Annotated in this window: 58 protein-coding genes and 1 pseudogene (1 of these 59 running past the window's edge); 43 read left to right on the top strand and 16 right to left on the bottom strand. The window is 49.9% G+C overall.

What is annotated here, in order from left to right; translation table 11 throughout:
• From JZI27_RS16910 to JZI27_RS16875, 8 genes are all read left to right on the top strand, one after another.
• Positions 1-1,013, top strand: the 3' portion of a protein-coding gene (locus tag JZI27_RS16910; RefSeq protein WP_280208381.1) for a molybdopterin molybdotransferase MoeA. The gene continues 247 nt to the left of window position 1, outside the view; 1,013 of the gene's 1,260 nt are visible here — the last part of the coding sequence; its start codon lies beyond the left edge, outside the window; its stop codon occupies positions 1,011-1,013.
• A gap of 30 nt (positions 1,014-1,043) precedes the next feature.
• On the top strand, positions 1,044-1,523 hold the full coding sequence (gene mobB, locus JZI27_RS16905; protein ID WP_481752822.1) for a molybdopterin-guanine dinucleotide biosynthesis protein B: 480 nt from the start codon (positions 1,044-1,046) through the stop codon (positions 1,521-1,523).
• A 458-nt stretch (positions 1,524-1,981) separates the two neighbouring features.
• Positions 1,982-2,140, top strand: coding sequence for a cadherin-like beta sandwich domain-containing protein (locus JZI27_RS16900; RefSeq protein ID WP_122910578.1), 159 nt, complete (start codon positions 1,982-1,984; stop codon positions 2,138-2,140).
• Between the two features lie 52 nt (positions 2,141-2,192).
• Positions 2,193-2,444 (top strand): hypothetical protein, encoded by a 252-nt coding sequence (locus JZI27_RS16895; RefSeq protein ID WP_122910579.1) that lies wholly within the window; start codon positions 2,193-2,195, stop codon positions 2,442-2,444.
• Positions 2,445-2,479: 35 nt separating this feature from the next.
• Entirely contained in the window at positions 2,480-3,427 is a 948-nt protein-coding gene (locus tag JZI27_RS16890; protein WP_280208379.1) for an MBL fold metallo-hydrolase, read from the top strand.
• Between the two features lie 206 nt (positions 3,428-3,633).
• On the top strand, positions 3,634-5,424 hold the full coding sequence (locus JZI27_RS16885; RefSeq protein WP_122910581.1) for a M3 family oligoendopeptidase: 1,791 nt from the start codon (positions 3,634-3,636) through the stop codon (positions 5,422-5,424).
• 122 nt (positions 5,425-5,546) lie between these two features.
• Entirely contained in the window at positions 5,547-6,476 is a 930-nt protein-coding gene (locus tag JZI27_RS16880) for an ArsR/SmtB family transcription factor (protein WP_280208378.1), read from the top strand.
• Positions 6,473-7,720 (top strand): MDR family MFS transporter, encoded by a 1,248-nt coding sequence (locus JZI27_RS16875; protein WP_280208376.1) that lies wholly within the window; start codon positions 6,473-6,475, stop codon positions 7,718-7,720. The genes JZI27_RS16880 and JZI27_RS16875 overlap by 4 nt, the downstream gene beginning before the upstream one ends.
• Before the next feature lie 68 nt (positions 7,721-7,788).
• Here JZI27_RS16875 and helD read toward each other — a convergent pair whose 3' ends face one another.
• The 4 genes from helD to JZI27_RS16855 all read right to left on the bottom strand — a co-directional run bounded on the left by helD (position 7,789) and on the right by JZI27_RS16855 (position 12,391).
• Positions 7,789-10,140 (bottom strand): RNA polymerase recycling motor HelD, encoded by a 2,352-nt coding sequence (helD, locus tag JZI27_RS16870; protein WP_280208375.1) that lies wholly within the window; start codon positions 10,138-10,140, stop codon positions 7,789-7,791.
• Between the two features lie 237 nt (positions 10,141-10,377).
• On the bottom strand, positions 10,378-11,004 hold the full coding sequence (locus tag JZI27_RS16865) for a DUF6143 family protein (protein WP_280208374.1): 627 nt from the start codon (positions 11,002-11,004) through the stop codon (positions 10,378-10,380).
• An 80-nt stretch (positions 11,005-11,084) separates the two neighbouring features.
• Complete coding sequence (locus tag JZI27_RS16860) at positions 11,085-11,933, bottom strand: arylamine N-acetyltransferase (protein ID WP_280208373.1); 849 nt, start codon at positions 11,931-11,933, stop codon at positions 11,085-11,087.
• A gap of 83 nt (positions 11,934-12,016) precedes the next feature.
• Positions 12,017-12,391 (bottom strand): DUF423 domain-containing protein, encoded by a 375-nt coding sequence (locus JZI27_RS16855; protein ID WP_122910586.1) that lies wholly within the window; start codon positions 12,389-12,391, stop codon positions 12,017-12,019.
• A gap of 221 nt (positions 12,392-12,612) precedes the next feature.
• On the opposite strand from JZI27_RS16855, the gene JZI27_RS16850 reads away from it, so the two are divergent.
• Entirely contained in the window at positions 12,613-12,795 is a 183-nt protein-coding gene (locus JZI27_RS16850; protein ID WP_251244766.1) for a hypothetical protein, read from the top strand.
• A 608-nt stretch (positions 12,796-13,403) separates the two neighbouring features.
• A complete protein-coding gene (locus JZI27_RS16845; RefSeq protein ID WP_251244994.1) occupies positions 13,404-14,828 on the top strand; it encodes a SpoVR family protein in 1,425 nt (474 codons plus the stop codon).
• Here the strand turns inward: JZI27_RS16845 and JZI27_RS16840 are convergent.
• The gene (locus JZI27_RS16840; RefSeq protein ID WP_280208392.1) at positions 14,788-15,708 is read right to left on the bottom strand and encodes a type 1 glutamine amidotransferase family protein; all 921 of its coding nucleotides are present in this window, start codon (positions 15,706-15,708) and stop codon (positions 14,788-14,790) included. The genes JZI27_RS16845 and JZI27_RS16840 overlap by 41 nt on opposite strands.
• On the opposite strand from JZI27_RS16840, the gene JZI27_RS16835 reads away from it, so the two are divergent.
• From JZI27_RS16835 to JZI27_RS16805, 7 genes are all read left to right on the top strand, one after another.
• Positions 15,648-16,013, top strand: a complete 366-nt coding sequence (locus JZI27_RS16835; RefSeq protein WP_348521369.1) for a GNAT family N-acetyltransferase — start codon at positions 15,648-15,650, stop codon at positions 16,011-16,013. The two genes, JZI27_RS16840 and JZI27_RS16835, sit on opposite strands and share 61 nt — an antisense overlap.
• A gap of 351 nt (positions 16,014-16,364) precedes the next feature.
• Complete coding sequence (locus JZI27_RS16830; protein ID WP_122911343.1) at positions 16,365-16,577, top strand: hypothetical protein; 213 nt, start codon at positions 16,365-16,367, stop codon at positions 16,575-16,577.
• A 100-nt stretch (positions 16,578-16,677) separates the two neighbouring features.
• Positions 16,678-17,379, top strand: a complete 702-nt coding sequence (locus JZI27_RS16825) for a TerC family protein (RefSeq protein ID WP_280208369.1) — start codon at positions 16,678-16,680, stop codon at positions 17,377-17,379.
• Between the two features lie 3 nt (positions 17,380-17,382).
• Complete coding sequence (locus tag JZI27_RS16820) at positions 17,383-18,300, top strand: LysR family transcriptional regulator (RefSeq protein WP_280208367.1); 918 nt, start codon at positions 17,383-17,385, stop codon at positions 18,298-18,300.
• Positions 18,194-18,646, top strand: a complete 453-nt coding sequence (locus JZI27_RS16815; RefSeq protein ID WP_280208364.1) for an AbrB family transcriptional regulator — start codon at positions 18,194-18,196, stop codon at positions 18,644-18,646. Before JZI27_RS16820 ends, JZI27_RS16815 begins: the two co-directional genes overlap by 107 nt.
• Positions 18,633-19,058 (top strand): AbrB family transcriptional regulator, encoded by a 426-nt coding sequence (locus tag JZI27_RS16810; protein WP_280208362.1) that lies wholly within the window; start codon positions 18,633-18,635, stop codon positions 19,056-19,058. Before JZI27_RS16815 ends, JZI27_RS16810 begins: the two co-directional genes overlap by 14 nt.
• A gap of 171 nt (positions 19,059-19,229) precedes the next feature.
• The gene (locus JZI27_RS16805; protein WP_122911345.1) at positions 19,230-19,439 is read left to right on the top strand and encodes a hypothetical protein; all 210 of its coding nucleotides are present in this window, start codon (positions 19,230-19,232) and stop codon (positions 19,437-19,439) included.
• Positions 19,440-19,471: 32 nt separating this feature from the next.
• On the opposite strand, the gene JZI27_RS16800 is transcribed toward JZI27_RS16805, so the two are convergent.
• A complete protein-coding gene (locus tag JZI27_RS16800; RefSeq protein ID WP_280208360.1) occupies positions 19,472-21,517 on the bottom strand; it encodes a sigma 54-interacting transcriptional regulator in 2,046 nt (681 codons plus the stop codon).
• 219 nt (positions 21,518-21,736) lie between these two features.
• Between JZI27_RS16800 and JZI27_RS16795 the strand changes: the two genes are divergently transcribed.
• From JZI27_RS16795 to JZI27_RS16725, 15 genes are all read left to right on the top strand, one after another.
• Positions 21,737-23,371: a glutathione ABC transporter substrate-binding protein gene (locus JZI27_RS16795; RefSeq protein WP_280208359.1), complete on the top strand. Its 1,635-nt coding sequence runs from the start codon at positions 21,737-21,739 to the stop codon at positions 23,369-23,371.
• 79 nt (positions 23,372-23,450) lie between these two features.
• Positions 23,451-24,374, top strand: coding sequence for a nickel ABC transporter permease (gene nikB / locus JZI27_RS16790; RefSeq protein ID WP_280208358.1), 924 nt, complete (start codon positions 23,451-23,453; stop codon positions 24,372-24,374).
• Between the two features lie 14 nt (positions 24,375-24,388).
• The gene (locus JZI27_RS16785; RefSeq protein ID WP_280208357.1) at positions 24,389-25,960 is read left to right on the top strand and encodes an ABC transporter permease; all 1,572 of its coding nucleotides are present in this window, start codon (positions 24,389-24,391) and stop codon (positions 25,958-25,960) included.
• A gap of 15 nt (positions 25,961-25,975) precedes the next feature.
• On the top strand, positions 25,976-26,938 hold the full coding sequence (locus tag JZI27_RS16780) for an ABC transporter ATP-binding protein (RefSeq protein ID WP_481752821.1): 963 nt from the start codon (positions 25,976-25,978) through the stop codon (positions 26,936-26,938).
• Between the two features lie 12 nt (positions 26,939-26,950).
• Positions 26,951-27,919: an ABC transporter ATP-binding protein gene (locus JZI27_RS16775; protein WP_122910828.1), complete on the top strand. Its 969-nt coding sequence runs from the start codon at positions 26,951-26,953 to the stop codon at positions 27,917-27,919.
• A gap of 15 nt (positions 27,920-27,934) precedes the next feature.
• The gene (locus JZI27_RS16770) at positions 27,935-28,960 is read left to right on the top strand and encodes an asparaginase (RefSeq protein ID WP_280208355.1); all 1,026 of its coding nucleotides are present in this window, start codon (positions 27,935-27,937) and stop codon (positions 28,958-28,960) included.
• Between the two features lie 2 nt (positions 28,961-28,962).
• Positions 28,963-30,198, top strand: a complete 1,236-nt coding sequence (locus JZI27_RS16765; protein ID WP_280208353.1) for a cyanophycinase — start codon at positions 28,963-28,965, stop codon at positions 30,196-30,198.
• A 343-nt stretch (positions 30,199-30,541) separates the two neighbouring features.
• Entirely contained in the window at positions 30,542-31,495 is a 954-nt protein-coding gene (gene cyoA / locus JZI27_RS16760; protein WP_122910825.1) for a ubiquinol oxidase subunit II, read from the top strand.
• Positions 31,496-31,518: 23 nt separating this feature from the next.
• Positions 31,519-33,489, top strand: coding sequence for a cbb3-type cytochrome c oxidase subunit I (locus tag JZI27_RS16755; RefSeq protein ID WP_122910824.1), 1,971 nt, complete (start codon positions 31,519-31,521; stop codon positions 33,487-33,489).
• On the top strand, positions 33,489-34,109 hold the full coding sequence (gene cyoC, locus JZI27_RS16750) for a cytochrome o ubiquinol oxidase subunit III (RefSeq protein ID WP_122910823.1): 621 nt from the start codon (positions 33,489-33,491) through the stop codon (positions 34,107-34,109). Before JZI27_RS16755 ends, cyoC begins: the two co-directional genes overlap by 1 nt.
• A 1-nt stretch (position 34,110) precedes the next feature.
• Positions 34,111-34,428, top strand: a complete 318-nt coding sequence (cyoD, locus tag JZI27_RS16745; protein WP_122910822.1) for a cytochrome o ubiquinol oxidase subunit IV — start codon at positions 34,111-34,113, stop codon at positions 34,426-34,428.
• 246 nt (positions 34,429-34,674) lie between these two features.
• Positions 34,675-35,244, top strand: coding sequence for an FAD-dependent oxidoreductase (locus JZI27_RS16740; protein WP_122910846.1), 570 nt, complete (start codon positions 34,675-34,677; stop codon positions 35,242-35,244).
• Positions 35,245-35,373: 129 nt separating this feature from the next.
• On the top strand, positions 35,374-36,903 hold the full coding sequence (locus JZI27_RS16735) for an MDR family MFS transporter (protein ID WP_280208349.1): 1,530 nt from the start codon (positions 35,374-35,376) through the stop codon (positions 36,901-36,903).
• 97 nt (positions 36,904-37,000) lie between these two features.
• Positions 37,001-37,291: a DUF3817 domain-containing protein gene (locus tag JZI27_RS16730; RefSeq protein WP_122910820.1), complete on the top strand. Its 291-nt coding sequence runs from the start codon at positions 37,001-37,003 to the stop codon at positions 37,289-37,291.
• Between the two features lie 121 nt (positions 37,292-37,412).
• Positions 37,413-37,925, top strand: a complete 513-nt coding sequence (locus JZI27_RS16725) for a DUF2179 domain-containing protein (RefSeq protein WP_122910819.1) — start codon at positions 37,413-37,415, stop codon at positions 37,923-37,925.
• A gap of 74 nt (positions 37,926-37,999) precedes the next feature.
• On the opposite strand, the gene JZI27_RS16720 is transcribed toward JZI27_RS16725, so the two are convergent.
• Genes JZI27_RS16720 through JZI27_RS16705 form a run of 4 tightly spaced genes read right to left on the bottom strand, consistent with a single transcriptional unit; the run spans position 38,000 to position 41,571 of the window.
• Positions 38,000-38,797, bottom strand: a complete 798-nt coding sequence (locus JZI27_RS16720; RefSeq protein WP_280208346.1) for an ABC transporter ATP-binding protein — start codon at positions 38,795-38,797, stop codon at positions 38,000-38,002.
• Positions 38,790-39,608: an ABC transporter permease gene (locus tag JZI27_RS16715; RefSeq protein WP_251245006.1), complete on the bottom strand. Its 819-nt coding sequence runs from the start codon at positions 39,606-39,608 to the stop codon at positions 38,790-38,792. Before JZI27_RS16715 ends, JZI27_RS16720 begins: the two co-directional genes overlap by 8 nt.
• Positions 39,609-39,625: 17 nt before the next feature.
• A complete protein-coding gene (locus JZI27_RS16710; RefSeq protein ID WP_122910816.1) occupies positions 39,626-40,198 on the bottom strand; it encodes a nitrous oxide reductase accessory protein NosL in 573 nt (190 codons plus the stop codon).
• Positions 40,195-41,571 (bottom strand): right-handed parallel beta-helix repeat-containing protein, encoded by a 1,377-nt coding sequence (locus JZI27_RS16705; protein ID WP_122910815.1) that lies wholly within the window; start codon positions 41,569-41,571, stop codon positions 40,195-40,197. Before JZI27_RS16705 ends, JZI27_RS16710 begins: the two co-directional genes overlap by 4 nt.
• 247 nt (positions 41,572-41,818) lie before the next feature.
• Here JZI27_RS16705 and JZI27_RS16700 point away from each other — a divergent pair, with 247 nt between their 5' ends.
• Positions 41,819-42,118: a hypothetical protein gene (locus JZI27_RS16700; protein WP_280208341.1), complete on the top strand. Its 300-nt coding sequence runs from the start codon at positions 41,819-41,821 to the stop codon at positions 42,116-42,118.
• Positions 42,119-42,288: 170 nt separating this feature from the next.
• Here JZI27_RS16700 and JZI27_RS16695 read toward each other — a convergent pair.
• From JZI27_RS16695 to JZI27_RS16675, 5 genes and pseudogenes are all read right to left on the bottom strand, one after another.
• Positions 42,289-42,498, bottom strand: a pseudogene (locus JZI27_RS16695) (redoxin domain-containing protein); the annotation flags it as partial.
• A 94-nt stretch (positions 42,499-42,592) separates the two neighbouring features.
• Complete coding sequence (locus JZI27_RS16690; protein WP_122910814.1) at positions 42,593-42,919, bottom strand: type II toxin-antitoxin system RelE/ParE family toxin; 327 nt, start codon at positions 42,917-42,919, stop codon at positions 42,593-42,595.
• Positions 42,903-43,181: a type II toxin-antitoxin system Phd/YefM family antitoxin gene (locus tag JZI27_RS16685; protein WP_245997193.1), complete on the bottom strand. Its 279-nt coding sequence runs from the start codon at positions 43,179-43,181 to the stop codon at positions 42,903-42,905. The genes JZI27_RS16690 and JZI27_RS16685 overlap by 17 nt, the downstream gene beginning before the upstream one ends.
• Positions 43,182-43,266: 85 nt before the next feature.
• Positions 43,267-45,039 (bottom strand): cache domain-containing sensor histidine kinase, encoded by a 1,773-nt coding sequence (locus JZI27_RS16680; protein ID WP_251245008.1) that lies wholly within the window; start codon positions 45,037-45,039, stop codon positions 43,267-43,269.
• Between the two features lie 11 nt (positions 45,040-45,050).
• Entirely contained in the window at positions 45,051-45,797 is a 747-nt protein-coding gene (locus JZI27_RS16675) for a response regulator transcription factor (RefSeq protein WP_280208338.1), read from the bottom strand.
• A gap of 219 nt (positions 45,798-46,016) precedes the next feature.
• On the opposite strand from JZI27_RS16675, the gene JZI27_RS16670 reads away from it, so the two are divergent.
• The 7 genes from JZI27_RS16670 (at position 46,017) to JZI27_RS16640 (ending at position 53,192) form a co-directional block, all read left to right on the top strand.
• Positions 46,017-47,612: an ABC transporter substrate-binding protein gene (locus tag JZI27_RS16670; RefSeq protein WP_122910810.1), complete on the top strand. Its 1,596-nt coding sequence runs from the start codon at positions 46,017-46,019 to the stop codon at positions 47,610-47,612.
• 20 nt (positions 47,613-47,632) lie between these two features.
• The gene (locus JZI27_RS16665; protein ID WP_122910809.1) at positions 47,633-48,637 is read left to right on the top strand and encodes an ABC transporter permease; all 1,005 of its coding nucleotides are present in this window, start codon (positions 47,633-47,635) and stop codon (positions 48,635-48,637) included.
• A gap of 11 nt (positions 48,638-48,648) precedes the next feature.
• A complete protein-coding gene (locus tag JZI27_RS16660) occupies positions 48,649-49,545 on the top strand; it encodes an ABC transporter permease (RefSeq protein WP_280208335.1) in 897 nt (298 codons plus the stop codon).
• Positions 49,546-49,555: 10 nt separating this feature from the next.
• Positions 49,556-50,512: an ABC transporter ATP-binding protein gene (locus tag JZI27_RS16655; RefSeq protein ID WP_183185237.1), complete on the top strand. Its 957-nt coding sequence runs from the start codon at positions 49,556-49,558 to the stop codon at positions 50,510-50,512.
• 1 nt (position 50,513) lies between these two features.
• Positions 50,514-51,272, top strand: a complete 759-nt coding sequence (locus JZI27_RS16650) for an ABC transporter ATP-binding protein (protein ID WP_122910807.1) — start codon at positions 50,514-50,516, stop codon at positions 51,270-51,272.
• Between the two features lie 64 nt (positions 51,273-51,336).
• Entirely contained in the window at positions 51,337-52,824 is a 1,488-nt protein-coding gene (locus tag JZI27_RS16645; RefSeq protein WP_280208334.1) for a M81 family metallopeptidase, read from the top strand.
• A gap of 200 nt (positions 52,825-53,024) precedes the next feature.
• Entirely contained in the window at positions 53,025-53,192 is a 168-nt protein-coding gene (locus tag JZI27_RS16640) for a hypothetical protein (RefSeq protein ID WP_280208333.1), read from the top strand.
• Positions 53,193-53,257: 65 nt separating this feature from the next.
• On the opposite strand, the gene JZI27_RS16635 is transcribed toward JZI27_RS16640, so the two are convergent.
• On the bottom strand, positions 53,258-53,965 hold the full coding sequence (locus JZI27_RS16635; RefSeq protein WP_280208390.1) for a M15 family metallopeptidase: 708 nt from the start codon (positions 53,963-53,965) through the stop codon (positions 53,258-53,260).
• Positions 53,966-54,164: 199 nt separating this feature from the next.
• On the opposite strand from JZI27_RS16635, the gene JZI27_RS16630 reads away from it, so the two are divergent.
• The 3 genes from JZI27_RS16630 to JZI27_RS16620 all read left to right on the top strand — a co-directional run bounded on the left by JZI27_RS16630 (position 54,165) and on the right by JZI27_RS16620 (position 56,014).
• Positions 54,165-54,692 carry a GNAT family N-acetyltransferase gene (locus tag JZI27_RS16630; protein WP_122910803.1) on the top strand — a complete coding sequence of 176 codons (528 nt, stop codon included), beginning with the start codon at positions 54,165-54,167 and terminating at the stop codon, positions 54,690-54,692.
• Positions 54,693-54,837: 145 nt separating this feature from the next.
• Positions 54,838-55,638 (top strand): HAD family hydrolase, encoded by an 801-nt coding sequence (locus JZI27_RS16625; protein WP_122910802.1) that lies wholly within the window; start codon positions 54,838-54,840, stop codon positions 55,636-55,638.
• Between the two features lie 130 nt (positions 55,639-55,768).
• The gene (locus tag JZI27_RS16620) at positions 55,769-56,014 is read left to right on the top strand and encodes a hypothetical protein (protein ID WP_280208332.1); all 246 of its coding nucleotides are present in this window, start codon (positions 55,769-55,771) and stop codon (positions 56,012-56,014) included.
• The last annotated feature ends 364 nt before the right edge of the window (positions 56,015-56,378 follow it).

Raw genomic sequence — 56,378 nt, 5'->3', positions numbered from 1 at the left:
CAGTCGCTGCGGGAAAGGTACCGATAATCCCTCTAGAAGCGGGATGTGCCACACGAATTATGACAGGAGCGATGATGCCTGCTGGCGCTGACGCGGTCATTATGTTTGAGCAAACCGAAAATCCGGGTGAGATCTCGGAGGTCGTAGGCGTCAAACGTGGAATGCGAGTCGGTGAAAATATTTCCCGGCGCGGAGAAGAAATCGCGATGGGATCGGTGGTGGCCAAAGCAGGGGAGCGGATCAATGCGGGAACATTGGCGATTTTGGCGACGTTTGGCTATACGCAGGTCAGTGTCATCCGCAAGCCTCGTGTGGGACTACTTTCTACAGGAATCGAGCTGGTCGGAATCGAGGAACCACTCACACCGGGTAAAATCCGCAACAGCAATACGACCATGCTGTCTGCGCTGATCGCGGAGGCGGGGGGAATCCCCGTACAATATCCGGTACTGCCGGACGATTTGGCAGGGGCAAAAGAAAAGCTGACAGCTTATATCCAAGAGGTCGATATGCTGGTGAGCAGCGGCGGTGTATCGGTAGGCGATTATGACGTTATCGCTTCCCTGGTCGATGACCCTGACGTAGAGCTTTTGTTCAACCGAATCGCCATGCGCCCGGGAAGCCCGACGACGAGCCTCTTGTTATCAGGCAAACCCGTACTTGCCTTATCGGGAAATCCGGGAGCTTGCTTCGTCGGCTTTGAGCTGTTTGCCCGTCCTGCTTTGCAGCGTCAAGGTGGCCAACCGATTGTATCACATCGCTCGATCAAGGCTAAGCTGGGGATTTCCTATGAAAAACCTTGTCCTTATCCGCGTTACCTGAGAGGCAGATTAGCCACAAAAGACGGACTTTTACTGGCTCAGCCTGATTTCAATGACAAGGCAGGGAATTTGGGGACGCTCAAAAACAGCGAGTGTCTGATCGTCATACCCGCTGGCGGCAAAGGCAAGCAGGCCGGAGAGCTGGTGGAAGTGATCGTCCACGCTGCACCGAGCTGGCGAGAAGAGGTGTAGGCGGTGTCAAATTACAACCAACCTATAGTCATGCAGCTGGTAGGGTACTCCAACAGCGGAAAGACGACCCTTTTAACCAAGCTCATTCCGCTGTTGGAACAAAAGGGATTGCGTGTTGGGGTCATCAAGCATGACGGAGGACACGATTTTGAGATCGACCAGCCTGGCAAGGATACCTGGCGCTATCGGGAGGCAGGTGCATCCCTGGTCGCGATCACCTCGCAGACCAAGACAGCCATGATCGAGCAACGTCCTCTTCCGCTGGCTGTTTTGATCGAACGGATGGGGCAGGCGGGAGCCGATTTGGTTCTGGTGGAAGGCTTCAAGCAAGAAGCATATCCCAAGCTGGTTCTTATACGGAAGAACGAGGATCAAGAGCTTGTGAGAAGGCTAACCCATGTGGAGGGAATTGTCTGTTGGCAGGATGGGCGGTACGGGGATTTCCCGCATTATTCGATCGATGATGCAAGCGAGATTGCGAGCTTTCTATTTAATAAAAGAAACAAGTAACGAAAAAGCAGTTCCGACTAGGGAGATATTCCTTATCGAACTGTTTTTTTGTTTGCAGGAAGCTTGCAAGCAGCAGATTAACCTTTGAAAATAATCGGTTAACTTTCGGTAGTTTCGGATATTCCTTCGATTCCTTATACTCATTCAGATAGTGACTTTTTAGGGTGAGGATGTGGAAGAATTGAAACAGTTCGAAACTGGAGCCCCATGCCCCTGCCTTTTCAACCAAATGCCGTCTATTCTTTTAAGCTCGAGAATGGGGCGATTGCAGGAGAAGTTTCATGCTATCACGTACAATCCAGACCTAGACAAGATCGTTGCTGTTGGAGAAAAAGGCTGGCGTGCGTACGGCAGTAATCCAGAAGATATGTCTGGCGTTAGCTGGTATTTGGATCAGAGTGTTCGTTACATGGGTATTACCTATGGGAAGAATTCCTTCATCACAGTAGGGGAAAGGGGTGCCCTGTACACTTCTCCAGACGGCTGTAGTGAACGGTGCTGCTGCGACGAGCGGCACAGCCCGAGAAGTACAGCTGAACGTAGGGGCGAATTCGATCCCGGTCATCGTCACAGCGCAAGACGGTACGACCAAAACGTATACCATTACGATTACGTGAGGTAACCGCACAGGATGGGACGGTACAAACCTATACGATTAAAGTCCAAGGATTGCTGGAGCAAACAGCTGTCTTTGAAATCGAACGTGGCCGTACCATCGACAAGCTGGATCAAAAGCAACTTGACCAGTTTTTGGCCCTGGTCCAAAACATGCAGCAAAAGCTGGGGGATTCTGCAGAACTGATCCAGCTTCAAAAACGAATTGTATTCACCATTACGGAAAAATCAAATATGCCCTTTTCTTTTGAAAGTGCAAGTTTCCACCGTATGCTCTTGTGCTTTACACAAGGTCGTTTGTTATAATGAAGAAACTTCGGTACTGGTAAAGGAGCTGCTGCATGCTATTTACTTTATTTGCCTGGATTGGTGCCATTGTTGCAGTCCTTTTTCTTGGACTGATCGGATTTTTGCTATATGGCTACTGGTTTCACATGTCGCAATTGCCTAAAGCGACTTTCCGAGAGCTGGATCACAAGCCTAGACCGTCTGAATGGCGAGAGGATGAAGTGACATTTACCTGGATCGGCCATTCGACGATTCTTCTTCATCTGTATGGTGTGAAAATCATAACGGATCCCGTATTGAGTGAGGGATTGGGAGTACGCGTACCGGGCCTTGGACGCATTGGGCCAAAAAGGTTTACACCTCCTGCATTAACGCGTGAGGAGATAGGCAACATTGACCTGATCTTGCTTTCGCATGCACATATGGACCACATCGATTTGCCGACTCTGAGGCAGCTGGCTGATCCGAAGACGTATGTCATTACAGCGAAGAACACCAGCAGGCTGATCAAACGAATGAAATTTGGCAATATAGAGGAAATGGAGCCTGGTCACCGCGTACAAACCTCACAAGGTCTAACGATTACGGCGATTCCGGTCCGACATTGGGGCAATCGCTACCCTTGGAATACAAATTACGGCTATCAAGGCTATTTGATTGAAAAGAACGGGGTAAGCATTCTATACCCAGGAGATACAGCCTATCTCTCCATGAGAGATCTCCCTCAAAAGCATGGCAGTATTGATCTCGTCTTTATGCCGATCGGCGCTTACAAGCCTGATTCCTATCAGCAGGCACATTGTACACCGGAGCAGGCATGGCAGATGTTTTTGGAGAGTGGCGGACGGTGGATGGTGCCGATTCACTGGGATACGTTTGTGTTGTCCAGAGAACCGGTGGAAGAGCCGATTCAACGGCTGCTGGCTGCTGCAGATACACAACAAGGCAGAATTCTGACGAAAGAAATAGGGGACACTGTGATCCTGCCCTTAGTTGAATAGGCGAATGAAAGGACTCCTGAATGCCATGCATCGGGGGTCATTTTTTCAGTACCCAAAAAAACCACCATTAACAACGCTTCTCGATGCAGGTTCATCTGCACAAACATTTCGCATACTAGACAGGCAGGATTACGTAGATTTGTAAAGAAATTATTTTATCGTGTAGGAAAGTTTAAAGGAAAGAATGTGGATCTGAGGTGAAGGAAATGGAAAATCAATTGCCGCAACGATGGGATTTGGATGTGATCTTTCCAGGAGGAAGTGAATCAGAGGAGTTTGCCTCCTTTCTTCGTTTGCTGGAAACAGATATCGCTGCTCTACAGGCACAGGTAGCACAAGCAGATCTCCATTTGGAGAACAAAGAGACATTCCTGCATGTCGTTTCGCTGGTGCAGAGTTTGGCTGTTCGGATTAAGCAGGCTGGTGCATTCATCTCTTGCCTGACCGCGCAAAATGTGAAAGACGAATCAGCCAAACAATTGAATGGTCGAGTGAAAACCATTTCGGCCTCGTATTCTGCAGCTCTTAGCAGTTGGGAGCTGCATTTGCTTGCCATAGACGAAGAGAACTGGAGTGCATTGCTGACTGAAGAAGAACTCCAGCCAATCGCTTTTTCTCTCCAGGAACGGCGCCGCAGAGCAAAGGAAAAACTGCCCGCAGAGCAGGAGGTACTCGCCAGTGACCTAGCTGTTGACGGCTATCACGCTTGGGGAGATCTGTACAACACGATCGTTGGACGTATCAGCATCGAAGTAGAGCTGGATGGCGAGACGAAGCACTTGTCAGTCGGCCAAGCGGCCAATCTGATGTCGCATCCGGATCGCAAAGTACGCGAGCATGTATTTGCCAAATGGCAGGAAGCCTGGGGCAAGGAAACAGAGCTGTGTGCAATGGCGCTCAACCACCTCGGCGGTTTTCGTCTGGCGCTCTATCGCCATCGTGGCTGGGATTCCATCCTGCGCGAGCCGCTGGAGATTGGCCGCATGCAGGAGAAGACCTTGGATGCGATGTGGCAGGCGATCAACAATCGCAAAGATAAGCTAGTCGCTTATCTGAATCGTAAAGCAAAGCTGCTTGGAGTAGAAAAGCTGGGCTGGGCGGATGTAGGCGCTCCGGTAGGTTCTCAAACCAAAAAGGTTTCGTATGACGAAGCGGCAGCCATGATCGTGGAGCACTTCGGGCGCTTTAATCCGAATATGGCCCAATTCGCCCAAAGAGCTTTTGATGAGGCGTGGATTGAGGCAGAGGATCGCCCTGGGAAAAGACCGGGCGGATTTTGCACCAGTTTTCCGGTCAGCCAGCAATCCCGCATTTTCATGACGTATGCAGGGAATGCCAGCAATGTATCGACGCTTGCTCATGAGCTGGGACATGCTTACCACCAGCAGGTAATGTGGCATCTGCCAGCGCTCACGCAAAACTACGCAATGAATGTGGCTGAGACGGCATCGACGTTTGCTGAGATGATTCTGGCCGATGCAGCGGTAAAAAATGCAGCCAGTGACGAAGAAAGACTGGTGCTTTTGGAAGATAAGCTGCAATCCGTGATCGCCTTCTTCATGAACATTCAAGCGCGTTTCCTGTTCGAGAAAAACTTCTATGAGAAGCGAAAACAGGGCCTGGTGCGTGCAGCCGAACTGGATCAGCTGATGCTGGATGCGCAAAAGGAAGCATACGACGATGCACTGGCTGATTACGAGCCGCATTTCTGGGCTTCCAAGCTGCATTTCTACATTACCGGGTATCCGTTCTACAACTTCCCGTACACGTTTGGCTATCTGTTCAGCATGAGTGTCTATGCGCGTGCATTGCAGGAAGGTGAGAGCTTCGCGGCCAAGTACGACGCTCTGCTGCAGGATACAGGACGGATGCGGGTTGAGGACTTGGCACAGAAGCATATGGGCGAAGACATGACGACTGTGGAATTCTGGCAGTCAGCGGTGGACCTGGCGGTAGCCGATATCGATGAATTCTTGAGCCTGACTGAAGAAAAATAACGAATGAGGATAGATTTTCTGGAGCCTGCGGCATGTGCTGTCAGGCTCTTTTTCTTTTTTTCTATACAGAATGAGATGAGATGTGATAAACTGGAAAAAAATAAGTGTTCGATGGTGATCGAATGAATAAAATGTATTCTATAAAAATCGAATGGTCTGCCGCGTATGAATGTGTGATCAGTCTGTATGCTTTCATTTATGAAAAGGAGCGTAAGAATCTGCCGATGGGGCTGGGCTGGAAGGAAGAAACTGCACGAATGCTGCCCCCGGATTTTGCCCAAGAACTGGCGGACGAACGCTGGGAGGTGCTCCATCGGATCGTTCTGTTAGTCGCTCAGTCGCCAGCCAAAGCGGGAGTAGAGGATTTCCTCGATTGGCTGGAACGCATTCCGCCAGGAGAGATTTACGAGCGCTTGGCACCTTGGGTCGAGACGATTCCCTTGAATCTCGGGGAGATTCGCGACCGCAGTTTGTCTTTGCTTCGGCGCTGGAATGAACATTACTTCTCCAAGCTGGAGCCTCGTATTTTGGGCAATCTGGAGAGGAGTGCCAGAGAGCTGGCGCATTTGGCCAATAAGATGGAGCCGATAGCGTTGATCGATCATGCGACGAAGGGAATCTGGATTGAACCGACAGAGGAATTGCAGCATGTCGTATTGGTTCCGCAATATCACTCTGCCCAATCCTCCGTCCTCGACTTCTACCGCGGTTTGGCTACCTGTCTGTATCCGGTAGCAGACGCAGCGCGGGAGCATGCAGATCCCCTCATGGAGCTGCTGCCGATAACCCAATGTCTTGCGGATGAAAAACGACTGCACATTTTACGGTGTCTGGCAGAACGGCCCTGCACATTGGGGGATTTGCAAAAGCAGGTTTCGCTTGCAAAAAGCACGGTGCATCATCATGTATCGGCATTGCGACGTTCAGGTCTTATTCGTGCGCATTATACAGGCAATATGAATGCTTCGTATTACAGCCTGCGAGAATCATTCGTGGAACAGTTGCCGCAACTTCTGCGCACCTTCCTCGCAATAGGAGGAAACACCAGATGAACAAAATAAAAGAAGCATGGCAGGCTTATCATCCCGTTGTCCATCTATTGATGGGGGGAACCGTTTTTGTCATGCTAACTCAAATGATGACCCTGCCCTTCCTGGCTATTTATTTGAGTGAAACGACAAATCTTGGTCCCGCTGCGATTGGCATCATCGCCGGTTCTGGGCCGCTGGCAGGGACATTTGGCGGCTTCCTGGGAGGGGTTCTATCCGATCTGTTCGGCAGACGGAAGCTGATGATTCTGTCGATGCTGGCTATGGCTGTTTCGTTCATTGCCTTTGTACTGGTCTCGCACCCAATAGCCTTGCTGCTGATCAGTCTGCTGAAAGGCTTGGCAGGCTCCTTCTTCAGTACAGTTTCCAAGGCAATGATGGGGGATTTGACACCGGAGGATAAGCGATTTCGCGTTTTTTCCAATCGGTATATGGCGATCAATCTGGGGGTAACCATCGGACCGATAGTGGGAGCTTTTCTGGGGATTGCAGGAAGTGGAATTACCTTTTGGTTGACAGGATTCTCTTATGTTGTCTTTGCCATCGCATTGAGCGTGGCTTGTCGCAGGTACGGGGTGGGTGACGAAGAATCAGCCCAGACCTCGGTCGAGGCGGAGGAGAAGCCAGGGCTCAAACAGATGTGGCAGGTTCTCAGTCGAGATACTGCGCTGCTCGCTTTCGTCATCGGCGGTATTTTGCTGGTGACCGTACACGGGCAGATGTCGGTTACCTTGTCCCAGTATTTGCGCAGCGATATCGCAGAGGGTGTGGCCTTGTTTGGGGTGATGATGAGCGTCAACGGGCTGACAGTCTTGCTGCTGCAGATTCCGATGACGCGTTTTGTGGAGCGCTATACGCTTTTCTCACGCATCGTAGTGGGGGCAGTGCTGATGGCAGCAGGCGAGGTGGGCTTTGCTTTTTCATCAGGATGGAGTGGATTCGTGACCGCGATGGTCGTGTTTACGCTGGGTGAGATCCTGATTCTTCCTGCCGAGTATGCCCAGATTGACCAGATCACTCCTCCGAGGATGCGCGGTACGTATTATGGAGCGCAGAGCATCAGTGAATTAGGCAGCTTTCTCGGACCGTGGGTAGGCGGGATGATCCTGTTTGCGTACGGAGGGCCGACCATGTTTTTGTTCATGGCTTTTCTGGCCGTGTTCAGTCTGATCTTTTACTGGATTGGTAAAAATGTGCATCTCAAACGGCAAAAGCTGCAAAGCCAACAGATGGATCGTGCGGGATAGTCCAGCCCTATAGAAAGAGGGGAGTACAGCGTGAGTTTTCGCTGTTGCTCCCCTTTTTGAATAATTGATTAGTGATTCCAAACGTAGCTGTCAGGAGATATGTCCAGAAGAAACGGGCTGATCTCCCCGATGTAGAACAGATGCAACTCGTGCATGGCCCGCGTGCAGGCTGTGTAAAACAGCTTTCGCTCCCGCTCATGCTGGTATTGTGCGCGAGACGCATCATAGATGACGACGGCGTCAAATTCTACTCCTTTGGCCAGGTAGGAGGGGATGATCAGAACGCCTGTATCAAACGAAATCGTATGACTGCTGATCAAGCGGAGCGTAATGAGCTCGTGCAGTTGCTGATAGGCTTTTTCAGCTTCAGCCGCTGTCTTGGTAATAATGGCGATGGTCTGATGACCGTTCTTTTGCATTTCCAGGATGCGTGAGTGAATCATGTCTATTCGCGCTGCTTCATGGGCAGCCGAGGTAATACTTGGCACAAGGCCGTCTCGATGGAAGGGCTCAATCTGTTCTCCACCAGCGATCAGCTGTCTGGTAAACAAGACGATTGGCCGCGTAGATCGATAGCTTTTGGTCAGCAAAAACATCTCGGTCTGTTCAGGCTCGTAGAGGGAGGATACGCCCTCAAAGCTGCTGCTGTCGTAGGCATGCGCGTAAATAGCCTGATTCCAGTCTCCCAGTACGGTCATCTTGGCCCGCGGGAAGAGGCGCTGAATCAGAGCAAATTGGAACGGTGAGTAATCCTGAGCTTCATCGATAAAGACATGGCGAACGAGGGTGTTTGTTTGGAAGCCTTCCAGCCGCTCCTTTAAGTAAAGAAACGCTGGAATATCCTCGTAAGCTAACTGTTTTTGGTCGAGCCGCTCTAAAGTATGAGCGCAGATGGTAGTCCAGTCTTCAGGGCAATCCGCAGCGGGCAAAAAGGACGAGAGGAGCTCAGGCTGGCTGAACAGCTGACGATAGACAGCCTGTGAGTCGATAAAACCGAGCTCTTGGATCTCGGCGCGAAGTGGTTTAAACAGGCGAGTCACGATTCGTGCTGCCAGCAGATCACGTTCACGGTCGAAATCGTCGAAGGAGTCGTCGCGATATTGATTTTTTCGGCGCAAGGACTGGTAGGCTTTGACGAAATCCTCTTTGTCCAAAAGCTCCAGTTCATCATCCACCCAAGGCTTGTTACGTTCTGTGCGTTCGAGCCTTTTCAATTCCGCAAGCAGCCATCTGGCGACTAGGCTCATCCGATTAGGGATCGGAAGTGATGGATCCAGCGAGTAGAAATAGTCGTGGATTTGGTCCGACGGGATCAGCGTACGGTCGAGAAAAGTAAGGTCGTGAAAGTGCAGCCCGGATCGCTTGAGGCTTTCGACATAATGATCGATGACCTGCATGAATAGCGCTGAAGACTTGAAGCGGATGCCTTCCAGCCTCGCGTTGTACTCAGGCTCCTGCATGGCACACAGGACGTATTCCATCTGCTCCAGCGGATGCTCCAAATCAAAATAAGCGCCCAGCCGATGCTCGGTATATTCCTGAAAGGTGGTTTGCTGCATGTTTTCCTCGCCTAACTCCGGGAGCACGGTAGAGACATAGCTGTTAAAAAGAGAGTTGGGCGAAAACAGGACAACCTGCTCCGCCTGAAGGGTTTTGCGATAGCGGTACAGCAGGTAAGCGATGCGCTGCATGGCTGCGGAGGTTTTGCCGCTGCCAGCTGCACCGGAGACGATGACTAGCTTGCTTTTTTCATTGCGGATGATCTGGTTCTGGTCTTTCTGGATCGTGGCGACGATACTTTTCATCTGGGTGTCAGCTTGTTTGCCCAGGACCTCCTGCAGCAGCTCATCCCCAATCGTCACACTTGTATCAAAGAGGTGGAGTAATTGGCCATCGCGGATCATGTATTGGCGTTTGCACGTGATTTCCCCCGCAATGGAGCCGCTTGGTGTCTCGTACTGGGCGGGTCCTGGCGGATAATCGTAGTACAGACAGGAGATCGGCGCACGCCAGTCGTAAATGAGAAAGTGCTCATCCTTTTCATCCAATAAGGAGGCAATTCCCAAATAGATGGATTCAGCCGAGTCTTCGCCTGCCTCTACGAAATCGATTCGCCCAAAGTAAGGGGTTTGCACGAGGCGTTTCATCGTCTTCAACTGCTTCAGGGCATGTCGGTGGGAGCGCTCCCGCTCGGAAAGAACCTCTGCTTGCTGTTTGATGCTGGCATAGGTTTCCGCTGCTTCTGTCACGTCTTCGAAGTTGACTGTCACATCATCCCAGAAGTGTTTGCGGATGCCGACAATGTCCGTGCTCACCTCGCTCACTTGCTGGGCCAGTGCGTCTATTCGATTGTTGATCACTGCTATGACCTGTGAAACGCGCTCCACTTCTTCGCGCTTGTCTTGGTCAGTCACGCTCATTGTACCGCTCCTTTTTTGTATCCAGATTTGTTTTTGCAAGGTCGTTGACAACCGAATGTGAATGTGATATGATAAAATAGTAAAGTGAGATAATTAAATACTCGTTTTTAATCACAAACACCAATTACCATCTTAGCATAGGATAATTGGCTTTTCAACGTGGTTGCATAATTTTGATAAAAAACATGATGGAGTGCTAGATGCACTCCTTTTTTATTTGGGAACCGATGATCAAGGTCAACCGAATACAGGCTGCTCCCACCAACCGATCGCGAACACCATTTCAGCAGATTCTCGTTCAGTCTGAGCGGGAACATGCACCATCATCGCAGTGCCGGGTGATAGAATCCAATGCCCGTTTTTCTCGGCACCAATCGTCGTCATCGGAGGGAGAATTCGCGTAGAAGCTATCGAACCGTTGGAGGGCCGGGCGGAATCAGCGGAAGAGAAGAGGAGTTGTCCGTGTGGAGCAGGGCAAGGAGAAAGCTGCACAAAACCCGGAGTAATCTGGTTAGAGGCTTTTGCACCGACTACGGAACGAGCAGGGCCGAACCAGATATTCATTTCCACCGCTTGGGTAGAAAAGTTGCTGACGTACCAGTCATTCACGTAGAGCTGCACGCCGGAGCGAAGCGGATTGACCAAAGCTCCAAAGCCCTGGGCGCCTTCGCTGATATCGATTTTTTCTGTCTGGCCCAAAAAATATCTGCAATGTGAAGACATGGACATGGCATAGGGAATCATCACTTGATTCGGCGTCTGTTCAGGAGCGGATGGTGTAGGAAAGGGGTAATACCCCATCTGCATGTACATATCTGGCATTCCGAAATAATAGGAGGGTTGCGAGTAGGAGGACTTTGCCATATGTTTCTCTCCTTCAGTGGGGTAATAACTCTACAGCATATGGCAAATGTCCTGTCGTTGTGAATGAGGAAGAGGTATTCTTAAGGTTCTGGGGCAAACACGTCTACTCCAAATTGCAGCAATATGCCGACCGCTTCCCGGACGGGCATGCGAGGTAGTTCGAATTCCTCAGAAACAACTGCCTCCAATTCATCCATGCTGCGCAAGAGCGTTTTTTGTTCGTCGCCTTCTTCGTTCATGATATACAGAGAGTTATTCAACAAGGAGATGCCGCGTTTGCGCTCCAATTGGAAGAGCTGGATGCGCAGACAGCCCTTGAATGTGGCCGTTGGCTGGTATGTACGTTCAATCGATTCGGATAAATCGTGCAATTCTCTCGCTTCACTGGGGTCAAAATTCCACTTTTCGCTCACCAGTTCTCCGCGCCTCATGCGCTTGAAGCGGAAGCGGTTTGGCTGCACGGCATCCGGAACGATCCGCACAGAGTCGATCCCAAAGCGGGATGCTTTCTGTTCAGAATCAGTGAGGAATCTGACCGGTTCAAAGATTGGAGCGGCGGCGCCCATATCGACGTAGACAGGCTCATCATGGTCCAGCAGCCCTCTCACGAGAATAGCCGTATGCGTGTCGGACAAAGGAACGAGATGTCCCTGATAGCCCAAGGCATGCAGCAGGGCCAAGAGAGATCCGTTGTTGGCGAAGCATGTGCCGCCGTAGTCATAGCGAATGGCATTGGCTATGTATTCTTCGGGCGAGGGGACGAGCTTTCGGTTCGTTCCTTGCGAGAAGTGCAGCTTGCTCACATTTTCGTAGGGGAAAATTTGCATGTGTGCGCGGGAAAGCTCACTGAGAAACGAAAGATCGGGTGATTTTTGCTCCAGTCGCAAGCGCTGCAGGTAGGATAGCGCCCAATCAGGCAAACGGTGCATAAGAATCCTCCTCAAAAATAAAAACGCCCGTATGCAGAAGTTGTTATCTGAGATGGGCGTTTATCCGTGTGTATCTAAATTTTTTAAGAAACTGCCCTCCAGGCATGAATAGCCAGCAGTGCCCAGCCGATGAGGAACAGGACGCCTCCGATTGGGGTAATTGCACCCAATACTTTGATTCCTGTCATCGCCAACGTGTAAAGACTGCCCGAAAAAATCAAGGTTCCGACGAAAAAGCTCCAGCCTGCCCAGGTGAGACCCGTAGAATCAGGGTACCATTTGATCAGAAGGGCAACGAGGATCAGGGCCAATGCGTGAGTTGTCTGGTAGGTAACACCCGTATGAAAAATCCCCAGTGAATATTCGTCCAATTTTTCTTTTAACGCGTGAGCACCGAATGCCCCCAGCGCCACCGATAAAAATCCGCTGATACTGCCAAGCATCAGAAACAGCTTCATGAAGTGGTCCACTCCTTTTTGGGTAAAGCAGATGGTCGCATCCGCTAGTAAATCTATCGTCGATCCTCTTTCATTGTACCCCATGTGGACGGTTCATGCCCAATTGCAAATTCATGAACTGTGTAAGCGGACAATCGTACAAACCTCTCTCATCGCCAGGCATATAATGAAGCAATACAGTGGGTTACCAAGCCTCCACTGTACCAGGAGGTGAACTGGATATGAGTAAATGGCTTTCTCTGGCAGGCGGTCTGCTTGGCGGATATGGCTTGCTGAAAACGCCGTTGGAAGGTTCTTTCCTTTCCGGACTGGATCCAGTGGCAGATGGCATCGGAATCATCGCCATGCTTGTCTTTTCTGGCGCTTTGATTTATTCGGGTGTTCGCGACTGGTTTCAAAGGTAAGTGATGGAGTGTCATGCATGTGACGACTAGAGGTGTCTCCAGAATGGGGGGCGCCTTTTTTTGTACTATCGGAAAGTTTAAGTGCACTAAAGCGCTAAAAAGATTAGCGGAAGATAGGATAAGTGCAACTAAGGCTCCGCCAAAAGCTTGGCGTAGCCAAGTTTTCTAATAGGACAGCAAGCAAGCTTAGAGGCAGCCAAAGAGCGTAAAAAACCTGCAACTAATAGGGCCGCCATAATAGGCCCTGTTTTCATTTCCTTGCTCACTTGTTCGAACTCCTTTAGTAAAAATAGTGGACTATTATTTACCGAATTTTCAGAATAAATATGGGATTAAATGAGAAATTCATCAACCGTCAACGTACACTCATATGTCTGTATACCTCCTGTCTGTTTGTTACTATAGCAAAAAAAATTCTTGTGATGTAAGTGTTTTTATCGCTCTCTCACATACGAATTCACAAGTTGGACAAAATTTTAGGGGAAATGCCCAGTGCATCCATGCGTTGGGCAATCCTTCAATACATATCACATATTCCGCAAACATGGCTTCTTTTGCCCCAATTCCCCATATACATATAGCAGGTGTGGCAAAGAGGAGGGGAATGTATGACAAACGAAGAACGCAAGGAGCTGGAGCGATCCATCGATGAAATAACGGAAATCGCCAAGGGGTTTGGCCTTGATTTCTTTCCGATGCGCTATGAGATTTGTCCGGCTGATATCATTTATACATTCGGTGCGTACGGCATGCCGACGCGATTCTCGCACTGGAGCTTCGGAAAATCCTTTCATCGGATGAAGCTGCAATACGATCTGAACCTGAGTAAAATTTACGAGCTGGTGATCAACTCCAATCCGTGTTACGCCTTTCTCTTGGATGGAAATACGCTCATCCAGAACAAGCTGATCGTGGCACACGTTTTGGCTCACTGCGACTTTTTCAAGAACAACATGCGCTTCTCCAACACCAATCGCGACATGGTCGAGAGCATGGCCGCAAGCTCGGAGCGCATTCGCCAGTACGAAATTCAGTACGGAAAAGAAGCAGTAGAAAATCTGCTGGATGCGGCACTCGCCATCCAGGAGCATATCGATCCCAGCCTCATGCGTCCCAAGCTTCGCTGGAAGCGGGAGCCGGAGGAGCCTGTGAACAAGGGAAGAGAGCGCACCAGCCCTTACGACGATCTGTGGGGACTGGATCAGAAGGAGAAGAAGGACCAAGAAGCCGCAGCGAAGCCTGCTGTGCGCAAATTCCCGCCTTCACCGGAGAAAGACCTGCTGCTGTTCATCATGGAGTACAGCACGGTGCTGGATGACTGGCAGCGCGACGTCCTGACGATCATCCGAGATGAAATGCTGTATTTCTGGCCGCAGCTGGAGACGAAGATCATGAACGAAGGCTGGGCGACCTACTGGCATATGCGCATCCTGCGGGAGATGGAGCTCACCGAGGCGGAGACAATTGATTTTGCCAAGCTGCACTCCTCCGTGATCCAGCCGTCCACGACGAGCATCAATCCGTACCATCTCGGCTTGAAAATCTTTGAGGATATCGAGGAACGCTGGAACAATCCGACGAAGGAAGAACAGGAGCGATTTGGACGCAAGCCTGGAGAGGGGCGCGCGAAGCTGTTTGAGGTGCGGGAGCTGGAGTCCGATATCAGCTTTATCCGCAATTTCCTCACAGAAGATCTCGTCAGCAAGCTGGATCTATATATGTTTGGCAAGCAAGGAAACGAGTGGGTCGTAACCGACAAACAGTGGGAGCAGGTGCGGGATGCCCTGGCGGAGACGCGCGTGAACGGAGGCTTCCCTTACGTCATGGTTCACGATGGCGACCATTTGCGTACAGGCGAGCTGTATCTCAAGCATCATTTCGAGGGGCTGGAGCTGGATGTCAAATATGTGGAGAAGACGTTGCCATACGTGTACCATCTCTGGGGCAAAAATGTCCATCTGGAATCCGTGATCGAGGATCGCCAGGTACTGTTCACCTATGAAGGGAAGAAAGTGAATCGCCGGTTTTTGTAGCCAAAGAATAGGCTGAAAGAAAAGTGGGAAAACCGTAGACTCGGTCCGACATCCGGATCGGGGCTACGGTGATAAAGAATGCTGTCAGTAAAGCTACTACTGTAAGCAAAAGCGGAACGCCGAAGGATTCGATAGAAAACGGGATACCCTCGAATTTCAAGTAGTCAGCGCGATACTCCAGACGTTTTGCTCCGTAAATAGCTGTCTGAATATCTTCCTGCCGCGACAAATCTTCAAGCGGCGCATCGAACATAAATCTGTCTGCTGAATCGCTGTGCAAGAATTCTGGCTCCAAGGCACTTCCTTTTTCGTACCACTCTTTTACAATCTTATCTGCCAAGGTTTTTGCATCGCTTACCGGAACGATCACACGATCCAGCTCCGGACCATTCTCTATTTGATATTTTGCAATAAGGTTAAGTTTATATTTTGTCACGATCGGCTGTTTCGAATTTGAAAGGGAAATTACCTTAGTCGTTCCGGAAGCGGCATACGTATCATAAATCGTTGACAGCTCCCCTTCATCCATCCCGTCATACAGCAGCACGCCTGTCTGTTTCTGGTTCCATTGGAATGCTTGATTGAACAAATAAACAGATTCGCTCAGATCAATATAATAAGGATCAACCTTTGGATTTTTGACAAAATGGTAAGAAGGATAATTCATTTCGTTAGCTATTTTTTCAGCCATGGATTCGCCCAATTGTTGTGAGATCACATAGAGGGTTGCATCGATACCGGATGTGAGACCAGGCGAAGAAACCATATTCTCGCTACCAACAACAAACCGCTGGTCCCTTATCCAGTTCGTTTCAGGAAATGCCTTTTTTGTCTGGTCAAAGAATTGCCAATGTATGGTGGATGATTTCCCTTGCAGCAATCCCGTATCTGCAGACATATGTTATTGAACAAGGCACGAAGGTTTTAGGTTTTGTATCAATGGTTGACAATTACCTAGCAGCATTGTTCATTGATGTGACTCAACACAATAAAGGGTATGGAAAACAACTGCTAGAGTTTGTAAAGAGGCAGAATGAAGCGATACAACTAAAAGTTTATCAGAGAAATACGAACGCAATTGATTTTTACCTTAGAATGTTCGCTGTAAAGGTAGGGATTGATAATGTTCACCCTTACGGATTTTCAGGATGCAATAGAACACCAAATCCTTCACAATCGAAATAAAAGCATCTTTTATGAGCTGGAAAATGGAAATCTGATATGTAATCCTTCTAGGAAAACCACTGACCTATTAATACATCAAACAGCAGACATATCCCAGTTTATCCAATCTATAAAAAAAGACGGAAAGTATGAGCAACAGCTGAGATATATTGCGGATAAATCCATAAAATTATTTATGGAAGTGATTCTCTTAAGTAATCAAAAAAATCTTCTATGAACTGACCGCATCTCGTTTATTTGAATGGGAGTGTGGTCGGTTCATTAGATCTTTTATTGCTTGTAAGGGTTGCATCTGAAGAAAACTAGCCGTATGATAACACCAAGCCAATCATCATAAAGGAGTGAACCAGCATGGCAAAAAGCAGCGCACGCAAGCAACGCGAGAAGTGGGCGCGCGAAGGCAAACGCAATCCGGAGCTGAACAGAAGCATTTTTGCATTTGCGGATATGAAACAGCGCGTGACGAAGACAAAGACTGAAAAACTGCATCAGAACAAGCACAAAAGGTCGTTATCCTACCACAGAGATGATGACCTTTTCTATTTGTTCCGAAGCGCCTCCTAGCATTCACCCTATACAGGAAAATAATTGAAATCATACTGCGTGTAGCGAATGATAAGTCTATGATAAAGGTAACTATTTACGTTGTTATGGGGGAGCAATCATGACAGAATTTCTACTTAGTGTCCTGCAGCTGATCATCGTCGATCTGGTGTTGAGTGGCGACAATGCCGTCGTGATCGCACTGGCTTGCCGCAATTTGAATCCTCAGCTGCAGAAAAAGGCCATTTTTTGGGGAACATTTGGGGCTGTTGGAATGCGGGTCGTCCTGACTTTTATAGCGATCTGGCTCTTGAAAATTCCGCTTGTTCAGGTAGTGGGCGGTCTGCTGCTTCTGGTGATCGCGATCGAGCTGTTGAAGGGCGAAGAGGAAGACAGTGAAGTCGAGAGCAGCTCATCGATGATGGGAGCACTGAAAACGATTATTTTTGCGGATATGATTATGAGCTTGGATAATGTCATTGCCGTTGCTGGTGCAGCAAAAGGCAGCATGCTCCTGGTCGTGATCGGGCTTGCCATCAGTATTCCGATGATTATCTGGGGAAGCCGCTTGCTGATGAAGCTGATGAAACGCTTTCCCGTCATCGTGTTGCTTGGAGCAGGGATGCTGGGTTTTACAGCGGGTCAAATGATTATGGGGGACAAGCTGGTCGGGCTGTACGTAGAGAAGTATGTGCCGCTTTCGCCGACTATCCTGCCCGTTGCCTTGACACTTGTGGTCATTGCTTTGGGATCTTATATGAAGCGTCACGGCTCGAAGCCTGATTCGAATCCTACCACCAATAAAAATGCGGAGAATGTATAGCCTATGGAGTATCGGGATTGGCAAATCCTTCACATGCTGTATCAGGAACAAAATATTACGAAGACAGCTCATGCGTTGTATATCTCTCAGCCAGCTCTCACCAAACGCCTGCGTCAGATTGAAAAAGAGTTCGACGTCCAGATCGTGCAACGGGGCCCAAGAGGTGTTCAATTTACACCAGAGGGGGAGTATTTGGCCAGATGTGCGGATGAAATGCTGCTTCGCCTGCGCAAAATCAAGGAACATGTCGCCAACATGAAAGAAACCGTAACGGGTACGCTACGTCTTGGTGTCTCCAACTACTTTGCCAGGTACCAGCTTCCGCGCCTGTTGAAGCTTTTTTCACAGGAGTATCCTGGTGTGGAGTTAAAAGTGCTAACAGGCTTTAGCAAAGAGGTTTACAAGTCCGTGTACAACCAGGATGTGCATGTCGGCTTCGTACGCGGGGACTACAAATGGGCAGATCGAAAGCTGCTGCTGTTCGAGGAGAGCATCTGCGTGGTCTCTAAAGATGCAGTCGAACTGCAGGAGCTCCCCAATCTGCCGCGGATCGATTACGAGACCGATCCGCTATTTCTGGCGTTGTTGGAAAATCGGTGGACGGGTCACTATGCACAGCCTCCCATGGTCGGGATGGAGGTCGACAAGGCGGATACGTGTACCGAAATGGTGGCAAACGGCTTGGGCTATGCGATTCTGCCGCGCTTTGTGCTGAAAGGAAAGGAGCATCTCTTTACCCAAGCGCTGACCGACGAACACGGGAAGACGATTGAACAGTCCGCTGCCTTGGTTGCTCGGTGCTTTGGTCACCACGGTGATCAGCATTTTTCTTGGCGTAAAAAACTTGTGGATTCCCCGATCCTTTCGAAATATCGGATTGGTCGTGATCGGCATATCGCTTGGCTTGCACATGACGACTGAAATCTGGCAGGCTATGACAGGTCATCTCGGTTTGATGCTGATTACGACGTGTATGACTGTGTTGATTGGCTTGGGAAATGCCTGGCTGCTCCATAAGGTAGGAAAGGTCGATGGCATCACGGCTGTATTCAGCAACATTCCCGGTGGCTTGTCGGAGATGGTAGCAGTCGGGCAGTCGGTGGGAGGAAATCAACAGATCATTACCATTTTTCACTCGATCCGCGCTGTCGCCGTGGTGCTATGTGTGCCGTTCATCGTGACCTGGCTGTCCCATGCTTCTGAGACCGCTACACTGACTCCCGGCATGGGGCAGGGTGATTGGGGCACAGATTTTGATCGGAATTAGCGTTGGCTTGGGCTTCCGCAGAGAGGATATCAGAAATCATCGCAGATATTTCCTGCTTGGCCTGATGCAAGCAATGCTTCTGATCCTATTGGTAATCCTGCTGGCCTTCACCATGAGCTATCTGACTGAGACCAGCATGGCGACCAACCTGTTGGCTGTCGCTCCTGAAGGAATCGCGGAGATGAGCCTTACTGCGATGACGATAGGAGCAGATCCGTTATTGGTGTCCGCTTTTCAATTGTTCCGTGTGCTGTTCGTTCTTACTCTGTTTTCGTTGGGAGTACGCACGTGGTTGAAGCGCCATCCGGAAGTGATGGAAGCAGCCAATTCGTTAAACAGCGTAGCCCAAATCAAAACCTGCGTTTTCCATTCGTGGACGACGCAGGTTTTTTTTAAACCTTCACGTTTTTGACACAGAGGAAAAGAATAACAATCGCCTAGCCAATAGGTTTACGGAAAAACTTTTGACAAATTTCTAATAAAAAATTGAACAAAGCATGAACAAAAAGTGAATTTTATGTTACAATCAAAGCAACAAATAAGGAAGCGCTATCTTACTACGGATGATAAGGGGTTATGCAACATGAATAATCAAGATCATAAAGCTGCGAATACATTAAAATGGATGGCTTGGACTGCAACAATCGTCGGTATGCTTTTGCTGGTGTTCAATGTAAGCGATCTCAGATCGGAAAATTTCCCGCTGATGGTTTCGATCGGATGCCTGATTGCTGGTATGAACATTTTCCTGTTGAGCGCTGTGTTCCGCCTCATGACCCTGAAGGCACAGTAAATGAACAGTATAGAAGGGATCTCTCGCCACCTTTAGAAGGGGCGATTTTCTTTTTTCGTCAAGTATTCCAATCCCGAGCTCGTCAGCTTGATCCCTGTCCTCCCCCGCGAAGTGAGAATGAAGCCACGCGCTTCCAAAGCTTTCAACCTCGTGCGCAGCTGTTGTTCGGACAGATCCTTTTTCCACGCTTGCGTTTTTTCTGCGATTTTTTTTCTCCCTATCGATTCACCCAGTTGGTTGTTCGTAAAAATCGTTTCCAGGATAAAAAGAAATTCCTCTGTATCGCTCGGCAGCTCCTCCAATGTCTCACGGCTGAGAGCGTTGGCAGCAGTGGGCTGAAAAAAGCTTTCGCTGGGTAGATCATCCAACGTGATGCTCGACTCGTCGCACACCGCCAGCATGTAATCGATGATATTTTTCAGCTCTCGCACGTTGCCATTCCATTGATATCGAATCAGATGCTCCATCACTTCAGGCATGATCTGCATGTGGCTTCTCCCGCTTTGGCGAAGAAACACCTTTACCAGATGCGGAATATCCGCTTTGCGATTGCGCAGCTCAGGCAGATGGATAAACAAGATTTTGAGGCGATGGTAGAGGTCGGCACGATAGGTGCCTTGTTCAATCATGTGCAGCAGATTTTTATTGGTGGCCGCGATAATGCGCACATCGATGGGGATGATTTTGTTGCCGCCGATGCGCATGATCTCCTTTTCTTGCAGGACGCGCAATAGCCGGGCTTGAAGCTTCAAGCTGATATCTCCGATTTCATCCAGGAATAGCGTACCTCCGTTTGCCTGCTCGAACAGTCCGACCTTTCCTCCTTTTTTTGCCCCTGTAAATGCTCCTTCTTCATAGCCGAACAATTCGCTTTCAACGAGATCATCCGGCAGTGCGCTAAAGTTTACTGCCAAAAAAGGGCCGTCCTGACGCAGGGATTCATTGTGAATGGCGCTCGCAAACAGCTCTTTTCCGGTACCGCTCTCTCCCTCAATCAGCACAGTCAAATTGGTCTTGGCGATCTTGGCAGCAATCTGCTTGCATTTTTGAATGCTGGAGCTGACTCCCTGTATATCCTGAAAGGTGTATTTAGCAATGTAGCCTTTTTTTACAAGCTCCCGACGAATTGTTTTTTCAACTTCAATGGTTTCGTGAGCATTTTTGAAGGTGGCCACGATGGCCCCTTCTGTTTCCAGGTAAAATCGGTGAACGATGACATCGGTTTGAAAGATGGAGAACCAGCCCCACTCCTCCCGTGAATCATCGAGAATGAACCCGATCAACTCCGGATTGCGGAAAATGTCCTGCAGATTTCGTCCGATGGCTTTAGTCGAATGCATCCCCAGCATATGGGCTAAATTTTCATTGAAAACAGTGATGACGCCTTTGTTGTTCACCGCCAATATCCCGTCGTTTACGCCGTCCAGCACCTGCTTGAGGTGCTTGTTGAGCCTGTCGGATTCCTTGGTGGTCTTGGATAGCTTCTGGCTGAGGTCGATGATTTTGCGTATGTATTTCTCGGAGACAATGTCCCCCTTTTTTTCCATGAGATGGAGATGCTGCAAGATCGTCATGAGCGTCGTAATATCGATCAGCCTGGGGCCGATATTGACCACCTCCTGGATGAATGGGGGAACCAGATTGATTTCACCGGGAGTAATGGCAATCTTCACCTCGGCGTAGTTTTTCTTGCCGGGATAGAAAGGGTGGTAGCGAATGTGGTTAATCCCCATCTGGAGCAGAGTTTCAATCGATTCATAGACCGTTTCCGGAGCGTCATTTACATATAGTGCATCGGTATTCTCGGGGAGAAAGAGAAGCTTGTCGATATGCTCAAAATTCACCGTTCGCTTGGCGACGACCACTTTGCAGCCGCTACCGATATAGGGGGCGGTTTCTTCTTCGATGATGGAAGTAGAGAGAATGATGAGCTGATTGGAAAAAACGTGCGGAATTCCTTCTTCGATCGAAAAATGATGAATGCGGACAAAATCGCCAATGACTTCCTGCAGCTGGTTGACCAATGTTTTTCTTGTTTCCGTCGTTCCTGTTAATAAAATCAGCTCTTTTGTGTACAAGAGCGCATCTCCTTTGCGGAACAGAATGGGTTTTAAATGGTTGTTAATGGGTGTTTATAAATCGATTTTTTCAACCATTATAGTCGAGAAAAATCAAATATGTCCAGAAAAGAGTGAAAATTATAAATAAACAGGCGGGTTGGGGGCGTTTTGAATATTGGCACAGTCCTTGCTAAAAAGGTCGATGACAGCCATTCATTTTTAGGAGGGGGAAATTTCATGAAAAAAAGCAGACATCTACGTATCGGCTTAAGCTGTGTTCTGGCAGCAGGATTATTGGCGGCGTGCTCTCAAACGGCTGAAAAACCACAGGAGCAGCCCGCAGGCAATACTGCTGCACCACAACAGAGCAGCCCGGCACCGGCGACTACACAGACAGAGAAAAAAGAAGAGCCCAAGGTCGTCACACTTGCGATGGAGGCCGAGCCGATCTCGATGGACCCGCAGAATGTCACCGATGGCAACTCCATTTCTGTCCAGAGCACGATGTTTGAAGGACTGATGACCTTCAACGACAAAATGGAGCCGATTCCTCAATTGGCGACTGAGTACGCCTTCAACGAGGATGCGACAGAAATCACCTTTACCTTGCGCGAGGGCGTCACCTTCCACGATGGTTCTCCGTTCAACGCGGAAGTCGTGAAAGCCAACCTCGACTTTGTTCTGGATGAAAAGAACGGCATGGCACGCAGAAACTTCTTCTCGTTTATCAAGGAAGTGGTAGTCAAAGACCCGACACATGTGACCATCGTGGCGACTTCGCCGAATTCCACCATGCTCTCCTATCTGGCACACCCTGCCTCTTCGATGAAGTCGATGGAGGCAATAAAAAAGAAACAGGCTGACGCCAGCTTCAATCTGGACCGCAATCCGGTGGGAACAGGCCCGTACCAGTTCGGCGAGTGGAAAGACAACCAGCATGTGAAGCTCGTTCCTTATGAGAACTATTGGAACAAAGATGCCAAAGCAAAGGTGGAAGCCATTGTCTATAAGCCTGTGACCGAAGCGAGTACGCGGATCAACATGCTGAAGGCAGGCGAAACCGACATTATCTCCAAGCTGCCGACTCTGAATGCCAAGGAAATTGCATCGGACAGCAATTATAACGTATTTACGGCTCCATCCCTGAACGTGTACTACGTCGGGATCAACATGAAAGACAAGAAGTACGCGGATAAGCGTGTCAGACAAGCCATGAACCATGCGATCAACAAGGATGATCTGATTGCAGGGGTACTTGACGGCTACGGTCAAGTGGCGGACTCTCCAATCGCCCCGAATACGTATGGCTACGCGCAGCAAAAGGTGTATGAATACAATCCTGATCAGGCGAAAAAGCTGCTTGCTGAAGCAGGAGTGAAAGACGGATTCGAAGCGACGCTGTGGACGCGCAATTCCAGTGAGTTTATCGCCATTGCCGAAAATGTGGCGATGCAGCTCGACAAAGTAGGAATCAAAGCGAAGGTACAGGCTTTCGAGAGCGGTACACTGTTTGACATGCTGGACAACAACAAGGGTACGGATCTGTGGATCGGTCGTTGGTCGCCTGGTACGGGGGAAGTGGATTACGGCATTCGCCCCAACTTCCATACGAAAAGCTTCGGCCCGGCCAACAACAACTCAGGCTTTTACAGCAATCCGCAGGTAGACCAGCTTCTGGATGAAGCGATCACGATCGCCAATAAAGACGAAGCGATGAAGAAATACGCAGAAGTGCAAAGGATCATCGTGGAGGATGCGCCTTGGGTGTTCCTGCATGTGCCGGACAATGTCGTAGCGAAGGCAAGCAGCGTCACGAGTGTCACAGTCCTGCCTAGCGATACAGTCGTCGTAGACAACGTAGAAAAGAAATAGAGCAAAACGTGCTGTGGACGCAGTCCTCAATGAAAGTTGGGGACTGCATGCTCCACGCTTCCATGAAGAGGTGAGCATCATGTTTTCCTTTATCGTAAGACGAACAGTCGGAATAGTGCCGATGCTGGTGATGGTCTCGATCCTATCGTTTCTGTTTGTTCATCTGACCCCCGGCGATCCGATCCGAATTCTTTATGGCAATGAAATCGATGCGTCAACCTATGAAATGCTCAAGGAAAAAGAGGGATTCAACGATCCGCTCTATGAACAGTATGTACGCTACGTCAGCAACATCGTGCTGGATGGTGATTTCGGCACCTCCTACCGGACGAAAGCGAATGTTTCCGATGAGATTTTGCGCCGCTTCAATTACACGCTGATCCTGACGTTCGCCAGCATGCTGTGGGCGGTTGTCATCGGGCTATTCGTCGGAATTATTTCGGCAGTCAAAAGAAACTCCTGGCTGGATCGACTCGGGATGGTTTCCGCCATCACCGCGCTGTCCATTCCAGAATTCTGGTTTGGCCTCATGCTCATGCAGATTTTTGCGGTGCAGCTGGGATGGTTTCCCACGAGCGGGAGCGGAAGCATCGGTCATCTGATCCTGCCCTCACTCACGCTTGGACTCGGCGTTGCCGCAATTATTGCCCGGTTTACGAGATCGAGTATTTTGGAAGTGCTGCGTGAAGATTATGTCCGGACCGCACGTGCAAAGGGACAAAAGGAGTGGACCATCGTATTGACGCATGTTCTGCGAAGCGCATTGATTCCGGTGGTGACCATGACAGGCTTGCAATTTGGCTTTTTGCTTGGCGGAGCAGTCGTAGTGGAACAGGTTTTTGCGTGGCCTGGCCTGGGTTCCTATCTGATCGACTCCATTTTGACGCGCGATTATCCTGTCATCCAGGCGCTGATTTTGCTCTTCTCAGTTCAGTTCCTGGTGGTCAACCTGATTGTGGATATTAGCTACGGTTTGTTAAATCCTCAAATACGTTACGAATAGCAAGGAGAGTCCTTATGCAGACCAATGAACGCAAACCGCCATCTCCTTTTCGAACGTTTCTCGGCAAGTTTCGCAAGCAACGAGTCGCTTTGATCTCTCTTGGTGCCGTTATGGCCATCATTGTCGTCGGCCTGTTGGCTCCTTGGCTGGCACCTTTTGACCCGCACCGTCCTGTCACGGATCAATATCAGGCAAAGGGAATCGAAGTCAATCAAATCACCAGTGTGAGTGTGCCGCTTGTGCTGTGGATGAGTGATGGCAGCAAAAAGACGGGGGAAGATGTAACCAATCTCACCTTGCAAAGCGAAAATCGTCAAATTGCGGCTGCACGAAAAACGGGAGATGGAGTGTTAGTCAATGCCAGTGGAGATGGCTCCACATCGATCCTGATCGCAACTGGCGAGTTAGCCTCGCGTTTCAAAGTGGTCGTGTCCAGTCAGGATGACGGACAGGTATATGTGTCACGGTTGTTCGCCAAAACCCCGCAGTATTCCCTGAAGTTGGGGGAGAGCGCCCAAGTGGAGGTTGCCGCGGTTTTGACGAATGGCAATGAAGTGACAGGACTTGCGGACATCCTGGCATTTACGGAGAAAAACAAGGCTGTCGAAGTATCCAAACCGGTTGCGAACGATGGCTTTTCCAATAGCAGCTCTTCGACGCAGGGAGGGGCTGGGCAGATGAGCGGGCTGGTATTCCAGTCCTCCGATTCCAGCGTTGTGGAAGTGACCCCGGAGGGAATGATCGAGGCAGTCGGGGAGGGGATCGGGACGGTCAGGATGTCCGTGGACGGCGTTTCTACCGTAATTCCGATTGCGGTGAATCAACCACTCGCCGCTCCGATACCTGTCAGCGTGGAGCCGGATGAGCTGCAAATCGAGCTGATCAATGCTTACAAGCACCAGCCTCCATCCAGCTTGCACTGGTTTGGTACCGATCATCAGAATCGCGATATTCTTTCGCGTGTTCTCCTGGGTACGCGAGAGACGATGCTGATCGGCTTTGTTTCGGTAGCGATTGGTGCCGTGATCGGTACAATATTGGGACTGGTCGCCGGCTATTACGGCAGATGGATAGACGGCTGGATCACCCGGTTCACTGACGTCCTGCTGGCTTTCCCGGGGATCTTGCTGGCGATCGCTGTCATTGCTTTGCTCGGACCGGGTGTGACCAACATTATTTTTGCGGTAGCGGTCTTTACGGTCCCGATCTTTATCCGCATCGTTCGGGGAAGCGCGATGGCATTAAAGGAAATGACCTATGTCGAGGCGGCAAAATCGATCGGTGTGCGCGACTCCGTCATCATCATGCGCCATATCTTCCCGGGCACGATGTCAGTCGTCATGGTGTATCTGACCATGCGCATCGGTACGGCCATCTTGATCGGAGCCTCACTGAGCTTCCTCGGTTTGGGCGGCGACATCACGGCTCCCGAATGGGGGGCGATGCTGAGTGCGGCGAAGGACAACAGTCGAAACCTGTTTCACCCCACCTTTTTTCCGGGACTTGCGATCGTCATCACGGTGCTTAGCTTCAACCTGCTGGGCGACGGTCTGAGGGACGCGCTAGATCCGAAAATGAAGGAGTGAGCGAGCGTGCAGGAAATGATGCTGGAAGTAAAAGGGCTAACCGTTCAATTTCGCAATGAGGATAAAGAATATAGCGTCGTGAAAGGCATTTCCTTTCATGTGAAAAAAGGGGAGACGCTAGGGCTGGTCGGGGAATCAGGCTGCGGCAAAAGCGTGACCTCGCTGTCGATCATGAGACTCATCCCGACTCCTCCCGGAAAAATCGTATCGGGTGAAATTCGCTACAAAGGCGTGGATTTGCTCTCTCTCAAGGAAAAGGAAATGAACAAGATTCGCGGCAATGAAATCTCTATGATTTTTCAGGAACCGATGACGTCGCTCACACCAGTCTTTACGATTGGCCGCCAACTGGATGAAGTGATTCTGCTTCATACGGACTTGACCAAGAAACAAGCCAAGGAGCGCTCTATCGAAATGCTCAAGCTGGTGGGGATCTCGCGTGCCGAGCAGATTTATGCCAGTTATCCACACGAACTCTCGGGTGGTATGCGTCAGCGGGTGATGATCGCCATCGGCCTTGCGTGTCATCCGCAGATGCTCATCGCGGATGAACCGACGACAGCGCTGGATGTGACGATCCAGGCGCAGATCCTGGACCTCATGCGGGAGCTGAAAGAAAAAACGCAGACCGCGATCTTGCTGGTCACCCATGATCTGGGAGTCGTAGCGGAGATGTGCGACAGAGTCATCGTCATGTATGCGGGGGAGATTGTCGAGGAAGCAGATGTGGATACGCTTTTTCACAATCCCAAGCATCCGTATACGCGCGGTCTGCTCGAATCCATCCCCAATCTGGAGGAGAAAAAAAGACGCCTCTTTTCCATTGCAGGACAGGTCCCTACACCGGATACCGTCATCCCGGGCTGCCGATTCCGCGACAGATGTCCGGACGCCATCGCACGCTGCGAGCAAGAACATCCCGAGCTGCTAGAGCTGGAGCAAAGCCATACATGCCGCTGCTGGCTGTATGCCGAGTAATGGAGGACGAACATGACGGAATCGCTATTGGAAGTACATAACCTCAAGGTGCACTTCCCCGTGAAAAAGGGAATTTTTCAACGGACCCAGGGCTTTGTCAGAGCCGTAGATGACGTTTCCTTTGAGATCACCAGAGGAGAAACGTTTGGGCTTGTAGGCGAGTCCGGCTGCGGAAAATCGACGACCGGCAGGGCTGTGCTGAATCTGATCAAGCCTACTTCCGGACAGGTGTGGTTTGGTCGCGAGGATTTGGCAACCATCTCTCCGCCGCAGATGAGGGAGAAGCGCAAGGATATGCAGATGGTCTTTCAGGACCCGTATGCTTCCTTGAATCCTCGTTTCACGATCGAGCAAATCTTGGAAGAGCCATTGAAAGCCCATCAGATTGGAGATTCTGGACAAAGGCAGCGAATGATTGCGGACATGATGGACGTGTGCGGGTTGAACCGTTCCTATTTGAAAAGGTATGCGCATGAATTTTCCGGTGGCCAGAGGCAGCGCATTTGCATTGCCCGAGCATTGATCCTCAAGCCGCAGCTCATCGTTGCTGACGAACCCGTTTCAGCGCTGGATGTGTCGATCCAGTCCCAAATTTTGAATTTGCTGCAAGATATTCAGGAAGAGTTCGGGCTTACCTATTTGTTTATTTCTCACGACCTGGCTGTAGTGAAGCATTTGTGCAATCGCTTGGGAGTCATGTATCTGGGTCGCATGGCAGAGCTGGGAACAGCGGAAAAAATTTACGCCAAGCCTTTGCATCCGTATACACAGTCGCTTTTGTCTGCTATCCCTGCTGCCGATCCTCGCAGAAAAAAGGAGCGGATTCTGTTGCGCGGTGAAGTGCCTTCGCCGTCCAATCCACCTGCGGGCTGCGCGTTTGTGACCAGGTGTCCCAAAGCAGAAGCGATCTGCAAAGAAGTGAGGCCGACCATGATTCAGCTTGAAGAGGATCACGGGGTAGCGTGTCATCTCTACACCTAAGGAGAGGAACTCAATATGGAAGAAACATTGGTCGTCATAAAACGCGGAAATCATATCGAAAGTGAACATACAGGCAGCATCGCAGTTGTCGATTGGCAGGGAAATCTTCTGTACCGTGTCGGAGACGTCTCACGAATGACGTATACCCGCTCTGCGCTAAAACCGATTCAGACGATTCCGCTCGTTCAATCGGGGGCGGCGGACCGCTTTCTCATGAATGACAAGGAGATTGCCATCTGCTGTGGCTCGCACAACGGTGAAGAACAGCACACGCAGGTCGTAAACTCTATGCTGTTTCGCATCGGGCTGCAGGAGGAGCATCTCCAGTGCGGCGCTCATCCGCCGTACAGTCAGGAGCGTTATCTGGAACTCGTACAAAAACAGATCAAGCCGAGCCCGATTCACAACAATTGCTCAGGCAAGCATACCGGGATGCTGGCGCTCGCGATGCATTTGGAGAGCGATATCGACAGCTATCATCGCATGGAGCATCCTGTACAGCAAAAGGTGCTGGAGAGCTTGCTGGAGCTGGCAGAGCTGCCAGAGGAGCAGGTGATCACGGGAATCGATGGATGTGGCGTACCGAACTTCGGCATTCCTTTATCCAAGCTGGCGTATGTGTTTGCGAGGCTGGCCCACCCTGAGGAGATCCAGCCGCCTTCGTTGAAACAGGCTATCAAGCGTATCACCCAGGCTATGGTGCAATATCCGGAAATGGTCAGTGGAGCCAACGAGTTCTGCACAGAAGCGATGCAGATCACGAAGGGGCGAGTACTGGCAAAAGGCGGTGCAGAGGGGGTCTATTGCCTGGGACTCATGGAGAAGGGAATCGGTATTGCCATTAAAGTAACAGACGGAAATTGGCGATCTGCCTACCCCGCAGCTGTCGAAGTGCTCAAACAGATGGGTGAGCTTGCACCCCATGAAGAAGTGGCGCTGCAAGCCTTTCATACACCTGTGATTCAAAACAGGAAGGGGGAGCATGTAGGGAAAGTAGAGCCTGTGTTTCAATTAAAAACTGAAGGAAACAGGGGGAATTGATGATGGGTATGGTTTCAAACAAAGGGTTCAAATGGCTGACTGTCATGCTGGCTGCACTGCTGCTTTTTGCTTTCACTGTGCCGGGAGCTTTTGCAGAGGAGGGGGCAGCAACGGCTAAAGGAAGCTTGGTCATCATCGGGGGTGCGAATGAATCGGACAATGCCGAGTTGTACAACCGAATGATCGAATTGGCAGGCGGCAAGGACGATGCGGTTATAGGGATTTTCCCGACGGCGAGCGGTTCGATGAGCTCATCCCATGAAATGAAAAAGGACTTTGAAGATTACGGCGTTCCAGCCGATCAAGTACGCATCATCGAAATTACGGAAAAGAATTACGCAGACAAAGTAAACAATGATGAGGTTGTCGCCCAGATATCCGAATGCACAGCGTTCTTTTTCGTTGGCGGTGATCAGGCGCGCATCACCAAAGCGTTTTACAATCCAGATGGATCAAATACCAAGGCACTGGATGCCGTGTGGGAGATATACAAGGATGGTGGTCTGGTAGCAGGTACTTCAGCTGGGGCGGCCATCATGTCCAATACGATGATCCAAAATGCGACTTCTCTGGAAGCCCTACAGCTGGGCGTCACCTATGACGAATCCAAACCGGGCTTGTGGGTCACAAAAGGTCTCGGATTCTTCGATGGGGGTATTGTCGATCAGCATTTCAGCAAGCGTGGACGCATCGGTCGTCTGGTCGTGGCTCTTGTCCATGAGAAAATCGATTACGGCTTTGGAATCGACGAAAACTCTGCCATGGTCGTCACAGGAAATGATATTCAGGTAATTGGTGAAAGCGGCATGATTCTGGTCGACGCCTCCAAGGCAAAGCTGGACAAGAAGGGTGTCTATACAGGTCTGGTGGTCTCCTACATTGAAAAAGGAGACAAGTACAACTATGTCACGAAGGAGTTTGCACTCGACGAATCCAAAACCTTGATCCCAAAAGGGAAAGAATATTATGAAGGAAACGAACTGAACACGAATATCTTTGGACTGGACGCTGCAAAGAATGCGTTGCTGGATGACCTGGCAGACAATACAGCTGACAAGGCGCAAGGAATGGCCTTTGTCCTCGGCGACAAGAAGGATAAGGGAACGGGCGTAAGCGTGGTGTTCGCCAAAAACAAGGATACAAAAGGGTATTACGATGCTACGGAGTACGCTTCCTCGATCCTGAATGTGAGTATGGAAATCATTCCGATTGAAGTACAGATCAAAGAGAAAAAATAAGTGCACGAATGCAAGCCCCAACTAGCTGGGAATGCGGAACTCATTATCCGCTTCCTGGCTTTTTTGCTGTTTGTTTCCTTTAAGTGAACGGGAATCTGCAGGCAACGCTGGAACCATTTATCAAACGCAGGATAATCGTAACAATATTATGATCAACTCGTGAATTCGAAGTGAACACTTTGTAACAGAAAAACTACGAAATATTGAACGTCGTGAAAAAGCAGTACCAAAACAAGTTTGATTTGATAACATGAGAGTGCGCAAACGAGATGTGTTCACATTGATTAAAAAAGACTTCCAATTAAGTTATGGCTGTTTTTGTCAACGAGGAGGGATTGGGAGAATGAGTGGAGGAAAATGGCTGAGACGACTTCAGTTCGGAGTCTTGGCAACGCTGGCGAGTGTCCTGCTGGCCGGTTGCGGTAGTGATTATGTAGTACTGAACCCCAAAGGTCCAGTAGCGGGGACACAATATGATCTCATCATGATCTCTATTATATTGTGTGCGGTCATTGTCGTACCGGTCATCGCGCTTACTGCTTTTATCGTTTATCGATACCGAGATACGCCTGATAACAAGGCAACCTACAAGCCAAACTGGGATCACAGCACGACACTGGAGATCATCTGGTGGGGGATTCCAATCGTGATTATCGCCATTTTGGGTTACTTTACTGTGCGCGATACTTATGCGTTAAAAGAGTCACCGAATAAAGAAGTGAAGCCCATTACGGTTCAAGTTACTTCATTAGACTGGAAATGGATGTTCACTTATCCTGAACAAAACATCGCGACAGTCAACTACTTGCAGATTCCTGCGGGCGTACCTGTACAGTTCCATCTGTCAGCTGAAGCCCCTATGAACTCCTTCTGGGTGCCTGAGCTTGGCGGTCAGATTTATGCCATGTCCGGGATGACGACAGAGCTGTATCTGCAAGCGGACGAACCGGGTGAATTCCAGGGTCGTGGAGCGAACTTCACCGGTGAAGGCTTTGCTCACATGAATTTCAATGTAAAAGCAACCACGCAAGAAGAATTTGACCAATGGGTAAAAGAGGTTAAGGGTACCACGCCGGCCATGACCAAGGAAGATTATGAACAGTTGAAAAAGCCTGGTTTGACGGAAGTTGCGACCTACTCATCCTTCCCAGAAGGTTTGTTTGAAGAAATCGTTGCGAAATACGGTCACGGACATCCGGTGGATGCGAGTGAGATCAGAACGTATGGCGATAAAAAGGATGAAACATCGGCTCCTCAGATGCCAAATATGAATATGACACCTGGGATGAATCACTAGGAGAAAGGGAGGAGGAATACCTGATGTGGGAGAGCTTTTTGGAGTTTTGTTCCTGGTTCTTTGTTACGGGCGATCCGCTGATCTACGGTGCGATGGTCTCCATTGCCCTGACCATGGTCGCAATCGTCTTCGTCTTAACCAAATATAAAAAATGGGGCTGGCTGTGGCGCGAATGGCTGACTACAGTCGACCACAAAAAGATCGGGATTATGTACCTGATCGCATCCCTCCTGATGTTGTTCCGCGGTGGGGTGGACGCGATCTTGATGCGTGTCCAGCTGGCGTTCCCGAATCTGGAGTTCTTGCACTCCGATCACTATAACGCGATCTTTACGACACACGGTACGATCATGATCTTGTTCATGGCGATGCCGATGATGTTCGGTTTGTTCAATATGGTCGTTCCCCTTCAGCTCGGGGCGCGAGATGTCGCTTTCCCTTTCCTGAACGCCGTCAGCTTCTGGCTGTTCATGTTTGGTGCGATGCTGTTCAACCTTTCATTCGTCATCGGGGGTTCCCCGGACGCAGGTTGGCTGTCGTATCCACCGCTTTCACAAAATGAATTCAGCCCTGGTCCAGGTCAGAACTTCTGGATTTGGGGGATACAGATCTCCGGTATCGGTAGCTTGGCTACGGGGATCAACTTTATCGTCACCATTTTGAAAATGCGTGCACCTGGCATGAAATTGATGAAAATGCCAATGTTCAGCTGGTCCGTATTTTCCAGCTGTATCATGATCATTCTCGCTTTCCCAATCTTGACTGTTACGATCGCATTGCTTTATCTTGACCGTTTTGCCGGCGCTCACTTCTTCACGATGGATGGCGGCGGTAACCCGATGATGTACCTCAACCTGATCTGGATGTGGGGTCACCCTGAGGTTTACATCGTAGTTGTACCAGCGTTTGGTATCTTCTCCGAGGTTGTAGCGACCTTTGCGAAGAAAAAGCTGTTTGGCTACAAGTCCATGGTCGCAGCCGTTATGGGGATCGCTATCTTGTCCTTCTTTACCTGGGCTCACCACTTCTTCACAATGGGTACGAGTGCGAGCGTCATTGCGTTCTTTGCAATCACGACGATGCTTATCGCGATACCGACCGGTGTAAAGGTCTTCAACTGGCTGTTTACGATGTATCGAGGCAAGATTTCCTTCAAGCAGCCGATGATGTGGACGATTGCCTTTATCCCGTGCTTCGTCGTAGGGGGGGCTACAGGTGTTATGTTGTCAGTAGCACCTGCTGACTACCAGTACCATAACAGTTACTTCCTGATTGCCCACTTCCACCAAGTTTTGATCGGTGGGGTCGTGTTTGGTTACCTTGCAGGGATATACTATTGGTGGCCAAAACTGTTCGGCTTCAAGCTGGATGAAAAATTGGGCGCATGGGGCTTCTGGCTCTGGAACATCGGTTTCTATGTCTGCTTTATGCCGCAATACGCGCTTGGCTTCATGGGTATGACCCGTCGTTACTACACATATGGCTGGGATTATGGCTGGGAATCGCTCAACCTGGTCTCTACCGTAGGTGCGTTCCTGATGGGGGCAGGTTTTGTCTTCCAAGTATGGCAAATCCTGTACAGCATCAAGCATGGCGAACGAGACACCACAGGCGACCCGTGGAATGGTCGTACGCTGGAATGGTCGATTCCGTCGCCTGCACCGTTCTATAACTTCGCTGTCGTTCCTCAAGTAAAAGAGACCGACGACTTCTGGAGAGTGAAGGAAGAAAAAGCGAACGGAACCTATAAAGAAGAGCCGGTTCACTTGGAGCCGATTCATATGCCGAAAAACTCCGGGCTTCCGTTTATCATGTCTGTCTTCTGGTTTATTGCCGGATTTGGCTTTGTCTGGGAGTGGGTCTGGATGGCTGCGATCGGTATGATCGGCGTGTTTCTCACCATGTGGGCGCGTTCCTTCCAATACGATACCGACTACTACGTACCGGTGGATGAAGTGCGACGCACCGAGGCTTCACTGGGGAGGGTATACTAATGCAACAAGTGGCGAAAAACCATGAGCATGGTCATGCACATGATCACGAGCATGGTCATGAAGAACACGAGCAGTTAAAGGTACTCGGTTTTTGGATCTTCCTGGTGACTGACTGTATTTTATTCGGTACGCTGTTTGCGACCTATGCGGTCATGAACCACAGCTTTGCTGGTGGACCTACGGGTGCGGAACTGTTTGCATTGCCAGGTGTCATCGCCTCCACGTTCATTTTGTTGACCAGCAGCTTTACCAGTGGACTTGCGATTCTGGCGATGAACAAAGGAAAAGTAAAAGAACTGATCGGCTGGCTGATCGTGACGGCTTTGCTCGGTCTCTCCTTCATCTACTTGGAGGTTACCGAGTTCATCCATCTGGTTCATGAAGGTGCGACAATCGCAACGAGTGGATTCTGGTCGGCTTTCTACACGCTCGTAGGTACGCACGGATTGCACGTATCGATTGGTCTGTTCTGGATGCTGGCGATCATCATACAGCTTCGTCGTCGCGGTCTGACTCCTGTGACACGTCGCAAAGTGACCACACTCAGCCTGTATTGGCACTTCCTGGACGTCGTATGGATCTTCCTGTTTACGGTCGTCTACCTGATGGGGGTGATGTAGGATGGCGAACCACGGAAACCACAGCAGTCATGCAGAAAGTCATGGCTCACTCAAGTCGTATGTGATCGGTTTTATCCTGTCGATCGTGCTGACGGTCATTCCGCTCGTACTGGTAATGAACCCGTTGTTCAGCAAGACAGCGACCTATATCACGATCATGATCATGGCAATCCTGCAGTTTGTCGTTCAGCTGTTCTTCTTCATGCATATCCGTGAGGGAGAAAAACCGCGCTGGAACGTGCAGACGCTGATCCTCGGTCTGTTCATCGTACTGACGATCATCGGTGGATCGATCTGGATTATGGCGTTTAACGTGTAAGCGAATCAAAATAGATAGCGAAAAAGAGGCATGACCCAAGCAGATGGTTTGGTGTCATGCCTCTTTTTTTTGAAGAACGCTGTGTCCCCCGGCTTTACTTACGGGGGGAAATACCCTCAGCTGTTCATGCATACATTTCTTCCAAGGAAAAGTGGAACCCTAATGCGAAATAAAGTGCAGCAAGGACTTTTTCTTTTTTTATACAAAGTATATAATAATGTTGTAAAAACGAAGGGAGCGATTTCCATGTACGATATCGTGATTATCGGGGGAGGCCCTGCTGGCGGCAGTGCGGCTTTGTTCGCTGCAAAAGCAGGCAAGAAAACACTGTTGATCGACAACGACAAGAGCATGACCAAACGTGCTTGGATGGAAAATCACTATGGCATTATGGAAATCTCTGGACCAGACTTGGTAGAAACGGGTAAAAAACAAGCTGCAAAGTTCGGTGCTGAAATCGTAACGGCGCAGGTGACCAATGTCTCCAAAGCGGATCAAGGTCTGGTGGTAGAAGTGGAAGGACAAGGATCGTATGAAACCAAGCATGTGATCCTCGCTACTGGTGCAGTTGTGGAGCTGGCTAGCCAGATCGGTGTAACTATCAAGGAAGGTACAGAGCCGCGCATCAAGAACGTAGTAGATGTAGATGCTCAAGGAAAAACCAACATCGAAGGTATCTGGGCCGCTGGTACGTGTGCAGGCGTGAGCGTACATACGATCATCACCTCTGGCGACGGGGCAAAGGTAGCGATCAATGTGATCAGTGAGCTGAACGGAGAGCGCTACGTTGATCACGATGTACTGAAAACCAACTAATTCTGTTTCGAAACGAGATTGACGGAGAAACACTTCCCTGAATCAAGGTTGGGCGATTTGGTGGAAGTGTTTCTTTGTCCTTTGCCTTGCTGCTTCCTGTCAGGCAGCGATGGATAGGGAGGGTATGACGTGAGTGCCAAAGAAAGTAGGGTAAATTTTGTTGTAGCAGGACTCCTGCTCGGCTTGCTGATCGCATCGATGGACAATACCATCGTGGCGACAGCAATGGGGACGATTGTGGGAGAAATGGGTGGCATGGATAAGTTCGTCTGGGTGACCTCTGCGTACATGGTAGCGACGATGGCTGGTATGCCGATCTTCGGGAAGCTGTCTGATATGTATGGACGCAAGCGTTTTTACATATTCGGATTGATCGTCTTCTTATTCGGTTCTATCCTTTGCGGTACTGCCAGCAGTATTGTCGAGTTGAGTATTTACCGTGCCATTCAGGGGATCGGCGGCGGCGCTTTGATGCCCATTGCCTTTACGATCATTTTTGATTTGTTTCCACCGGAAAAGCGCGGGAAAATGACGGGGCTTTTCGGAGCGGTGTTTGGCACGTCCAGTGTTTTCGGACCGCTCTTGGGTGCGTACATCACGGAATACATCAGCTGGCACTGGATCTTTTACATCAATGTGCCGATCGGGATTTTGTCGTTTTGGCTGATCGCTTTCAACTACAGGGAATCGCTGGAGCACCGGAAGCAAAGCATTGACTGGTGGGGGGCGATTACCCTCGTAGGAGCAGTGGTCAGCCTGATGTTCGCCCTGGAGCTGGGAGGCAATCAGTACGCTTGGGATTCCGTGCAGATTCTGGGACTTTTTGCTGCTTTCATCGTCTTGTTCATCGTGTTTATAATGGTGGAGAAAAAAGCTGCGGAACCCATCATTTCATTCGCTATGTTTAAACGGCGTTTGTTTGCCGCTTCCAATTCGGTATCCCTGATGTACGGGGCGGCCTTTATCATCGCGACGGTCTACCTGCCGATTTTTATTCAGGGTGTGTTTGGCGGTACGGCTTCCAATAGCGGGTTGATCCTGATGCCGATGATGCTCGGCTCCGTAGTCGGGAGCCAGATCGGCGGGATGCTGACGACGCGAACCAGCTTCCGCAATATCATGCTGATCTCGGCGGTCTTTTTTATCCCGGGCATCTATCTGCTGGGGACGATCTCGCCGGATATTCCACGCTGGTTATTGACGACCTACATGATCCTAACCGGTTTTGGTGTCGGATTTTCCTTTTCTGTACTGGGGATGGCTGTGATTCACGGCTTTGACATGCGGCAGCGCGGATCGGCGAGTTCGACTGGCTCATTCTTTCGTTCGTTGGGGATGACCTTGGGGATCACGATCTTCGGGATCTTGCAGCGCAACATGTTTGAAAACGAGATGTCGGCTGCATTTGCCGGTCAGGAATCGATGGCAGGGTTGATCCATGATCCGCGTGCCATTCTGGCTCCGGAGGCCCGTGCAGCGATTCCCGAGCCTGTACTGGATACGATCACGGGAATTTTGGCTACCTCGATTGCTAGTACCTTCATGTGGGCGCTGGTACCTGCCGGACTCGCGCTGCTCTTTATCCTGATGATGGGCAAAGACCGTGTACAGGTCATCCGGCCTGCTGTAAACCCCAAGCCGGATGGGGGAATGGCGTAGTTTTGAACGTATTATGAACAATGGTGAATTATCCTCCTTTTGATAGTTTTTCATTTTATAATGATAGAAATTGGACTATCAAGGAGGATATCCTCTCATGCTAAAAACTGCTCTCGGACGATTTCGTGCCGTCAGCCTGATTGAGGGAATCTCGTATTTGCTTCTGCTCGGGATTGCCATGCCACTCAAGTATTTTTTTGATGTTCCGGAAGCAGTGATGATTGCTGGTTCTCTGCACGGCTTACTGTTCGTTCTGTACTGTCTGGCATTGGCACATGTACATTTCAAAAACAAATGGTCCGTTCTCTTTTCGATCGGAGCCTTTATCGCATCCTTGATTCCATTCGGAAATTTCGTGCTGGATACACGACTTCGCAACCAGTCGTAAAGACGGGTTTAGAAAAAAGGGATCGGCTGATCGGACAATGCTTGCAACAAAGACGGGGAGATAACCCGTCTTTTTCTCTGAGAAGGAAAACGAAACTCGGAAAAGAAGGAGAATCGCGGGAATGGAGTTCGTTCTGATCATCATTGGAATCAATATCTTGTATGTCTCGTTTTTTACGTTGCGGATGTTGATGGTGATAAAAGGCTACCGGGTCATGGCTTCCCTTTTGGCTATGGTTGAGGTGTTTGTTTACCTGAAAGGCTTGGGTCTTGTTCTCGATAATCTGGATAATCCGATCAATCTGGCAGCTTACTGTATTGGTTGGGGCATGGGTGTCTTTATTGGCAGCAAGATCGAGGAGAAGCTGGCGCTGGGTTATGTGACGGTGCAGGTGGTCGTCGATTCTCTGGAGATGGATCTGCCAGGAAAGCTGCGTGAGAGTGGCTATGGAGTGACCTCGTGGGTAGCAGAGGGCAGAGACGGTCCTCGCCTGATGATGCAGGTACTGGCGAAAAGAAGCAACGAGAAGAAGCTGTGGAAGCTGATCACGAGTCTCTCGCCCAAGGCATTCATTGTCGCATTTGAGCCGAAGCATCTAAAGGGCGGGTTCTGGGTCAATCGATTGCGCGGTTAAGAAGGTATTACTCAGATCAAACAGGCAGTCTATTCCTTTCTCATCCGGGAGAAAGCGAACGGACTGCCTTGTTTTCATTGGTTGTCCTTTCGTCCTTTGATCGTGACAATCGGCTTGCCGGGTTTGCTGGTGCCAGGAGACGGGGGTTCTGGCACCGGTCGTGAAAACAAATCCGAGAAAGCTCCGTGCAAGCCCAAAGCACCGTAGCGCGCCTTGTAATCATCGATCGTGCCAGCTTGGACGATCTGGCCGTTCATCAAAAAAATGGCACGATCTGAAGCAGCATCAGCAACCTGAAGCTGGTGGGTTGAAAAGATGACCGACTGCCCGGCGTCCTTCAAGCCCTTGACCAGATCGACAAATGCGTCCATCCAGTATGGGTCGAGACCGTTGGTGGGCTCGTCCAGTACGACCAGCGCCGGATTGGCGATGATGGCCTGGGCGAACAGGAGCCGCTGCTGCATGCCTTTGGAGAACTGAGTCACCCGCTTGTTTTTGGCATCCTGAAGCCCCACGGCCCGCAGTGCCTCGTCCACCTTCGCTTGAGGTACACCTCGCAAGGAAGCGTAGAAAGAGAGCGTTTCATTCGCAGTCAATCCGGCAGCAAACTGAAAATGGTCAGGCATATAGCCAATCTGCTCCAGGTATTCGACACGTTGTTCCTTCCAGTTCAATCCATTCAGCTCGATGGTTCCGGAGGTCGGGCGCAAGATCCCGACAATCATCCGCAGAATCGTGCTTTTCCCTGCTCCGTTTCCACCGCAGAGGGCAATCACTTCGCCGGGCTCAATCCGCAGATCGAATGGATGGACAATTTGTTTTTTGTCGATCTTTTTTTCTACCTGCTTCATTACCAATCCGAATTCAGTCATGACTCCTCTTCCTTTCCCAGACAAAGATGGCTGCAAGCATCGTCAGGCTGATCCAGATGAAGCAAAGAGTGACAAAGCCGACAGCTCCGAATGGAGAGTCAAACCAGTTCACCCATTTATAATATTCGGGTCCAAAGATCGATCCTCCGCCGAGCCAGACGACGGAAAAGAGTCGTACAAATTCAGCCGGGTTAAACAGGGTAACGACCTGCAGCACGGGCTTGATCCACGTATACGGCACAAAGCTGAGTACTGAGATCAAAAGCGTCGGCCAGGCCAGGATCAGAAAAAACCAGATGCTGACACCCAGCGTGAGCGCCTGCCAGCGGTTTTTGCTCATGGCACCGATCAGCATGGCAATCCCTAAAAACATCAGGATGATGCAGATCGAAAAGGAAAGAAGGAGCAGGAGCGTTGAAAAGGTAAAGCCTGCGCCTATGATTATCCCGACCAATCCAGACAGTCCGTAGCCAAAGCAGATGATGACGATCAACACCAGTGCCTGGCCGAAATATTTGCCAAGCAAAAAGGAAGTCGTGGTGAGCGAGTAGGTGGAGAGCAACTGCCAGCTGCCTTCCTCCTTTTCCGCTGTGAGGGAAAAGGAGGAGAGCAGTATCGTCATCAATGGCAAGAGATAGAGTACCAGTGTCAGCATGGTTCCGGTGGTATACGTGTAGCCCTCTAGATAGGAGCGGGATTGAATCACCATCAAGGCAAGAGTAAAGAGGGTAAACAGGGCCATGAAGGAGTAGGACCAGGGATTACGAAAGCCCATCTTCAGTTCCCGTCTGGCGATGTGATACATGTGCACGTTCCCCACTTCCTCCGTTAGTTGTGTGTTTTTTGGCTGTCGGTATTACCGTGCATGGAGTTGCTGTCCTGAGTTCCATGCTGCTGACCTTCTCCAGCATGATTGGCATCACCGTGACCATGATTTTGCGTCATGTTTCTTGCCCAGCCGTGGTTAGACAGATCAGCATAGGTCATGAGCGTGCCTTTGCCTTGCTCCTGCACGAATTTCTCAGCTGTCGCCTTGTCCTTAAAGGAGTGAATGCCATAGCCCATCGGAGTCGAGAAGCTGGCATCGTAGACAAAAGAGGCATCCTCGGCTTTCAGCCACTCATCGGTGTTGTAGTCGCGAACAAATTGGGTGTGAACATGCTCTACGCCATTCTGATGTGCCCATTCGTTCATGCATCCGATATCGTCAAATTTCAAGGCACGTCCGTCGTTCAACAGAATCTGTGTCGCATTGTGATCGTTGGCTACCATCATGTGGCAGACATCGCACTTGTCTACGCCTTCCTGAATCGCTACAGGCTGCGCTTCTTCTTTTCCGCAGCCCATGAGCAAAAGTCCCATTCCGAATAAAGAGATGATGGCCATTTTCCACTTTTTCATTTTCTTCTCACTCCTAAATAGATAAATAAAAAGCTGAACATCAGAAGTCCGGCACCCAAAAGCCCTGTCTGGCCAACGGTTGCTTCCTGCTGTCCTTCCAGATCATCCTGGATGACGGGACTCATCAGCGGAGCTGTGTCCCGAATCTGATCGCCTCCGACAGAAAACAGACTCTCCAAAAAGACAAAACCAGGAGATTGGAAGAACAGCTGGTAGGGTGGGACAGCATCCGTCAAAGCGAGAAAAAACGGATTCATTTCGTAGGAAAGATCGCTTCGCTCGTCACCATTGACGTCTAGTGCCTGCAGGTTGTCCCAGTAGTTGCCGTCGAACGAATCCGCTTTGCTGTCCTGAGCCTGAGCCTGAATGACATTGGAGACAAACTGGTTGGACATAAGCTGATTGTCTGCCGTATCCTTTACCTGCATTCCGATAAAGTTGAGGGTCAGCGCGTTGTTTTTAACGGAATTGCCGGTAGATTGCTCAAGGTACAACCCCACGCGATTTCCTTCAATGTGATTTCCCTCCAGAACAGAGTCTGTGACAGAAAAAAGCAGGATACCTTGCGAATTGGGATTGTCCTTCTGTTTCAGAAAACGGTTGTTGGTCACAGTGGCGGTGCTGGTATCCATGAGCATGGCGCCAGTGACATTGCCATTTCCGATGTTGTTCGCAATGCGTGTGGAGGATGTCCCCATCAGGTGAATACCGTAGCGGGATTTTGCCACCTGGTTTTGTTCAATGATGTTTTCTTGGCTGCTTTCCAGATAAATCCCGTCAAAGAGGTTGAGGATCTGGTTGCCGATGATTTGATTCTGGTGGGACCTGCGCAAATCAATGCCGTTTCCCTTTTTGGCTTCCGCTCCAGGCTGTTGAACGGGCTTGGTGAGTTGTTGATGGGCGCTGTGGTCGTGACCGATATCCGCAGCTACCTCGCTTGGGTCCAGGACATGTCCTGTCACGCGAATGTTTCGCAGCTGGTTAAAGCTTGATTCCAGCAGCTGGATGCCCGTGCCCATCGTGTCGATTTGGATCTGCTCGATCACGTTTTGATTGCCGTGAACAACCAGCGTGGCAAGTGGGTTGTTGATGCGGCTGTCCTGCAATTGGAGACCGCTTACCGTCACGTTGTTGCTCTCGATAGTCAACACAGGATCATCTGTGGCAGAACGGATGATGACTTCACCTGATGCTTGCAGCGTGATCGGTTTGGTCACCCGCAACGGTCCGGCATACTCGCCAGCAGGAATGGTGACGGTTTCTCCCGGAGCTGCTTTGTCGATCAGTGCCTGAAGGTCTGCCGGTGCTCCAGCTGCATGGCTGGATAGTGGTAAGACCCATAGACAAAGCCAGATAACACTGGTGAGGATCATGCTATGAGAGGTGACTAGACTTCTCCATCGTCTGTTCAGGGTTCTCCCCCCTTTGATTACTCGATGAGGATAGTTTTATCATAACAGTGAATGAGGATTTTTTTATGACTCAACCGGGCTATCAAAAGTGGCAAAAAACGAAACGTTGATCATCCGACCCTTATTTTTGCAGGGCTTGTCAGCTTCTATGTACAATACAATGAAATGGATAGGCGGTAGAATACAGAAGAGGAGCGTGGAGAGTGCCATGAAAAAAGCATTTCAGCTCATGCTGGACAATTGGGAGAAGATGAAGCGAAGCGTCGAAGAGGATGCTGAAGAAGATGCCGATCAGTTCGAAGCGTCGTTTTACGCATTGTTTGCAGAGGTGCGTGCTTGGTATGAGGGTTTGGAGGAACAGCCGAAAACACTGGACGATGCTATGAAGCAAAAAGAGATCAAGAAGATGGTCGAGCAGCTGCCAGCAGAAATCCTGCTGAATTTCGAGACAGAGCTGGAATGGATCATCGAAGGCGAAATGCGTGTCGAAGACGAGAGGTATGATTAAAGCATTTTTGAAAAAAATGCTAGAACATTTTTGAAAAAAATGCTAAAGCATTTTTGAAAAAATGCTGTTGACCTGCATCTAATCAAAAAACGCCCATGCGACTTGCAAATCGCACGGGCGTTTCGGTTTTGTTAGGAGATCGTCGACTCTCTGCGTTTCCAGTCCATCGATCACAGACCGCCAGACTGCAAAGCTTCAATGACACGGATCGTTTCATCTACGCTGCGTCCTACCTTGGAATTGGAGACGACGGCATATTGGACAATGCCTTCCGGGTCGATGATAAAGGTAGCCCGCAGAGGAGCTTTGGAGGCCTCGTCCATGACACCGTAGCTGTTGGTGGTCTCCTTGCTGTAGTCGGAAGCGAGCGGGAAGGATAAGTCAGGTGCAGGCAATCCGATGCGTGCTGTCATCGATGTATCTCCTCGTTTCTCTGAATAGAAATGTCTTGGTAATAAAGTAACATCCTATTTCTTATTCAAAAGAGCCGAACAATTCTCGAAGGTAATCCCGTCGTCCATGCAAAATCCGATGAATAACGACAGTATCCTCCATGATCCGGTAAAAGATCAAATAGGGATGTACCACTATAAAACGGTATCCTCGCTGTATGAGCGAATATTCATCTTCTGATAGTACAGAGCCCATATTTGGGAAATCTACCAAACTTGAAATGCGATGATCCAGTTTTTGCAACAAATGATCTGCGGCAGAAACATTTTCTTGGGTTAAAAACGAAAAAATTTCATCCATATCATCGATTGCAGCAGGAGAATAGACGACTTTATTCCTTTGCGTCATCCAGCTTCCTCCGCATTCTCGCTATGACTTGGTCATGGTCAGACAGAGGCTCTCCCTCAGCTACTTGCTTCTCAGCTACTAACAACTTCGACTGTAGTTTGATGCGGGCTTCCATACGTTGAAAGGCTTCATGACTCATCACAACCAGATCAGCTTCTCCGTTCCGTGTAAGAATGACCGGCTCATCTATTTCATGGCAGTATTTTGAGAAACCGTTATAGTCTTGGCGAATTGTAGTCGATGGTTTTATTTTCAATGACATCAACCCCTATTTAAATATCATTATTCTGACGATATTATATCATTAAATTGACAGCAGTGCCATTTCCATGTGATCTCGATTCACACTAGTACGGGATACGCAGCGAGATGACCGTCCCCCATCCAGCCTTGCTCTTGATCCGCAGGCCATACTCGTCTCCAAAAGCGAGCTTTAGCCGCCGATGCGTATTGAACAATCCGATATGCTTGGACTGATCGAGAGAGCCATCCAGCTTTTCCCGAATCAGGAGCAGCTTGTCTTTGGGAATCCCGACCCCGTTGTCGATGACCTGGATCGCGAGCGAGTCTTGCAGGGCTCTGATCTTGATCTTGATGATGCCATAGCTCTGCTTTTCCTTGATTCCGTGATACAGACTGTTCTCGATCAAAGGCTGCAAGATCAGCTTCAACACCCGTATCTCACTGATCGATTCATCCATCTTCCAAACGACGTCAAAGGTATCCTTGTAGCGCACCTTTTGGATTTCGATATAGCTCAGCGTATAGGTCACCTCATCCTGCAGCTTCACCCATTTGCTTTCACCTTCCAGCGAGTAGCGCAAAATATCAGCCAGATTTTCGACCATTTGATTGAGGACATTGGGTCTTCCGGTCAGACTGGCCGCTTTCCAGTAGATGGTTTCCAACGTATTGAACAAAAAATGCGGGTTTAATTGGGATTGCAGAGCGGATAGCTCCATCGCCTGAGCCTTGTATTCCTGCTCGGATAATTGAATTTTCAAATAGTTTTGCTCGATAAAATTTTTCAGTGTGACCTGAACGATAAAGCTGTACACATCGTTTCCTCTCTCGGGCAAAGGCGGCAAGGGAAGTCCTTTTTCCGCAGCGTGAAAGAGGTTGAGAATGCTCTTGATATTTTGGCGATTTTTTTTGCTCAGCTGATAGGCGAGAGCCGTCCCACACAAAAGCGAGAGGATCAGCATCGAGAGGGCCAATATGCTTAATTGTCTAGGCAGCCCGTACAGGGAGTACTCCGGGACGATGGAATAAAAACGCCAGCCGTATTTCTCGGAGCTGTGCATGGAAACGATGTAGGACTCTTCCCCGATCTTGAGCGGAAAAAAGGAGGAGTGGTTGGCCATCAGCTCGCTTACATTCAGATTCAGATAGTCACGAACGTTTTTTCGGAAGATGACCTCCTGATTCTTGTCGACGATGAGCAAGCTCTGATCCTTGAGGAGCGAGAACTCGGATAAATAATACTCGATATAATCGTGCTTGATGTTAAAGACGATGACGCCATCGTCGTTATCGGAGACGGCAAGCTTTTTATACACGCTGATGAATTTGGAGCTGGTGACGCGGTTCTCCACCTCATACCGCGTGACAGCGCGGGGCTCTGACCAGACCAGTGCCTTGCCTTTGTTATTTTCCAAAAAGGTGTCGAACCAGGTGCGGTCGTGGAAATCCTGCAATTCGACGAGATGTTCGTCGGCAGAGGTGAAGATACGCTGCTTGTCATTTTTTAAATAAATGTAGATGGAGTCGATATACGATCGTGAGATGGCAGGGGAGTGTAACAGCTTGTGCAGCTTGGAAAGGCGCTCCTGGTCTTCTGCGGTGATGTGTTCCTTCTGAAACAGATTTTTCAGGGGAACATCCATTTCCCGCGCGACCAAATGCATGTTCATCAAGACCTGCTCGTCAAAAAACAGCCTGACCTTTTCCTCGGAATGCTTGAGCAGATTGATATTGTTGGTGTCGATTTCTTCCTTGACGTATTGCTGGATGATGATCGTGGTGAGCGTTCCCAGGATGAATACAGGAATCATCATCGGGATCAGGAAGGTAGCGAGGTTTTTGATGAAAAAGGCATGGTACATTTTTCGTTTGTCCATACGCCATTCCTTTACTCCCAATTTCGAAACTCCCTCGGGCTTTTGCCCACATATTTGCGGAACGTACGGGTAAAATTTTTCACGTTGCTGTATCCGACCATTTCGCTGATGGTGTAGGTCCGGTTGTTGACATCCATCAAAAACTCCTTGGCTTTCTCCATTTTGACGCGGATCAGATAGTCAGAGAAATTTTCACCTGTTTTTTTCTTGAAGTATTTGCTCAGATAGTAGGGGTTCATATGGACAAGACGGGCGGCATCGTCGAGTGTGGCTTCCCGGTAGTTTTGCTCCAGATAGCTTTTTACCTTGGCGATGACAGTCTCCGGGGCAGCGGACTCCTTTTCTTCCGGCACTTTTGTGGATGGGGATTGTGATCCCTTGCTTTGATCCAGCTCGATTTTCAGCTTACGAAATACGTTCTCCAGCTCATTGTACTTGGTCGGCTTGACGATGTAGCTTTTCACGCCGTAGGAAAGGGCCTGCTGGGCATACTCGAACTCTCGGTAACCGCTGAGAAAGACGACCTTGACGGGTGAGTTCTGCTGGTGCAGCTCACGTGCGACATCGATCCCGCTCATGACGGGCATCTGAATATCACAAAGGATGACATCAATCGGCTGTTTGGCGACGACATCCAGCACTTCCCTGCCATTTTCAACGAGACTTGCGATCTCGAAGCCGAGCTCGTCCCACGGGAAGTACTGGCTGAGTCCGTTTCTGATTTCGAATTCATCGTCCGCGATTAATAGTTGATACATCCAGAAACCTCCTTTGCATCGTATCGTGAAACAGCGTTGGCAGCTTGTTTTCTGTAGTATATCATGCGGAAAAATCTCAAAAAGCAGGGGATATACGTGAAGTGGTCAAAAGATGATACCAAATGCAAAATAGGATACCTGTTTTTTATGGGGTAATTGATTTAAATATTAAATATATACAGAAATTTCAGTTTTATCAATGAAGGGGGTATAAGTGGTATGAAACGATGGGGAATGGCCTTGCTCGCAACGCTCATGCTTTTGGCTGCGGCTTGTTCCAAGCAGGAGACTCCGAGTGCGGCTCCGGGAGACGCTCAAACGGCTCAGCAGGCAGAAAGCGCGTCGAAGGAACAGAAGCTGGTCGTCGCGATTCCAGCAGAACCGGGACCGCTCGATCCGGCTGTCTCGATGGACAACTCGGCATGGAAGCTGACGTACAATTCGTATGAACGGCTGATTGAGTACGATGGCGAAAAGACAGATCTGGTGCCGGGATTGGCCAAAGAGTGGAAGGTAAGCCCGGACAACAAAGTGTTTACGTTCTCCCTGGAGTCGGGACACAAGTTTGCCGATGGCACAGAGGTGAATGCCGAAGCCGTTAAGTTCACATTTGATCGCCTCTTGAAGGTAGGTAAAGGTCCATCCGATTCGTTTGCGATGATCGATCAAGTGAAGGTCATCGATCCGCTTACCGTCGAGTTCCAGCTGAAAGAACCGTACCCGCTTTTCCTGCCGCGCTTCACGAACAACTATGCTTCGATCATCAATCCGAAAGTGATGGAGCATGAGCGCGACGGCGATCTGGCGCAAGGCTGGTTGGCCGAAAATACAGCGGGAAGCGGTCCGTATCAGTTGACAGAGTATAAAAAGTCGCAATATTACAAATACACTCCCAACCCGCATTCCAGCATCAAGCCTGCGATCACGACGGTTTACTTTCAAGTCAGCTCGGATGTTTCCGCGACTCGCCTAAAGCTGATCAAAGGCGAGATCGATATCGCAGAGGGAATCCCGGTAGATCAGCAGCTGGCCCTGGAAAAGGAAGAAAATGTCCAGCTGATCAAGTCGCCATCCCTTACGGTGGACTATGTGTACATGAACATCGGCAAAGGACACGAAGCGTTGAAGGATGTTAAGTTCCGTCAAGCGTTGAACTATGCGGTGAACTATCAGGCGATCATCAAAAATGTGCAGCAGGACACCGCGATCCAGTTGCGTGGACCTGTTCCGGAAGGCTTGTGGGGACATGACGAGAACGCCAAAATGTACACCTATGATCTCGATCGTGCGAAGCAGCTGTTGTCCGAATCTGGCAAGTCCGGTGTGGAATTGACCCTGCTTTACTCCGACCAACGGGCAATATGGGAGCCGATCGCACTGGCATTGCAAAACGATTTTTCACAAATCGGGGTTCAAGTCAAGCTGAACAAGGTAGCCTACGCGACCATGCGTGAAATGCTCGACAAGGGCGAATTTGACCTGAGCTTGGGGATGTGGAGTCCCGATACTGCAGACCCGTGGGAATTCATGTCGCCGTGGTTTGATTCCGAACGTTGGGGGCTGTCTGGCAACCGTTCTTTCTACAAAAACGAGGAAGTCGACAAGATGCTGCGTGAAGCTGCCTCGATCCAGGATCAGGAAAAACGTTTGCAGCTGTACCTGGACGTGACCAAAATCGTCAACGAGGATGCGGTCTACATTTATCTGGATCAGCGCCAATTCCTGCTGCCGATGTCGAAGAAGGTACAGGGCTTCAAGTACAACCCGATGCTGGAAGGCATCTACAATCTGGATGAAATGTCTGTCAGTCCATAAACGAAAGGTGTGAAGGATGGATGTGGGCAGTCATACGCAATCGTCTGCTCATGCTGATCGTCGTCATCTTTGGCGTCTCCTGCATCACCTTCCTGATGTCCAACGTCATTCCGGGCGATCCTGCCCGGATGATCGTTGGGGTCAAGGCGACGGAGGAAACCTACCAGCGAGTGCGCGAGCAGATGGGCCTGAACGATCCGCTTTACGAGCAGTATCTGAACTATATGCAAGGCCTTTTGACGGGGGATTTGGGCACTTCGCTGCGAACTCAGCAGCCTGTTATCGAAGATTTGATTACATACTTTCCCGCCACGCTAGAGCTGGTTCTGTACGCATTTCTGATCGCGATCATTCTCGGCGTATTTATTGGGGTCCTGACAGCCGTCAAAAACAACAGCATGTGGGATCATATCGGAAGGATTTTTTCGATAAGTGGCGTCTCGCTTCCCGTTTTTTGGAGTGGCTTGATGGCCATTATTCTGTTTTACGGTGTGCTTGGGTGGCTGCCTGCTTCTGAGCGGCTTGACCTGTTCATCGATGCACCGCCTACCATTACGGGCTTGTACACCATCGACAGCTTGCTCGCCGGGGACATGGAGGCCTTTTCCAACAGTGTGCTTCATCTCATCATGCCAGTCTCGATTTTGGCGTTCGTCCATCTATCGGCGATCACCCGCCAGATTCGCGCATCAATGCTGGATGTTTTGCAGCAGGATTACATCAAAACGGCGCGTGCCAATGGTATTTCCTCCAGCTTTTTGATCATTCGCTATGCGCTTCGCAATGCCTTGATGCCAGCAGTTACGGTCGTGGGATTGTCCATCGGCTCGTTATTAGGAGGAGCAGTCGTGACAGAGACGATCTTCAACTGGCCGGGCATGGGCAAATATGTCGTGGATTCCATTGGCAGCCTCGACTTTCCTGCGATCATGGGCTTTACGATCCTGATTGCCATCGGCTATGTCCTGATCAATCTGCTGGTGGATCTGCTGTATATGGTGCTGGATCCACAAATTCGTGAATAAGGAGGAACAGCATGCAAACGCCACAAACATCACCAGCCAGCCATCCTGCAGTTGTTCCTGAGCGAGTGCCCGGGACGGTCCAAATCTTTTGGAGTCGATTTCGAAAGAATCCGCTGACGATGGTCGGGGGCGTGATTTTTATAATGTTTGTTCTGATCGCTCTGCTCGCACCCGTGCTGACGGGCAATGATCCGAACCAGGTACGTATGGATTTGGCCTTGCAGAAGCCTTCAGCCGAGCACTGGTTTGGTACGGATGAAGTCGGCAGAGACCTGTTTGCCCGTGTCATCTACGGCACCCGGCTGTCTCTCGGAATGGGGATATCGATCATTATTGTGGCTGGGCTGGTCGGGACGATTCTCGGCGCAGTTGCCGGCTACCTGGGCGGAAAAATCGGACAGATCATCATGCGCATCATGGATGTGATACTCGCATTCCCCACGCTGATTTTGGCGATGGCGCTCTCGGCTGCGATGGGGCCGAGCCTGATGAATGCGATTTTGGCCATCGTGATTGTCAAGATTCCGGCTTTTGTCCGTCTTGCCCGCAGCGAGACGCTTGTCGTGAAGGAAAAGCTGTTTGTGAAAGCGGCCCAGACCTTTGGGCTGTCGGATACGTGGATCATTGTCCGTCATATCATTCCCAATGTGATTACACCTGTGATTATTCAGATGACACTGGATTTGGGAGATGCGATCCTGATGGTGGCGACCTTGGGCTTTTTGGGACTTGGGGTGCAGCCGCCGACCCCAGAGTGGGGTGCGATCATCAGCACAGGCTGGCGTTATTTTCTCGATCAGTGGTGGTACCCGACCTTTCCGGGGATTGCCATCTTTCTCGTCACAATCAGCTTCAACATTATCGGGGATGGGCTTCGCGACATGCTGGATCCCAGATCAGCGAGGTAGGTGATACACGATGCTGCTTGAAATAACAGACCTGTCCTTGTCCTTTCACACCCTATACGGCACCATGCCTGTTCTCGATCGCGTCTCGCTGTCCATCGAGCCCGGAGAGATCGTCGGGATCGTCGGGGAATCGGGCTCGGGAAAATCAGTGACAGCCCAGTCGGTCCTTCGCTTGCTTGATCGCAATGCGACCTATACAGGGGGAAGCATTCGTTTCAAGGGGCAGGACGTACTGGGGATGAAGGAAAAAGAGATACAGGGATTGCGCGGGAAAAAAATCGGCATGGTGTTCCAGGAACCGATGACGGCACTCAATCCGACCATGCGCATTGGCAAACAGCTGGCAAACGTCATTCGGAAGCATCAGGGAGTGACTCAGGCAGAAGCGGATCGCTTGGCAGTGGAGGCCTTGGCAGCAGTGCAGATGAAGGACCCACAGAAGGTGTTTCGCCAGTATCCCCATGAATTGAGCGGGGGCATGCGTCAGCGTGTGGTGGTGGCCTTGGCGATGTCGTCACCGCCAGAGCTGTTGATTGCCGATGAGCCGACTACTGCGCTGGATGTGACCGTGCAGGCCGAGGTGTTGAAGCTGATGAAAGAGCTGAGCACACAAACAGGGACGAGTGTCATGCTGATTACGCACGATATTGGCGTGGTGGCGAATATGTGTGATCGGGTGTATGTCATGTACGGGGGAACGGTGGTCGAGTCTGGAAAAACCGAGGAAGTCCTGTTTCATTCCAACCATCCCTACACACGCGCCCTGATCGAGGCTTTGCCGGAAGGAAAGCCGAAAAGCCAGCCTTTGAAGGTCATCGAGGGGGAATCCTTCAACGCTAGGAAACGGCCAGTCGGCTGCGTCTTTTGGGATCGTTGCCCCAAGCGGACGGCACGATGCCAGGAGAAACCGCCAGTCGTTGAGGGCCTGAATGGCCATCGGATCGCCTGTTGGGAGGGAAAACGATAGGATGCTGACCGTACAAGAGCTAGAAAAATCGTTTGGCACTACCAAGGCGGTGGACCAGGTAAGCTTTCATATTCAAAAAGGCGAAACCTACGGATTGGTCGGGGAGTCCGGCTCCGGCAAGAGTACGATCGGCAATATGATTTGCGGGTTGCTGGCACCCACTCAAGGAGTTGTCTCTTTCTTTGGAGAGGAGCTGTGGAAAAACAATCGCTTCCATCGCCCAAAACCGGGCAGCCTGCAGGTTGTTTTTCAGGACCCGCAGTCTTCCCTGGATGTGCGCATGAACATCAGGCAAATTATCACCGAGCCTTTGCGCGCATTGCCGCGTGAGGAGCGACTGAAAAAATCGTCAGACGACTATTTGAGGGAATTGGTAAGACGAGTAGGGATGCATGAGGATCATCTCACACGCTATCCGCACGAATTTTCCGGCGGACAGCGTCAGCGGATTGCGATCGCCCGAGCCATCATTACCGAGCCTGCATTCCTCATTCTTGACGAGCCTACTTCCGCGCTGGATATCTCCATTCAGGCGCAAATCCTCAATCTGCTCAAGTCCTTGCAGCAGGAGCTGGGGCTTACCTACTTGTTTATCTCGCACGATATGTCGGTCATCCGGTATATGTGTGATCGTGTCGGCGTGCTGTATCATGGTAGACTGATAGAGGAAAATGAGACAGAAGCTTTGTTTACGGAGCCGCAGGAAGCGTATTCGCAACGTCTGCTGGCCAGTCTGCCACAGATGACAAAACGGTCATGACCGTTTTTTACATGAAAAGCCTGACGGGATGAGGAGATCGCACGGGCAAGAGAGGGGGCCAACATTGAGATTTGCTATTGGACAGCTGGTCCATGAAACCAATACGTTTGCTTCTGGCATCACGGATGTAGCCACATTCCGGCAGCAGGAATGGCTGTATGGAGAGGATATCATCCGTGCTCACACGGGCGTGCGCAGCTACATAGGCGGGATGATCGACAAAGGTAAGGAGCTGGGCGCAGAGCTGGTTCCGACCTTTTCAGCGGTTGCTTATCCATCAGGGATCATCGAAGAGGACACTTGGGAGCAGCTGAAGCAGAATTTGGTAGCCAGTTTGAAAGCAGCGGGGGAGTTTGACGCTATCTGCTTGAGTCTGCACGGAGCAGGTGTAGCACAGCATCGTGCACAGATCGAAGAGGATCTCATGCGCTGTTTGCGTCAGGAGTTCGGAGAAGAGCTGCCGATCGGGGCAGCGCTGGATTTGCACGGAAATCTGAATGAAGCTTTTGTGCAAGCAGCCGATCTGCTGCTAGGCGTCAATCTGTATCCGCACACGGATGAATACGACAGGGGAGCAGAAGTGATCCAGCGGATGTTCGAGCTGGTTTCAGGCAGGATCAAACCAGTGATGCACCTGACCAGACTGCCGTTATTGGTGCCTACCTCCACTACGAACCAAGGTCCTGCAGCAGAGGTGAATCGGCTCTGCGAGGAATGGGAAGCGCGACCAGGCATTTTGGATTGCACGTTTTTTCACGGTTTTCCGTATACGGACACACCCTATGTAGGGGCATCTGTACTCGTGACAGCTGATGGGGACGATAAGCTGGCGAAAGAAGCGGCAGATGAGGTAGCGAACCAGATTTGGGCGCGCAGAGAAGCATTCATGCAAAAGCATCCGTCACCTGACACGGGAATCCGCACTGCACTTGCTGCTGAGGGGCAACCGGTGGTGATCAATGAAACGTCCGATAATCCGGGGGCTGGTACACCGGGGGATGGGACGTACCTGCTCGCGGCGCTGCTTGCGGCCAACCAGCCCCATACTTGCTTTGGCATGCTGTACGACCCGGAAGCTGCTCGCATGGCGCATGAGGCAGGACCGGGGGCAACGATCCAGCTTCGACTTGGCGGGAAAACGGACCAGCTGCATGGTCAGCCCGTGGAAGCAGAAGCTTACGTCAAAGCAGTAACGGATGGCTCATTTATCCGAACCTCTCCGATGGGAGCGGGGTCACTTATACGGATGGGGCGCTCTGCACGTCTGGTGATCGGGAACGTAGACGTCATCGTCTGCTCCAAAAGGGCGCAGGTGATGGACGACGAGATTTTCCGTTTGCACGGAATCGACATCACCCGCTACAAGCTTGTGTGCCTCAAGTCAAGCCAGCATTTTCGCGCCTTTTTTGAACAGCATGCCGTACGAATTTTGACCGTCGATTCACCTGGACTCTCCACTCTGGATGTCACCACTTTTCGCTATCAACAATTGCCCGAGCCTGTCTACCCGCTTCATGCTGGCATGAAATGGTCGGCTGGAGACGAAATATAAGAAGGCCTTTCAGGACTGACCCTACCGCGCCGGTAAGGTCAGTTTTTATTTTACTATCGGAAAGTGTTGAGTGCGCTAAAGCGCTAAAAAGATTAGCGGAAGATAGTATAAGTGCAACTAAGGCTCCGCCAAAAGCTTGGCGTAGCCAAGTTTTCTAACAAAATGATCAGCTGGTCATGAGGTCATTTTGCTGATGCTGCATGTTTCCCCTTGGATCGCTCGGTCCTGCATTTTTCGGTCTGACGGTCGACCTGTTCGGCAATTTCCAACCCGCTCTGATCGTCATGCTAGTCACCATCGGAATCATGATCGTGAGCATTTACAAGATCGGGAACAAAGCTCCCCGAGCAGAACAAGCAAAATCATAGGCAGGAACGAAAAATAGCGGCTGTCCCGAGTAATGTGTAGAAGGGGGACAGCCGCGTTGCTATCGTTATGACTTCGATATTTCGTGAATGGTCTGGATGCCTCCATACCGCGGCTCTTGCTGCGTGCGTACCGCCCAGCTTCTGGTGCCGTATTCATAGTGCCACCATTCTTTTGGATAGTTGACAAATCCGCCTTCGATCATGAGATGGTAGAGCAGACGACGATTGTCCCGGATGGCTCTTTGCTGCTCGGTAGGCTCTGAGATTTCCTCAAAATATCGGGTCTCAGCCATATCGCTGAAGTCGTCGAAATCCGTACCCATATCCAGCCAGCCGTCCGGTCCCGCGATGGTCAGATCGATCGCACCCCCAGAGAGATGGGGAGAAGGCTTTTGCCTATCTGTAGTCGGCAGAGCAACGAACTTGCCGAGCTCAGCTTTGAGTGCAGCTCCTTCCTGCCAGCCCTGACGCAAGAGAGATTGACGAAATTGCTCATAGAGAGAAGCCTGTACCTGTGTGGATCGCCAGCCGTCCAGTGCGACCAGATGAAAGCTGGCAGGCAGCTTTTCAGCGGCGGCGATCAATCGCTTGGCGGCATTTTCCCGCAGGTAGATTTCAGGAAGTGCGCCATCGTACCCCTGATGATAATAAGCCGAGTAGACAGCTATTTTAGGTGAAAGCGTAGAAAGCGCAAGCAAGGGTTCGCCACATTCTTGCAAGACGGACATGTTGGCAGTTGACACTTCCGGGATCGGCGGGATAGAGGGATACATCACAACTTTCACCTCGTCAATTCGTTTTGGGAATATGGTATCATATTTAAATTCAAGTAAAATACAAATATTTTGATTTTTGACGCCCGTGCCTAGAGATGTGTAAGGAATGGCAACCCTTTGGCAAGGGTCCTTCACATCTTCCTTGTGGTAGAATGGGGATGAAGCAACTACCTATGGTTTTGAAGGGAATCTGCGAATGCGTAATAGAGAAGGTATGGAATTACAAATACGTCGTTTAGGACACGGGGATGTAGAAGATATAAGAAAGCTGATGGAGGATGTCATCTCTCGTCTGCCTGCGCAGGATCTGTTTGCGATGGACGAAGAAGGCTACTTGCAAGAGCTCATTCAAGAGAAGGGTGAAATCTATGGCGCCTACCTGGATGGGAAGCTCGCAGCCTATACGGTTTTGGCTTTTCCGGGAATGAGCGAACAAAATCTAGGACGAGAATTCGGGGTGTCGGAGCAGGAATTGCCGCTTGTTGGCGTACTGGACTCAACGGTGGTTCACGAGTCTGTTCGAGGTCTGGGATTGCAGAGACATTTCCATGAGCTGCGCGAAAAACGTGCGCGGGAGAAAGGGTGTCTGTACCTGTATTCCACCGTTCATCCTGAAAATCATGCGAGTATGAAAAATTTGCAGGCGGCAGGCTTTACCCTTCAATTTACTCGCCCGATGTACGGAGGGAAAAACCGGCATTGCTTTGCAAAGCGATTATTGTAAAGAAGCAAGCAGAACGAACGGATTGCATGGTATGATCCAAATAGAACGAACCAAAAACAAATTGCTTCAAGGTTGAAAGACGGCCTATTTCCGTGATCTTAGAAGCGAGAGAGACCATACAGGGGAAAAGGAGATTTTACGACAAATGGCTATTAAAGCGATTCTATTTGATTTGGATGATACGTTGCTGTGGGACGAGCGAAGCGTGAAGGAAGCGTTTCAAGCGACCTGCGAAGAAGCAGCCAAGCATTACGAGGTAGACACAGAGCGTCTGGAAGCTGCGGTTCGCAGCGAAGCTAGGGCCATCTATGAAGCCTTCGAGGCATTTCCATTTACCAAAATGATTGGGATCAATCCGTTTGAGGGATTGTGGGCTAAGTTTGCGGAAGGGAAGCAGGAAGAGTTTCGCAAGCTCCAGTCCTTTGTCCCGCTTTACCGAAAGGAAGCGTGGACACGCGGTCTGCGGGCCATGGGCATTGAAGACGAAGAGCTTGGCTACAAGCTAGGAGAAATGTTCGCTGCGGAAAGAAGAAGCCGACCGATCGTTTATGAAGAAACCTTCGAGGTGCTGGACCAGCTGAAAGAGAAGTACAAGCTCCTTCTCCTCACCAACGGATCACCTGATCTGCAACAGGAAAAGCTGGCTGGCGTACCCGAGCTCGCGCCTTATTTCGATCACATCATCATTTCCGGTGATTTCGGTCAAGGCAAGCCTGCACCATCCATTTTCGAGCACGCCATGAGCTTGCTGGAGATCACAGCAGAAGAAGGCGTGATGGTAGGAGACAAGCTGACGACAGACATCCAGGGTTCCCATGCAGTCGGGATGCGCAATATGTGGATCAATCGACACGGCATGCCGCTCACGGGCGATATCGTCCCTTCCCATGAGATTGTAAGTCTGCGGGACATTCAGAAGGTTATTGATTCGTTAGAGGAAGCTTAAAGAGTGGATTTGTCTTTGCCCGCCAAGTGGTTTGGGGGGTTATTTCTTTTGGAAAAAGAACCTTAGTGAAGCAAGGTTGTGATACAATAATTTCCAGGTTATTCCTTATTGAATATAGGTGAAAAGGGAAGTGTACATGATTATATCTATCACTTTGACGGCAATCATCGTGGTACTGCTTATGTACCGTTATAAAAACAGAGAAGAGATCGAGTCAAACCTTGGATTTAAAATCGTTGGATACTATCTTTTGGGTGCGTTTACCTTTCGGATAAATGAGCTTGCTTTACCTCTGGGTTTCATGATCTTTCTCTTATTTTTCCGGCCAACAACCATGCTTCGCAATTGCGGTTTTCAGATGATTGGGGAAATATAAGAAGTGAAATGAACATAGAACCTCATGCCCGACTTGAAAAAGGTTGACTTATGATTTAATCAGTAGCACGGAAAACGGGTTCATCCAATATGACGTTGCTTTTTCATCTGAAACGAAGGAGTATACGATCCGGCGTCAAAATGTTGGCGAACGATGGCTGCAATATGATCGTCTTGTATTTGCTTCGAGGTTTTTTGAAGTGTTAGATGAAATTAAGGTTCGCAATGTATCGATTGCTCCTCCGTTTGAAAGGAATATTTTAATCAGTGATGGAGAATTAGCCTCTTATGTGAATCAATTTCATAATTGCTCATCTTAAAAATATACAGACTGCTCCAATCTCTTCTTTATCCTTTTTTAAAAA

The organism is Brevibacillus sp. AY1 (assembly GCF_029870785.1).
GTDB lineage: Bacteria > Bacillota > Bacilli > Brevibacillales > Brevibacillaceae > Brevibacillus > Brevibacillus invocatus.
The sequence above is the reverse complement of the archived record's forward strand: the minus strand, read 5'-3'. Positions and strand labels throughout refer to the sequence as shown.

What these genes read in the sequence shown, in the direction of transcription:
- mobB (WP_481752822.1), top strand. Translation starts at nt 1,044, where the DNA reads ATGCAGCTGGTAGGGTACTCCAACAGCGGAAAGACGACCCTTTTAACC.
- JZI27_RS16890 (WP_280208379.1), top strand. Translation starts at nt 2,480, where the DNA reads ATGCTATTTACTTTATTTGCCTGGATTGGTGCCATTGTTGCAGTCCTT.
- JZI27_RS16885 (WP_122910581.1), top strand. Translation starts at nt 3,634, where the DNA reads ATGGAAAATCAATTGCCGCAACGATGGGATTTGGATGTGATCTTTCCA.
- JZI27_RS16880 (WP_280208378.1), top strand. Translation starts at nt 5,547, where the DNA reads ATGAATAAAATGTATTCTATAAAAATCGAATGGTCTGCCGCGTATGAA.
- JZI27_RS16875 (WP_280208376.1), top strand. Translation starts at nt 6,473, where the DNA reads ATGAACAAAATAAAAGAAGCATGGCAGGCTTATCATCCCGTTGTCCAT.
- helD (WP_280208375.1), bottom strand. Translation starts at nt 10,140, where the DNA reads ATGAGCGTGACTGACCAAGACAAGCGCGAAGAAGTGGAGCGCGTTTCA.
- JZI27_RS16865 (WP_280208374.1), bottom strand. Translation starts at nt 11,004, where the DNA reads ATGGCAAAGTCCTCCTACTCGCAACCCTCCTATTATTTCGGAATGCCA.
- JZI27_RS16860 (WP_280208373.1), bottom strand. Translation starts at nt 11,933, where the DNA reads ATGCACCGTTTGCCTGATTGGGCGCTATCCTACCTGCAGCGCTTGCGA.
- JZI27_RS16855 (WP_122910586.1), bottom strand. Translation starts at nt 12,391, where the DNA reads ATGAAGCTGTTTCTGATGCTTGGCAGTATCAGCGGATTTTTATCGGTG.
- JZI27_RS16850 (WP_251244766.1), top strand. Translation starts at nt 12,613, where the DNA reads ATGAGTAAATGGCTTTCTCTGGCAGGCGGTCTGCTTGGCGGATATGGC.
- JZI27_RS16845 (WP_251244994.1), top strand. Translation starts at nt 13,404, where the DNA reads ATGACAAACGAAGAACGCAAGGAGCTGGAGCGATCCATCGATGAAATA.
- JZI27_RS16835 (WP_348521369.1), top strand. Translation starts at nt 15,648, where the DNA reads ATGCCTTTTTTGTCTGGTCAAAGAATTGCCAATGTATGGTGGATGATT.
- JZI27_RS16830 (WP_122911343.1), top strand. Translation starts at nt 16,365, where the DNA reads ATGGCAAAAAGCAGCGCACGCAAGCAACGCGAGAAGTGGGCGCGCGAA.
- JZI27_RS16825 (WP_280208369.1), top strand. Translation starts at nt 16,678, where the DNA reads ATGACAGAATTTCTACTTAGTGTCCTGCAGCTGATCATCGTCGATCTG.
- JZI27_RS16820 (WP_280208367.1), top strand. Translation starts at nt 17,383, where the DNA reads ATGGAGTATCGGGATTGGCAAATCCTTCACATGCTGTATCAGGAACAA.
- JZI27_RS16805 (WP_122911345.1), top strand. Translation starts at nt 19,230, where the DNA reads ATGAATAATCAAGATCATAAAGCTGCGAATACATTAAAATGGATGGCT.
- JZI27_RS16795 (WP_280208359.1), top strand. Translation starts at nt 21,737, where the DNA reads ATGAAAAAAAGCAGACATCTACGTATCGGCTTAAGCTGTGTTCTGGCA.
- nikB (WP_280208358.1), top strand. Translation starts at nt 23,451, where the DNA reads ATGTTTTCCTTTATCGTAAGACGAACAGTCGGAATAGTGCCGATGCTG.
- JZI27_RS16785 (WP_280208357.1), top strand. Translation starts at nt 24,389, where the DNA reads ATGCAGACCAATGAACGCAAACCGCCATCTCCTTTTCGAACGTTTCTC.
- JZI27_RS16780 (WP_481752821.1), top strand. Translation starts at nt 25,976, where the DNA reads ATGATGCTGGAAGTAAAAGGGCTAACCGTTCAATTTCGCAATGAGGAT.
- JZI27_RS16775 (WP_122910828.1), top strand. Translation starts at nt 26,951, where the DNA reads ATGACGGAATCGCTATTGGAAGTACATAACCTCAAGGTGCACTTCCCC.
- JZI27_RS16770 (WP_280208355.1), top strand. Translation starts at nt 27,935, where the DNA reads ATGGAAGAAACATTGGTCGTCATAAAACGCGGAAATCATATCGAAAGT.
- JZI27_RS16765 (WP_280208353.1), top strand. Translation starts at nt 28,963, where the DNA reads ATGGGTATGGTTTCAAACAAAGGGTTCAAATGGCTGACTGTCATGCTG.
- cyoA (WP_122910825.1), top strand. Translation starts at nt 30,542, where the DNA reads ATGAGTGGAGGAAAATGGCTGAGACGACTTCAGTTCGGAGTCTTGGCA.
- JZI27_RS16755 (WP_122910824.1), top strand. Translation starts at nt 31,519, where the DNA reads ATGTGGGAGAGCTTTTTGGAGTTTTGTTCCTGGTTCTTTGTTACGGGC.
- cyoC (WP_122910823.1), top strand. Translation starts at nt 33,489, where the DNA reads ATGCAACAAGTGGCGAAAAACCATGAGCATGGTCATGCACATGATCAC.
- cyoD (WP_122910822.1), top strand. Translation starts at nt 34,111, where the DNA reads ATGGCGAACCACGGAAACCACAGCAGTCATGCAGAAAGTCATGGCTCA.
- JZI27_RS16740 (WP_122910846.1), top strand. Translation starts at nt 34,675, where the DNA reads ATGTACGATATCGTGATTATCGGGGGAGGCCCTGCTGGCGGCAGTGCG.
- JZI27_RS16730 (WP_122910820.1), top strand. Translation starts at nt 37,001, where the DNA reads ATGCTAAAAACTGCTCTCGGACGATTTCGTGCCGTCAGCCTGATTGAG.
- JZI27_RS16725 (WP_122910819.1), top strand. Translation starts at nt 37,413, where the DNA reads ATGGAGTTCGTTCTGATCATCATTGGAATCAATATCTTGTATGTCTCG.
- JZI27_RS16720 (WP_280208346.1), bottom strand. Translation starts at nt 38,797, where the DNA reads ATGACTGAATTCGGATTGGTAATGAAGCAGGTAGAAAAAAAGATCGAC.
- JZI27_RS16710 (WP_122910816.1), bottom strand. Translation starts at nt 40,198, where the DNA reads ATGAAAAAGTGGAAAATGGCCATCATCTCTTTATTCGGAATGGGACTT.
- JZI27_RS16705 (WP_122910815.1), bottom strand. Translation starts at nt 41,571, where the DNA reads ATGATCCTCACCAGTGTTATCTGGCTTTGTCTATGGGTCTTACCACTA.
- JZI27_RS16700 (WP_280208341.1), top strand. Translation starts at nt 41,819, where the DNA reads ATGAAAAAAGCATTTCAGCTCATGCTGGACAATTGGGAGAAGATGAAG.
- JZI27_RS16690 (WP_122910814.1), bottom strand. Translation starts at nt 42,919, where the DNA reads ATGACGCAAAGGAATAAAGTCGTCTATTCTCCTGCTGCAATCGATGAT.
- JZI27_RS16685 (WP_245997193.1), bottom strand. Translation starts at nt 43,181, where the DNA reads ATGTCATTGAAAATAAAACCATCGACTACAATTCGCCAAGACTATAAC.
- JZI27_RS16680 (WP_251245008.1), bottom strand. Translation starts at nt 45,039, where the DNA reads ATGGACAAACGAAAAATGTACCATGCCTTTTTCATCAAAAACCTCGCT.
- JZI27_RS16675 (WP_280208338.1), bottom strand. Translation starts at nt 45,797, where the DNA reads ATGTATCAACTATTAATCGCGGACGATGAATTCGAAATCAGAAACGGA.
- JZI27_RS16670 (WP_122910810.1), top strand. Translation starts at nt 46,017, where the DNA reads ATGAAACGATGGGGAATGGCCTTGCTCGCAACGCTCATGCTTTTGGCT.
- JZI27_RS16665 (WP_122910809.1), top strand. Translation starts at nt 47,633, where the DNA reads ATGTGGGCAGTCATACGCAATCGTCTGCTCATGCTGATCGTCGTCATC.
- JZI27_RS16660 (WP_280208335.1), top strand. Translation starts at nt 48,649, where the DNA reads ATGCAAACGCCACAAACATCACCAGCCAGCCATCCTGCAGTTGTTCCT.
- JZI27_RS16655 (WP_183185237.1), top strand. Translation starts at nt 49,556, where the DNA reads ATGCTGCTTGAAATAACAGACCTGTCCTTGTCCTTTCACACCCTATAC.
- JZI27_RS16650 (WP_122910807.1), top strand. Translation starts at nt 50,514, where the DNA reads ATGCTGACCGTACAAGAGCTAGAAAAATCGTTTGGCACTACCAAGGCG.
- JZI27_RS16640 (WP_280208333.1), top strand. Translation starts at nt 53,025, where the DNA reads ATGTTTCCCCTTGGATCGCTCGGTCCTGCATTTTTCGGTCTGACGGTC.
- JZI27_RS16635 (WP_280208390.1), bottom strand. Translation starts at nt 53,965, where the DNA reads ATGTATCCCTCTATCCCGCCGATCCCGGAAGTGTCAACTGCCAACATG.
- JZI27_RS16630 (WP_122910803.1), top strand. Translation starts at nt 54,165, where the DNA reads ATGCGTAATAGAGAAGGTATGGAATTACAAATACGTCGTTTAGGACAC.
- JZI27_RS16625 (WP_122910802.1), top strand. Translation starts at nt 54,838, where the DNA reads ATGGCTATTAAAGCGATTCTATTTGATTTGGATGATACGTTGCTGTGG.